This window comes from Streptomyces sp. NPDC052064, assembly GCF_055585925.1.
Genome location: NZ_JBVJJE010000002.1, coordinates 404,678 through 459,440, shown reverse-complemented (window position 1 = coordinate 459,440; position 54,763 = coordinate 404,678). Strand labels below are relative to the sequence as shown.

Genomic DNA, 54,763 nt, shown 5'->3' with positions numbered 1-54,763 from the left:
GCACGCCGTTGACCGCTCCGGGAACGTACGCGCTGGTCATCACCGTCGCCGCAGCTCCCGCACGCGAGCCGGCAGGGTTCTCGGCGAGCCACTTCTGCTGGCCGCGGTCCCCGAGGCTGTCCACGAGGCCGGACCCGGCGCCCATGCGCGTCAGACGCGGTACGGGAATCTCGTCGCCGGCGGCGGTCATCACCTCCGACTCGCGGGTGTACAGCGCGGGCACCCGCACGATCTCCCCGTCGGTGACACCCGTCTCCCGCTTCAGGATCTCCAGGTTGGCCGCGATGCGCCGGGCGGCCATCTCGTTGTCGGCCACCAGATGCTTGGAGGCGAGCGCCTGGTCGATGGTCTCCTTGGGCGCCGGACTGTCACTCCGGCCCGGGACGGAGAACATCTTCGTCTTGCCGTGACCGTCGCGCTTGGCGTCGCGCAGCAGTTGCAGCCCCGCCTCCGGGTCGGCGACACCGAGGCGCCAGCCGCGCGGGGTGTCGGCGGGCAGGAACTGCACGAACTCGTCGACGTGCCCCACGCCCAGCCAGGAGGTGTCCAGCAGCAGCGGATCCTGCAGCCCCTGCGACTTGAGCATCGTCCGCATCACCTTGGAGGGCCGCGCCCCGCTGTCCTTGCGCTCACCCATGATGATCCGCCCGGCCGGGAAGGAGCGCCCGCCGTGCGCGTAGGGCGGGATGGTCTCCAGGTTCCCCATGGAGTTGAGCGACCAGTCGTCGGGCTCGGCCCGGTCGGTCACCTGCACCACACCGACGTCCCGGCCGCGCACCTTCTCGAACAGCTCCCGGCCCGCGTCCCGGTCCAGCTGGGCGGAACGCAGCATCACGCGCATCACGTGTCGCTGACCGCCCGGCCCGGTCATGCTGACGTAGGCCGGTTCGACGAAGTCCTGGGCCCAGGGGTCCCCGTACTTCTCGAAGGTGATCAGCGGCTTGGTGACACCGGCCTTCTTGACCTCGTCGCCCAGTTCCTTGACGAACTTCCGCTGCAACTTCCCGTATTCGCCCGCCCCGCGGATCTTGGTCACCATCAGCTGCTGCGCGTTCTGGAGGTGGTGCTGGGTCAGCAGCGGAGCGACGCGGAGGGTCACCGAGTCGGAGGTGGACTCGCCCGCGGACGTCACCGTCAGCCGGACCACCGCACGGCCGTCCCACTTCGCGCTGTCCCGGACGACATCGGTGCCCTCGACACCGAGCTCCGCACCGGAACGCAACTCGGCGGCGGAGAGCCGGGTCTTGGACGTCACCGGGATCCACTTGCCGGAACGCTTGAGGAAGAGGCGAACGTGCTTGCCTCCCGTGGTGACCTTCAGACTGCCCTTGGCATCCTTGCTCAGACCCGGCATGGGGACGGAACGGACCCGGGCGAGGTCGGCGGCGTCCGCACTGCCGTTGACCTTCGCGTCGGAGCCGTCGTTGCACGCGGCCAGCTTGGCGTTCGACAGCGGTTTGCCGCCCGGCCCGGTCACCGGGCACCGCTTGCCGTCGTCGTCGATGTTGGGCAGGTAGACGGCTCCGCGCCCGACGGACCAGCTGTTCTCACCGGCCTTGTCGGTGCCGCCCGTGACATCGACCCGTCCGTCGCGGTTCACATCCGCCCGCAGATCGGCGACGCCGCCCGTCTCGGCGGCGGAGGCGGAGCCGGCCGGCCCCGCCATCACGGATCCCGCGGCGGCGAGAGCCAGGACGACCGACCCGACCGGGTACAGGCGCGAAGGTCTACATGTACGTATCCGCGTACGTGAACGCACAGCACGTTCCTCTCGGTTGGGGGGTTCGCTGTGCAAGAGGAGGAACAGCGGCTGTGCGTTCACTGTGTGACCGGAGTTACTCCACTGCCGGCCGGGTGGGTCCGGGCGTCGAGCGGAAGGTCCGGCGGTAGGTGTCCGGAGGCACACCGACCGTGCGGTTGAAGTGGCGGCGCAGCGTCGCGGCGGTGCCCATGCCGGTGGCCGCCGCGATGGCGTCGACCACGTCGTCCGTGGTCTCCAGCAACTCCTGCGCACGGCGTATCCGTTGGGTCAGCAGCCACTGCAGCGGAGTGGTGCCGGTCACCGCCCTGAAGAGGCGGCCCAGATGGCGCGAGCTCATTCCCGCCCGGCGCGCCAGATCCTCCACGGTGAGCGGCTGGTCGAGACGCTCGCTCGCCCACGGCAACAGCGCGGCGAGCGGGTGGTCGTCCCGGGTGGGCACCGGGGCGGCGACGAACTGGGCCTGGCCACCGGCCCGGTGCGGCGGCACGACCAGGCGGCGGGCCACGGCGTTGGCGACGGACGAGCCGTGGTCGAGACGGACCAGGTGCAGGCACAGGTCCATCGCGGCGGCCTTGCCGGCCGAGGTCAGCACGCTGCCGTTGTCCACGTAGAGCACGTCCGGATCGACCGCCACCCGCGGGTGGCGGGCGGCCAGCGCCTCGGTGTGCGCCCAGTGCGTGGTCGCGCGTTTGCCGTCCAGCAGGCCGGCGGCGGCCAGCACGAACGCGCCGGTGCACAGGGAGGCCACACGCGCACCCGCCTCGTGGGCCGCACGCACGGCGCCGACGAGCTCGGCGGGCGGGTCCACGTCGGTGTCCGCCCAGCCGGGGACGATCACGGTGTCCGCATCCCGGAGCCGGTCGAGCCCCCGGTCGGGCTCCAGCCGGAACCGCCCGACCCGCACGGCGTCCACCCCGCAGACCCGGACGTCGTACCAGGGGACGCCCACGCCCACCGGAGCCGAGCCGAACACCTCATAAGCCAGGGACAGTTCGAAGTGCAGCATCCCGTCCGTGACGGCGAGCGCGACAGTACTCATGTCCGGAACTGTACGGGGTACGTCGTTCCGGACACTCACGGTGTGCGGCCCACGGTGGCCAGGATGTCCGTACCAGCTCGCAGCGGATGACGTGAGCACTCAACGGGGGAGAACCCATGGGAACGGGAACGGGAACGGGAACGGGAACGGGACAGACGGTGACGGTGTACGGGGCGTACGGCCACACGGGACGCTTCGTGGTGGCTGAGCTGCGGGATCGCGGGTTCGTCCCGGTCCTCGCCGGCCGCGACGAGGGCAAGCTGCGGGCGCTTGCGGCATCCGCCCCCGGCCTGGAGGTCCGCCAGGCCTCGGTCGACGACCCCGCCTCCCTCGACCGCGCCCTGGACGGCGCGGCCGCCGTGATCAACTGCGCCGGTCCCTTCGCGCTGACCGCCGCGCCCGTGATCGAGGCGGCCCTGCGCGCCGGAATCCCCTATGTGGACGTGGCAGCCGAGATCGAGGCCAACGTCGACACGTTCACGCACTTCGCGGACCGCGCCCGGGAGGCGGGAGCGGTGATCGTCCCCGCGATGGCCTTCTACGGCGGCCTGGGCGACCTCCTGACCACCGCCGCGATGGGCGACTGGACGACGGCCGACGAGGCGACCGTCGCCTACGGACTGAGCGGTTGGCACCCCACTCCCGGGACACGCACCGCGGGCACGGTCTCCCGCGAGCGGCGTTCCGGCCGGCGTGTCCGCTTCACGAACGGCCGGCTGGACTACCACGACGCCGAACCCACCCTCCTGAAGTGGCCCTTCCCCGACCCGATGGGCACCAGGGAGGTCATCGGGGAGTTCACGATGGCCGACGTGGTCACGATCCCCAGCCACCTCTCCATCCCCGAGGTTCGCACCCACATGACGACCGAAGCGGCAGGCGACCTCTCGTCCCCGGACACCCCGGCACCGACCGCGACCGACGAGACCGGACGCTCCCACCAGACCTTCCTCGTCGAGGCCGTCGTACGCTCCGGCGACACCGAACGCCGCGCCGTGGCAACCGGCCAGGACATCTACGCCGTCACCGCACCGCTGGCGGTGGAGGCGATCGACCGCATCCTCACGGGCCGCACCCACACGACGGGCGTGGCCTCCGCGGGCCAGATCTTCGACGCGGCCGACTTCCTCCGGGCGCTGGCCCCGCACATCACCTTCGAACCGCTCGAGCGACGGATGACATCCTGACGGCCGGATGCAACAGGTGACGAGATCCGCACTCGGGCTCTCGGCTTGGGAAGTGACGGCGCTTGGGGGGCCGGATAGCCTCTGACCTGGGCGTACGTACTCCGACGTGACGCCTGGGAGCGCACGTTCGCACCCTAGTTGACCGTGGAGCTTCCCGAGGATCCGGTCGCCGCGGGCCAAGCCCGCGATCACATACGACATCAGCTCACCGACTGGCAGCTGGACGACCTCATGTGGACCACGGAGCTGACTCGACCGCGACCGTGGCCAAGGCCGGTCACCAGATCTTCGGCGACGCCTCCTACCGCGAGTGGGCGCGCGACTCGCCGGGACTGACCGGGCCAGGCCACCGGAGAACACGGGAGCGGGCCTGCACGTCACCAGTTGTGATGTGCGGGCCCGCTCCCCTTTTCCATGCGCGGCGGCGAACCTCCGCGGCGTCTCAGGAACGTACGACGGCGGACGGCCGGCCCTCGCCGCGGCGCTTCGTGGCGAACCTCCGCATCATCGGCTTCTCCACCAGTTCGTACAGCGCCCACGCGGCGACGACCGCGACTGCCAGGGAGCCCAGAACGAACGCGACGGAACTCAGGTTGGTCGGCCGGAAGTCGAGCCCGATGACGTGGAGGACGACCTGGATCGCGAAGAAGTGCAGGAGGTAGAACGCGTAGGAGATGCTTCCCAGCCAGACCATGACCGGCCCGGACAGCAGGGAACGGCGCTTCTGGACGTCCGACATGGCCGCCGCTGCTATCAGTACCGCGACCGGCAGGACGCCGACCGCGACGATCGCGTAGTCCTTCGGGGCCTTCAACACCACCGCGTAACCACCTGCGAGGACGAGCCAGGCCAGCCACAGGGGAACTTTGATCCAACGCTTCTCCAGCACGATCCGTGCCAGCAGGACGCCGAGGAGGAACTCCCCCATGCGAGCCAGAGGCAGGACGTAGATGAACCAGTACTCCCAGGTGGTCAGTCCCTCGAAACTCACCTCTCCGGCCGGGAGCAGCTTCGCCGCCTGGGGAATTGCGAAGATCAGCAGAACCACGCCGCCGATCCAATACCACAACCGCTCCGGACGGATCCTCCGCACCGCCTTGAGCAGGAGCGGAAAGCAAAAGTAGAAGAGGGCCTCGACGGACAGCGTCCAGCTGACGAGGTTGAAGGAGAAGGCCAGGTCGAGATCGGGGATCCAGCTGTGGACGAGCAGCAACTGTGGGATCAGCGCGGGCAGTTGGTCACCCACCGACAGAAATATCCCCTGACCCCACCAGGTCATGAAAGCGACTCCGGCCAGAAAGCCTATGAGGTGGTTCGGGTAAATCTTGAAAAAACGGCGCCGCCAGAATTTCGGCGCAGTGTCCTCTGTGCGCGCGGACCAGGTCAGTACGAATCCGCTCAGCACGAAGAAGGTGGTGACCCCGAGGTACCCCATCATGAAGGCGAAGGTGCCGATCCGTTGGCCCACCTCACCCGTCGGCAGAGCGACATACGCCACGTGCGATACGAACACCATGCACGCTGCGACCCAACGAAGCCCGGTCAGCGAATTCAGCTGTACAGGTAAATCCGCCAAGGAATCCGGAGACTCCGGTGCTTCCTTCTGTGCGCTGGTCATGCTCCCTCTCCATCGCCATCGAGGGCCGGCTCGTCCCGGCCAACAATCGAAGCCCTGCTCGTCGCCGCCGTCCGGACGGTCAAGCAGTACGTGACCTACGTCAGCGCGGACCCCTTCCCACACGCATCGAGGTCTCCAAGCCGCAGTCGGGCGCGCCGCCTGGCGGCCTGCCCTCACAATCCGTTCGTCCTGAATGCCGCAGGGCGTCCCTCCCGTCTCCCTGCCTTCACCGCCGGAGCGGCACCGCCACCGCGGTGTAGGGGGTCTCGGGGGTGGGCGGCAACGGGAAGCGGGCGTTGGGGAGGTATATGCGGTCGCGGTACACCGCCGCTGCGCACGGCGTGTCGAAACGGGGGTCGGTGATCGTCCCGACCAGGCGGCCGTGATGGCCCGTGGGGTCGAGACGGAAGACAGCGACGTCGGAGGTCCTGGGCGCGTAGAGGGTGCGGCCGTGCACGAGAATGCCGTTGGTCGTGGGAAGTCCGGTATCGCCCAGGTCGACACGGCGTGCCCGGCCCGTGCACGGGTCCACGCGGAACAGTCCGCCGCCGTTGGGAAGAATGTTGACCACGAGCAGTGCCCGTCCGTCCGGGGTCGCCGCGATACCCGTGGCGGTGAGGCCGTCCAGGGGCCCCTGGACCCATTCCCCTGAGAGCCGGAGCGTCACCACCGCGTCGGCGGTGGGAAGTTCGCCGCGTGAACCGAGTGGCAGGCCGTAGAGCTGCCCGGTGAAGGAGTCGGTGGCCCAGGCCATGCGAGGCGTCAGCACGACATGGTCGACGAAGGTGTCGGCGGTGCCCACCTCGTACGTCCGCAGGATGCGGCCGGCCGTGCCGTCCATCACGGTGATGGTCCGACCCCAGCCGCCTGCGATGAACAGACGCTGACGGGCGTCAACCCCGATGCCGACGGCGTAGTGGCCCTCGCCGGAGCCCGGGTGGATCAGCGTGCCCTCGCCTGTGGACAGGCGGACACGCTGGATGGCGCCGCCCAGCAGGGAGCCGAAGTACGCGTACGGCGCCGGGCCGATGCCGATGCCGGCCGGGTGGAAGCCATCGGGCAGGTGAAGCAGCGTGGGCCAGGGCGTGTCTGCTGGGCGGGCCGCGGCCGAAGGAGCGGGGCCCAGCGCGACCGTACCCAGTGCCGCTCCCAGGCCTAGGAGTCGCCTCCGGGACAGGCTCGTGCCGCCCCGGGGGATCAGCGGGATGCCGGCCGACGGCTGCGTTCGTCTGGTCTTGGTGATCACCAGCGGCATGCTGGTCCGTTCCGCCTGAGGATGGCTCAAATCCCGCTCACTGCCGACCCCGTCGCCTTGACAGCGCCCAACGTTGATCGTTCCAATGGAGGCGTGGCGCGTGGCGTCGGCCAAAGAGACTTGGGCCGGCCGACGATCGGGCGACCACCTGTCACCAGGGAATGACCCCCATGCGTTCATCCATCACAGGCGAAGCCTGATCCGGCGCGTTTGCGCCGCTTTCCCGCTGTCGGGTGCCCGAAGCCCTCGTTGTGCCTGGTAGACCAGCCTCTCCTGCCGCACCGAGGCGCAACGCCGTGACCTGGCTGCCCGGACTGGAGACCGTGCGCATCCGCCAAGCAGGCCAACACAGCCGGCCTCTGCGGGGCACCGTCCCGCCGTAACCAGTACCGCGCCTTGTGCGTCCCACCATCCAGGGAGATCCCACTTCGTATGTCCACGCCCTTCAACCAATGGGTCATCGAGGAGTTCCGAGCCAACGGAGGAAAGGTCGGCGGCCCGTTCGAGGGCAGCGATCTGCTGCTTCTCACCACAACCGGCGCCAAGTCAGGCGAGGAGCGCACCACCCCGCTGGGCTACGTCCGTCACGAGCGTGGGCTGCTCGTCGTCGGCTCCAACCTCGGTGGGCCCGTCCACCCCGCCTGGTACCACAACCTCCTGGCCACCCCGCTGGTGCGGGTGGAGACCGGGACGGAGGAGTACGAGGCCGTTGCGGTGCCTGCCGAGGGGAAGGACCGCGACCGCCTGTTCTCGCACGTCGTACAGGCCGAGCCCGGCTACGGCGAGTACCAGGAGAACACTGACCGGATCTTGCCCGTCGTGGTGCTGGAGCGCAGCGACCCGGCGCCCGGCGAGGGGCCCGGCACGGTCAAGAACCTCGCCGACAAGCTGGTCGAGGTCCATGTCTGGCTTCGCGGGCAGCTACGGCACGTGAGTGCCGAGGTGGACGCCTACTTCACGGCGCGGGCCTCCCGGCCGGACGGGGACGAGCAGCCAGTGCCGGGGCTCGGACTCCAGATCCGGCAGCACTGCCTGGCCTTCTGCCAGACGCTGGAGTTCCACCACATGAGCGAGGACGCGCACCTGTTCCCCGCAATGGAGGCTGCGCACCCTCATCTGAAGGACGCCTTCGAGAGGCTGCGCTCCGAGCACAGCACCGTCGCGCGGCTCCAGCAGGAGCTCGCCACCCTGCTCACCGACATCGCGCAGGCTGATCCCGAGCAGTTCCGGGTCGAGTTGGAGCGGATGACCAACGAGCTGACGGCGCACCTCGACTACGAGGAGGAACAGCTGATCCCGGTGCTCGCGGAGATCCCCTTCCCGCCCGGGCCGCCCGCCTGACAGCCCGGCCACGTCCGCGCGCGAGCCCCCAGCCTGCCTGGCCGGGGGCTCGTCCCGTGTTCAGGGTGCGGGAGGCGACAACACCTGCTGTGCGTAGGCCGTCGCGGCGGGACCGAACTGGAGCACTACGTGCCCGGCCGCTGAATGGACGTCGCGCCACAGGCGTTGCAGCGGGGAGTGCTCGCTGTGCCCCGCTGTTCCGGCGGAGCGGAACAGCCGCTCCACGGCGCCGACCAGCAGATCTGCCGCAAGGGCGCAGTCGCGCTGGCAGCGCGCCGCGTCCTTGGCTGTGACGTCCGTACCGGAGTCGGCGAGAGCGGTTACACGGCCCAGCAGCAGTTCTGCCGCATCGATCTCACCGGAGCTGCGAGCCAAGGTCTCTTCGTAGAGGGAGCGGCCGGGGCCCGGTACACCGGGACCCAGCGCATGCAGGCGTTTCTCCGCGAGGGCCAGCCACTGCGCCAGCGCCCCACGGGCGGCACCCAGCATCGGCAGGGTGAAGAAGAGTCCGTTGACCACGGGCAGGGGCACGGTGTGACACCGAGCCGCCGGCCCGGGCGCACGCCCGGCCATCAGGTCCTCGGCCCGGAAGGTGAGCGAAGTGGGGACGAAAACGTCCTCGGCGACCAGCGTGTCGCTGCCGGTGCCCCGCATGCCGATGTCGGACCAGGTCCGCTCTATGCGGTAAACGGCGCGGCGCAGCGCGAACATCCGGCGTTCGGTGCCGCCGTCCGGCTGCTCGACCAGTCCCAGCACCAGCGCCCAGTCGGAGTGCGACACGGCGCTGACGTACGGCCACTCCCCGGACAGCAGCCAGCCGCCCTCCGTGCGGCGGGCACGTCCCTTGGGTGAGACCGACCCCACGATCACAGCGTCCGGGCCGTCCTGCCAGAGCTGTTTGCGTCCCTCCTCAGGCAGAAAGGCGGCCATGCGCGCGAGCCCCGCCATGATGGAGGCGCACCACGCGGCGGAGGGGCAGACGGCGCCCAGCGCTCCGACCGCGGGGAGGAGCGCGGTAAAGGAACCACCATCCGTACCGGGGGTCTGCTGACCGGCCCGGCCGCCGTGCGCGGCCGGTACGAAGTGCCGGGCGAAGCCCGCGCCGACCAGAGCCGCCATCACCTCGGGCGCCAGCGACCGGTGGATCTCAGCTTGCTCGGCGTGGGCGGATGCGACACGAGCGGCCCCGTGCGCCGCCTGTGCCAGGCGCGGCTGTGGCGGGTTCTGTCGGGGCATCGGGACGTTCTCCTTCCACATCGGTGCTCGCCGAGCATGGGACAGCCGCTTCGGAACTCGCTCAAATCCCGCTAGAGCCACGCTGGAGCGGCTCGCTCCGCAGGTGTGGGGGATATCACGGAACTATGCAGGGAGGTTCTGCATCTTTTCTTGGATCGGCGGGCGCCGCCCATTCCGCTATGCCGGAGAAGGCAGTTCACCTCTATCTCGGCGCGACTTCCTGAGAATAGCCAGGACTAGGATTCACCTCGTCCCAGACTAGGGTTTTACTTGATCTTTAGGGCGGTCGGCCGTACGCTCGATCGATGTTGCCGACGGGGTAGCCCGGGGAGCGAGACGACTGGCGTATTTGTGGCCGTATTGACCAGTGCGGCCGCTGGCTTGAAGTCGTCGACTGTCCATATTGTGACGTTCCTTGCGGGTGTGTCGGACATGGTTTTTTTCTCTATTAGTCGGGGGACTTTGACGTGACGAAATCGACGTGTGCAGGGGGTCCTGCTCTCTCCATAAGCATCGGCGTGCTCGGACCGATGACGGTGACTCTTGGCGGGCGGTCGATCGTGCCGACGGCGGGGAAGCCGCGGCAACTGCTCGCCCTGCTGGCGCTGCGCAGCGGGCGGGTCGTGCAGGTGCCGACCTTCATGAAGGAGATCTGGGGCGGCAACGTTCCGAAAAGCGGGCTGACCACCCTCCAGACGTACGTGCTCCACCTGCGTCGCCTGATAGCGGACGCACTGCCGGACGACGCCGAGAAGTCACCCAAGGGCCTGCTGGCCACCCGCTACAACGGCTATCAGCTCTCCGTTGAGGCCGACGGCACGTTCGACCTCGTGGAATTCGAGCGGCTCGCGAGCTCCGGGGCCAGCGCGCTCGGCCGCGGGGACGCCGCCGCTGCCTCCAGGATTCTGGGGCCGGCGCTGGAACTCTGGCGCGGCCCGGCATTGATGGACGTGCCGATGGGCCAAGTTCTCGGTGCCGAGATCGTCGGCATGAACGAGGCACGCATACGGGCGCAGGAGCAGCACATCCTGGCCGACCTCTGGCTCGGCAAACACACCATGCTCATCCCCCGGATGAGTAAGCTTTTCGCCCAGCATCCCCTGCACGAGAACATCGCCGCGTGTTTGATGATCGCCTACCAGCGGTCGGGGGCTTCCTGGCGGGCGCTGGAGGTCTTCCGCGCTCTTCGCAAGTCACTCTCGGAGGAATTGGGGGTCGAGCCGTCCGCGCGGCTTCAGAACCTGTACCGAGAGTTACTCTCCAACACCAGCGAACTGTCGCTGCGTGAGTTCGTCCTCACGTGACCGCGTCACGAAACCCGCGAGCGTCCCACGAAGGAGACGGTCCGCCCATGTCCCGAACCCCGGCCCCGGCCGACGCGGTCCTGCACGAGGTGGCAGGGGGCGTCTTCGCCTACGTCCAGCCCGACGGAGGCTGGTGCGTGAACAACGCCGGACTCCTTGTCTCCGGCGACAGCGCCGCGCTCGTCGACACCGTGGCCACCGAGGCGCGCGCCCGGCTGCTCCGCGAACGGGTCCTGGACGACGGAAGACCGGTGCCGACCGCGCTGGTCACCACGCACTCCCACGGGGACCACACCTTCGGTAACTGGTTGTTCCCGGAGGCGACTGTGTACGGACACCACGAAACCCGGCGCGAGATGATGGCGGCGGGACTGCACCTGACCGGGCTGTGGCCGGACGTGGCATGGGGACGCATCGAACTGGTGCCACCCACGGTCACCTACGGGGCTGAGTTGACGCTCCATGTGGGCGAACTGACCGTCTGCCTCCACCATCCGGGTGTGGCCCACAGCACCAACGACACGCTGGTGTGGGTTCCGGAGCGCAGGGTGCTGTTCACCGGTGACGTCGTCATGTCCGGCGTCACCCCGTTCTGCCCCATGGGATCGGTAGCCGGTTCCCTGCGGGCCATCCGCGCGATGCGCGAACTGAACCCCGAAGTGGTGGTGCCCGGTCACGGACCGGTCGGTGGCTTGGAACTCCTCGACACCACCGAGGCGTACCTGCTGTGGATCCAGCGGCTCGCCCAGGACGGGATGGCCGCGGGACGGACACCCAGTGAGGTGGCACGCGAAGCCGACCTGGGCCCCTTCGCCGAGCTGCTCGAACCGGAGCGGATCATCCCTAATCTGCACCGAGCGTACGCCGAGGAGCGCGCACTCGGGCACGACTCCTCGCTGGACATGACGGCCGTTATCGAGGAGATGGCCCATGTCTTCGAGGAGATGGTCAGCTACCGAGGCGCCCCGTTGCGGTGCACTGCCTGACAGCGGCGACCGCGGCTGGGAGGGGCGACGGCCACCGACGCCCGACGCGGACTCAAGGGTATTTCGACCCGGGCTCTAGGCCGACGTTTCAACATCGGCGCCGGGGTGCGTGAGCGCACCCCGGCGCCGCATGAAACCGAGCACCGGAGCCCCGATGACCGACTCTCTCTCCCTCGCCGAACTCCGCGCCCACGTCGACCAGCACTATGCCCACCAGGTCCAGTGTCTCGACGACGGCCGGTTCGAAGAGTACGCCGCCACCTTCACCCCCGACGGGGAGTTCCAGCACACGCCCGGCGTCGAGCCGGCCCGCACTCACGCCGGGATCGTCCGCGAACTGCGCGCCTTCCATGAGCGGTTCCGCGACGACCCGGTGCAGCGTCGCCACTGGTTCAACATGATCCGCCTGGAGCGACGCGTGGACGGGGCCTACGACGCCACGTTCTACGCCCTGGTGCTCACCGTCCGGCCAGACGTCAAGGAGCCCCTGGTCGGGCCGAGTTGCCTGGTCCACGACGTACTGGAGATCGAGGGCGGCACGGTCCGCAACCGCTCCCGACGCGTCGAGCACGATCAGCTCCGCTGACCCGGGCCACCGCACCACCGCTCCACCGGGCGCCCCGAGCGCGCACCCACGCTAGTGAAAGGACACTGCCCCCGATGGCACACAAACCCGTCGCGGTGGTCACCGGATCGTCGTCCGGGATCGGCGCCGCCATCGCCCGTCGGCTGTCCGCCGAGGGAATGGCCGTGGTCGTCAACGGCTCCATGAACACCGAGGCCGGGCGGGCGCTGGCCGCCGAGATGCCAGACGCCCACTATGTCCGAGCGGACATAGCGGATCCAGCACAGGTCCGCACGCTGTTGCAGTACGTGGAGGACGAACACGGCGCCCTCGACCTGCTCGTGAACTGCGCGGGCGTCACCCGTGCCATCCCGCACGGCGACCTGGAGGCGGTGACGGACGATGTGTGGCGGGCCATCCTCGATGTCAACGTCATCGGCACCTGGCAAACGACCGTCGCCGCGATGCCGCTGCTGCGCCGCTCCGGGGCCGGTCACGTCGTCAACATCTCATCCGTCGCCGGGGTTCGTCCTGCCGGGAGCTCGATCCCGTACGCCGTGAGCAAGTCCGCCATCAATCACATGACCCGGCTCCTGGCCGCTGCCGTCGGACCCGACGTGCGGGTCAACGCGGTGGCGCCGGGCCTGATCGACACGCCCTGGACGGAGACGTTCACCGAGGTGCGGGAGCGGGTGCGGGCCGTCACCCCGCTGCGCCGCACCGGAACCCCCGACGACGTCGCCGAACTCGTCCTCGGACTTCACCGGGCGGCCTACACGACCGGTGAAGTGGTGCTCGCCGACGGCGGCGCTCACCTGCTGATATGACATCGCGCCACACCTCCGCCGCCGACGCACAGGAGAGGAATTCATGAAGCTAGGCGTGAACCTCACGTATCAAGGCGCGGGCGAACTCGCGGTCGCGGCCGAACAGTTCGGCTACGACGTGGCACTCGCGCCCGAGGGGTACCGCTCGGACGCGGCCAGCGTCCTCGGTCTGGTGGCGGGCCGTACGGAGCGCATCGGCCTGTGCTCCGGCGTGATGCAGATCCCCGCGCGCACCCCCGCACTGACCGCCCTGACCGCTGCGACGCTCCAGGCCCTGTCCAACGGCAGGTTCCGGCTGGGACTCGGCGTCTCCAACCCGGACGTATCGGAGGGCTGGTACGGCGTTCCCTTCGCGGAGCCGCTGGCCAGAACCCGCGAGTACGTCGAGGTGGTGCGGCTGGCTCTGGACGGTAAGCCGGTGCGCTACGAGGGACGGCACCACCGGCTGCCCTCCTCCGGCTCCGGCGCCGCCCCGCTGCACGTGATCACCGAGTGGGAAGGCTCGGTCCCGGTCTATTTGGGGGCCGTCGGCGCGCGGAACCTGGAACTCGCGGGTGAGATCGCCGACGGGTGGATCGGTGTCTTCGCCACTCCTGGCCAGGTGGCCGAGTCGGTTGCCCGAATCACAGCCGGCCGCGAGCGCGTGGACCGGCCGCTGACCGGCTTCGACGTGATGCCTTGCCTGGCCACCTCCGTGGGCGAGGACGTGGCCTCTTGCGTCGAACGGTTGCGCGGTCACTACGCCTACCTCATGGGCATCGGCGCCCGGGAGCGCAACTTCTACTGCAAGCTCGCCACCCGGATGGGCCACGGTGAGGGCGCCGCCGAGGTGAGCCGGCTGATGGCGATCGGGGACCGGGCAGGAGCCGCGCAGGCGGTACCCGCCGCGTTCATCGACGAGACGTCGCTGGTCGGGCCGGTCGAACGGATCGCGGAGCGGATGCGCGCGTACGCCGACGCGGGCGTGACCACCCTGAGCATCATGATCTCGGCCTTGCAGACCGGGCTCGACGAAAGGATCACGGTCCTGGAACAGGCCATGGAAGCGCTCGAGCGGTCCGGCGTGCGCGACTGACAACGCGGGGTGGCCACCGACGCGGTGCCCACCCCGCCCGTCGCCCGGGTCAGCGGCCCAGCCGGCCGACAACGGAGTCGAGCAGCGCAGCGGGAGAGGGCTGGCGCGACATCTCGGCGCGCACTTCGGCGGCCGCGCGCCGGAAGCTCTCCTCGGAGAGCAGCCGCTCGGCAGCCGCACGCACGGCGTCGGCGTGCAGTTCGGCGGGGGCGATGGACAGGCCGACCCCTCGGTCCACCACACGGCGCGCGCACAGGTCGTTGTCCGCGCCGCTGGGCACCACCAGTTGCGGGACACCGTAGTGGAGCGCAGCCGCCGTGGTGCCCGAGCCGCCGTGGTGCGCCACCAGGGAACAGTCTGCCAAGAAGGCGGTGAGGGGCACGAAACCGGCCGGGATCAGGTTCGCGGGCAGAGGCTCCAGCAGGCTCAGGTCCGTCTCGTCGTCGGCCAGCACCACCTCGGCGTCCATCCCGGCGAGTGAGTCCACGAGTTGCTTGAGCATGCCGCTGCCTCCGGGCAGCAGCGGTGCGACTGTCCCCAAGGTCAGGCAGATCCGGGGCCGCGCGGGGCGGCGCAGCGCCCAGTCCGGCAGTGCGGCGCCCCCGTTGTAGGGCACGTAGCGCATCGGCAGCCACGGCACGCCGTCCCGCTCGTCGGGTTCCTCCCCGGTCAGTCCGCCGAGGCTGGGGGCACGGGGGTCGACCCGGCCGAGCAGGTCCGGGCCCTTGTCGCCGAGCCCGAGCCGGTCGCGCAGCTTCCGTACGACGGGGGCGTCGTCCGGCTGCACACCCATGCGGGCGTTGAGTCCCGCGGCATCGCGTACCTCCGGGTCCCGCAGCGACCAGGAGACCCGGTTGCCGACCTCCAGCGCCGGGATGCCGAGCGCCACGGCCGCGAGCTTGCCGGCCTGGTGGTCGGAGCAGTACACCACCAGGTCTGCCCGGAAGTCCCTGCCGGCGGTGACGGTGCCCTCCGTCATGGCCAGGGTGAACAGGTCGAACGGGCGCATGGAGCGGGCGAGTTCCCAGTAGCCGTCGGGTACCTCCCCCGACCGGTCGCCGGAGTCCTCGGCCACCAGGTCCTCACCGATGTCCCGCTGCGGAAAGACATCGACGACCGGCAGCCCCGAAGCGGCCGCGATCTTCACCATGTGCGCCGTGGTGGCGACCAGCACCTCGTGCCCCGCCGCCCGGGCCGCCCACACCAGCGGCACCATCGGCAGCATCAGACCGTATCCCGGTGCGGCCGGGAACAGGATCCGCATTTTCAGTTCCTTTCTGAAAGAGAAACCCAGCCGGCCGTCACCCGGTGTGCCCGACCGAATGGAATACGGCCTCGACAAGTCCACGCACCCGCTCGTCCATTCCGCCCATCTGTGCGGAACCCGCATTGGGGGTGTAGGCGAAGGCGAGTTCGGCCTCCGGATCCGCGAAGACGAAAACGCCGTTCGCCCCGCTGAGGCCGAAGGAATTCTTCAGTCCGGATTCCGCGGGGAAGACCGGACTGTCCGCCAACTGCATGCCCAGGCCCCAGGTCAGCGGGAGGTACATCACCTGGCAGGGACCCGTGGAGTGCGGTCGGGTCAGCTCGGCGGTGCGTGCGGGGCTGATGAGCCGGATGCCGTCGACCGTGCCGACGAGGGCGGCGAACAGGCGGGCCATCGCCCGGGCACTGGCCAGCCCTCCGTAGGAGGGGTCCTCCACCGCCGGATCCGCCGGGTCCTGCGACATGCTGCCGATCGTCGCCCGATAGGTGAGCGATGTGGGGTCGCGCAACTCCTCCACCTCGCCCGGGTCGGCGCCTGCCATGAGGGCTTCGGCTTTGGATTCGAGCATGGTGGCGAGGGGGGCGTGGGGGTCTTTGAGACCGATGTGGGCGTCGAGCTCGAGGGGAGTGGCGATGTGGTGGTGGAAGTACTGGCCGACGGTCTGTCCCGTGACGCGGCGGATGAGTTCGCTGACGAGGTGGCCGTAGGTGGTGGCGTGGTAGCCGTGGGCGCTGTCCGGGGTCCAGGCGGGGCGGGCTTCGGCGAGGGCCTGGGCGATGGGCGTGTGGGCGCGCAGGGCGTCGTGGGTGAGGGGGGCGTGGTCGAGGGTCACGACGCCTGAACGGTGGCTGAGGACCATCCGGGGGGTGATGCCGTCTTTGCCGTGGCGGGCGAACTCCGGCCAGTGGGCCGCGATGGGGGTGTCGAGGTCGAGCGGGTGGCGGTCGGCGAGGTGGAGGAGGGCGGTGGTGGCCAGGGCCTTGGTGGGTGAGGCGAGGACGGTGAGGGTGTCGGGGGTCCAGGGGTTGCGGTGGTCGGGGTCGGCCCAGCCGGCCCAGAGGTCCACGACGGGGCGGCCGCGGTGGTAGACGCAGACGGCGGCGCCTACTTCGGTGCCGGTGGCGAAGTTGTGGTGGAAGGCACGGTCGACCTCGGCGAAGGCGCCGTCGGTGGTGCCGGCGTGGGGATAGTCGTGCACGGGTGGGATGTCCTCTGTCCGGTGGTGTGCGTCAGTGCCGCCCGAGCACGGTCGGGCGGGGCGGGCCGTTCCCCTGCGATCATCCGGCCACCACTCGCACACCACTCGAATCTCGGTCACTCCTCACTCGTAACGCGATAAAGCAGCCTCTCCCGGGAAACGGCGGATCTGGCAGGATCGCCACCATGCGATTTCGCAGAAGGAAAGCATCGCTGGAGTATCCGCGCTTATCCGCCAGTGGCCGAGCAATTCCGGTGCAGGGGGTGCAGTCGTGTTCGCGGACATAGCCTCATTCCACGCCTGGTACACCGAGCAGCGCCGTAGCCAGAAATCTCGCACAGAGAGAATCGCCCTCGAAGCACTGGACGGCTGGACGACCGAGCCGAGCACCGGCAACCTCGTCCACCGCACCGGACGGTTCTTCAGCATTCAGGGGCTCGACGTGGTCCGCTCCGGGCGCGCGATCGACGCCTGGCAACAGCCCATCATCGTGCAGCCCGAACAAGGCATCCTGGGCATCCTGGTGAAGGAGTTCGACGGGGTCCCGCACTGCCTGCTGCAGCTGAAGATGGAACCCGGCAACGTCAATGGCCTGCAACTGTCGCCGACCGTGCAGGCCACCCGGAGCAACTTCACCGGGGTGCACGGCGGCAGGGCGGTCCCGTACCTCGACCACTTCACCACCCCGCGCGCCGGCCGCATCCTGTCCGACGTCCTCCAGTCCGAACAGGCATCCTGGTTTCTGGCCAAACGCAACCGCAACATGATTGTCCAGGTCGACCAGGACGTCCCGCTGCTGCCCAACTTCTGCTGGCTGAGCTTCGAGCAGATCGCCGCGCTGCTGCGCGAACCGAACCTGGTCAACATGGACACCCGCACCGTGCTCGCGGGCGCTGCCGCCCTGCGGACCCCGCGGCAGCCGCCGGCCGGAGACTCGTTCGGTGCCGCACTGGCGCGTTCGTGGACCGCCGGGTACGCCCTGCATACCACTGTGGAACTGCTCAGCTGGTTCACCGAGGCCAAGAACCGCTGCGTGCTGACCCGCCGGCTCGTCCCACTCACCGGGATACACGGCTGGAGCCACCGCAGAGGTTCGGTCGTCCACGACCGCGACCAGCACTTCGCAGTGGTCGGCGTGGCGGTCGAAGCACCCGACCGAGAGGTCACCCACTGGCATCAGCCGATGTTCGAACCACGCAGCCAGGGGGTCATCGCCTTTCTCGTCCGGCGCCTACGAGGCGTCCCTCACCTGCTGCTGCACGCCCGCACCGAGACCGGGGCACTCGACGGCGTCGAGATGGCCCCCACCGTCCAGTGTCAGCCCGACAACTACAGCCTGCTGCACCCGGATCACGCGCCCACCTTCCTGCACCACGTACTGGCCGCCGCTCCGGACCGCATCCGGCACGACAGCGTCCAGTCCGAGGAGGGCGGCCGCTTCTACCACGCGCAGAACCGCTATCTGCTGGTGGAGGTCGAGGACGACTTCCCCCTGGACGTACCGCCCGACTACGCGTGGGTCACCCCGCGCCAGCTCACCGAATTCGTCCGGTACGGCAACCATCTGAACGTCGAAGCGCGCAGCCTCCTGACGTTCCTCGGCTTCTACAAGGAGGACAACGAGTGACCACCCACGTCTGGGACTACCTCGCGGAGTACGAGGCTGAACGGGACGACATCCTCGACGCCGTGCAACAGGTCTTCGCCAGCGGCAGGCTCGTCCTGGGCGAGAGCGTCCGGGGCTTTGAGGCGGAGTTCGCCGCCTACCACGGTCTGCCTCACTGCACCGGCGTCGACAACGGCACCAATGCCGTCAAACTCGCCCTGGAGGCGTGCGGGGTCGGCCCCGGCGACGAGGTGATCACGGTGTCCAACACCGCGGCGCCCACCGTGGTCGCCATCGACGGGACCGGCGCCACCCCTGTCTTCGTCGACGTGCGGGCAGAGGACCACCTGATGGACACCGACCTCGTCGAGGCCGCCGTGACCGCGCGCACCAAGGCCATCGTGCCGGTCCATCTCTACGGCCAGTGCGTTGACATGGAGCCGCTGCTCCGCATCGCCCGCACCCACGGTCTGCGCATCGTGGAGGACTGCGCCCAGGCTCACGGCGCCCGCCGCGACGGCCGCCTCGCCGGCACCGCGGGCGACGCCTCGGCCTTCTCGTTCTACCCCACCAAGGTGCTCGGGGCCTACGGGGACGGCGGGGCGGTGCTCACCGCCGACGAGGACGTCGACCGGGCCATGCGCCGACTGCGCTACTACGGCATGGAGGACGTCTACTACGTCGAGCGCACCCCCGGGCACAACAGCAGGCTCGACGAGGTGCAGGCCGAGATCCTGCGCCGCAAACTCACCCGGCTGAACACCTACATCGCCGACCGCCGAGCCATCGCCGAGCGCTACGCCCAGGGGCTGGGCGACCTGTGCGGGCCCGGCGGCCTCGAGCTGCCCGAGATCACCGAGGGCAACGAACACGTCTACTACGTGTACGTCGTCCGCCACCCGCGTCGCGACGAGGTGATCCGGCGGCTCCGGGAGCGCTACGACATCGCGCTGAACATCAGCTATCCGTGGCCGGTGCACACCATGCGGGGCTTCGCCCACCTCGGCGTCGAGCAGGGCTCCCTGCCGGTCACCGAGGAACTCGCCCGGAGCATCTTCTCCCTCCCGATGTACCCCTCGCTCACACAAGCCCGGCAGGACAAGGTCATCGACGCCCTGCGCGACGTCCTGCGGACCCTCGACTAGACCAGGAAGGGCGAACAACCCACCATGCACCCCACCTCGGACACCATCTACCAACGGGCCGACGTCTACCACGACTTCTACCTCGGCCGCGGAAAGGACTACCGAGCCGAGGCAGCCCTGGTGCGCGAACTGATCGCGCAGCGAGCACCGGGCGCCCGCTCGCTGCTGGATGTCGCCTGCGGCACCGGCTCACACCTGCGCGAACTGGCGAAGACGTTCGAGGAGGCCGCCGGAGTCGACCTCTCCGAGCAGATGCTCGCCGTCGCGGCCCGCACCAACCCCGGCGTCCCCTGCCACCAAGGGGACATGCGCACCTTCCGGCTCGGCCGCACCTACTCGGCCGTCACCTGCATGTTCAGCTCGATCGGCTACCTGGCGACCACCGACGACCTCGACCAAGCCGTGCAGAACCTCGCTGACCACCTCGAGCCCGGCGGCGTACTCGTGGTCGAACCCTGGTGGTGCCCCGAGAGCTTCCTGCCCGGCTATGTCGGCGCCGACGTGGTCACCGTCGGCGGCCGGACCATCGCCCGTGTCTCGCACACCGTACGCGAGGGGGCGAGCAGCCGCATGGACGTGCACTACACCGTCGCTGCCCCCGCCACCGGTGTGGAGCACTTCACCGACACCCACGTGATGAGCCTGTTCGCGCGCTCCGACTACAAAGTCGCCTTCCAACGCGCGGGACTGGAGTTGGAATACGTTCGGGACGAGCTGTTCGGGCCCGGACTCTTCGTCGCCACGCACCGGGGAGCCCGCCCGTGAGGACCCGGGAACTGGCCGTGTCCGGCGCCCACGTCTTCGAGCCGGAGATCTTCCACGACCGGCGCGGCAGCTTCTGCTCGCCCCACCAGAACCCCGCGTACACCGGCGCCCTGGGCCGCCCGCTGTTCCCGGTGGCCCAGGTCAGCACCAGCCGCTCCCGGCGCGGTGTGGTGCGCGGGATTCACTTCACCGCGACACCCGGCTCCATGGCCAAGTACGTGCTGTGCACCGGCGGCCGGGCATGGGACGTCGTCGTCGACCTGCGGCTGGGCTCCCCGACGTTCGGCCGCCACGACCGCGTGGAACTGTCCCCGGACACCGGCACCGCGCTGTACCTGCCGCCCGGGGTAGGCCACTTGTTCGTCGCCCTGGAGGACGACACCACCATGGTCTACCTGCTCTCGGCCACCTACCGCGCGGACAAGGAGCGTGCCGTGCACCCGCTGGACCCCGCGCTGGGCCTGGACCTGCCGACGGGCCTCGAACCGGTGCTCTCCGACCGGGACCAGGACGCCCCCACGCTGGCCGCCGCCCGTGGCGCCGGGCTGCTGCCCGACTACGCCGCGCTCCAGGGCGGTGCCTGATGAGCGCCCCGCTGGACGACCGGCCGCTCGTCGTGGTGCTGGGCGCCTCGGGCTTCCTCGGCTCCGCCGTCCTTGTCGCGCTGTCGGAGCTGCCCGTCCGGCTGCGGGCAGTCTCCCGGCGGCCGGTTCGGCCGCCCGGCGGAGCCCGCGCCCGCACGGAGTGCCGCGCCGCCGACCTGACCGACCGGGCGGCCCTCGCCGGCGCGGTGCACGGCGCCGACGCCGTGCTGCCCTTCACCGCACGCATCCGCGGCGCGTCGGGCTGGCGACTCGCGGAGGGGGACTCGGCCGCGGAAAGGGTGAACGTCGGTGTCGTACGCGACCTGGTCGAGGTACTCGCCGTCGCCCGCCGTCCCGGGGCGGCCCCGCCCGCCGTGCTGTTCCCCGGCAGCAACACCCAAGTCGGGCCGGTCGACAGTGACTGGATCGACGGCACCGAGACGGACCGGCCCCAAGGCGAGTACGACCGGCAGAAGCACACCGCGGAGCTGCTGCTGAAGGAGGCCACCACGGCCGGTGCCGTCCGGGCGGTGAGCCTGCGGCTGCCCCCGGTGTTCGGCCCGTCCGGGTCGACCGCCGAGGACCGGGGCGTGGTCTCCACCATGGCCCGGCGCGCGCTCGCCGGGGAACCGCTCACCCTGTGGAACGACGGCACGGTGCGCCGGGACTTCCTCTACGTGGAGGACGCCGCGCGCGCCTTCGTAACGGCCCTCGGCCACGTCGACGCGCTCGCCGGACGTCACTACCTCGTCGGCACGGGACAACCCCGGTCCCTTGGCGACGTGTTCCGGACCGTCGCCGACGCCGTCGCCCGGCACCAGGGCATCCCCCCGGTGCCGGTGGCCACGGTGCCTGCGCCCGCGGAGTCGGAGGGGACCGACGTACGCAGCCTGTGCGTCGATCCGTCGGCTTTCGTAGCCGCCACCGGCTGGCGCGCCGTCACCCCGCTGGACACCGCGCTCGACCGTACGGTCGCGGCCCTGGCCGCACGGCGCTGACGCGGGGCGTGCCCGCGCGGGGCGTGACCGGGCGGGGCGTGCCCGCGCGGGGTCACCGCCGGTCCGCCTCCCATATCAGGTCCTCCAGGACGTCCACCACCCGGGCGGGCGACGGCTGTCGCGCGATCTCCGTGCGCAGCTCCTGCGCCGCTGCCCGGGGCTCCTGGGCAGCCAGCAGCCGTGCGGCGGCCCGCGCCACCTCGGCCACGGTCTGCCGTTCCTGCGGCAGTGTCACGGCGGCGCCGCGCCCTTCCACCCGGCGACAGGGCTCCACCATCTTGGGGATGGTGGGCAGCAGCAGCTGAGGGACGCCCGCGTGCAGCGCCGTCAGGGTGGTCTGCCCGCCCCCGTGATGGACGATCAGGTCACACGTGGTCAGCAGCGTGTCCAGAGAGAACCAGCCGACGCGCGCGTCCGGCACCGCCTCGCTCAGGGCGCCCGCCACCGCCTCGGGGGCGGCTATCACGCACTCCGCGTCGAGCGACCTCAGTGCCCGGACGAGGTCGACCAGCCAGGCGACCTCTTCCTCCTCCGACACCCGGCTGCCCGCCGTCACACAGATCCGGGAGCGTTCGCCGCGCCGCCGCATCCAGGATTCCAGGGGACGGCGCTGGTTGTAGGGCACGAACCGCATGCCCTGCCGCGGCCCCGGCCCCGGCAGCCGCAGGCCAGGCGGGCAGATGTCCACCCACAGATCGGCTGCCGGCAGCCCGTCCAGGCCCGCTCCGGCCAGCTCTGGAGCCAGTTCGAGGGCCGCGCCAGCGTCGATGGCCGGCGGCTCCCCCAGGTCCCAGGTGTGCCGGACCCAGGGCAATCCTAGCTCGTGGGCCGCTATCGCAGCGGCATAGCACAGCGAGCCGCCGACGACCAGGTCCGGCTCCCAGTCGGCGGCCAGCTCGCGCAGGCCGGGCAGACACGCGCGTGCCAGCCGGCCGAAGCCATGCCCGTTGAACAGCAGGCGCTCGTCCGGGTCCGCCGGGACCGTCAAGGGGCGCCCCGTCCGGTCCCGGAACATGAAGTCGCGCATCGTGCCATCGGCCACGGCGGCTACGGGCAGTCCGGTGGACAGGACGTACGGGGTCATGTCCGCGGGGGACGCGACGAGGACCTCGTGGCCTGCGAGCCGGGCAGCCGAGGCGAGGGGGGACAGAGCGAAGACGGTAGCGGGGCTCCCGCCGGTGAGAAACACGATCTTCATGGCGTCACGATCGCGGGTCCCGCTCAAGGGTCGCTCGAGTACCACACCGGTTGAGCTGTACTCGAGCAGAGGTTGACTGCGGCGGCCTAGGAAAGGAACGCGGCGCCGGGTTCCCGGCGCGCTGGCACCGTGCAAGGAGGAGACCGAGTACATGTCCCGCCGTGTCGTGATAACCGGGATGGGGGTACGCGCGCCGGGCGGAAACGGCGCGGAGGAGCTCTGGTCTCTGTTGTCCTCCGGGCGCACCGGCACCCGCCGGATCAGCCTCTTCGACGCATCTCCGTTCCGCTCCCGGATCGCCGGGGAGTGCGACTTCGACGCCACCGCCGAGGGCCTGACGCCGCGTGAGGTGCGGCGCATGGACCGGGCCACCCAGCTCGCCGTGGTCTGCGCCCGCGACGCCGTGGCCGACAGCGGGCTCGACGTGAACGCCCTGGACCCGGCCAGGATCGGGGTGAGCCTGGGCAGTGCCGTAGCGTCCGCCACCAGTCTGGAGAACGAATATCTGGTGCTGTCCGACGCGGGCCGGCAGTGGCAGGTGGACCACGCCTACCTGTCCCCGCACATGTACGACTACCTCACCCCGGGCGTGATGCCCGCTGAACTCGCCTGGACCGTGGGTGCCGAAGGACCGGTGTCGCTGATCTCCAACGGCTGCACCTCCGGGCTGGACGCCGTGGGCAACGCCGTACAACTGATCGCCGACGGCAGCGCCGACGTGGTGATCAGCGGGGCCACCGACGCCCCCATCACCCCCATCGTCGTGGCCAGCTTCGACGCCATCAAGGCCACCACGGATCGCAACGACGACCCCGCGTGCGCGTCCAGGCCCTTCGACGCCACCCGCAACGGGTTCGTGCTGGCCGAGGGTGCGGCCGTGTTCGTGCTCGAGACCCTCGAGAGCGCCCGCGCCCGCGGCGCCCACATCTACGCCGAGGTCAGTGGGTACGCCAGCCGCTGCAACGCCTACCACATGACCGGACTGAAAGCCGATGGCCGGGAGATGGCCGAGGCCATCCGAGCCGCGCTGGACCAGTCCCGGCTCGACGCCACCTCGGTGGACTACATCAACGCCCACGGCTCGGGCACCGTGCAGAACGACCGGCACGAGACCGCTGCGTTCAAGCGTGCTCTGGGCGAGCACGCCTACCGCGCCCCGGTCAGCTCGATCAAATCCATGGTCGGGCACTCGCTGGGTGCCATCGGTTCGGTAGAGATCGCGGCCTGCCTGCTCGCGATGCGGCACAACGTCGTTCCGCCGACCGCCAACCTGCACCACTCCGACCCGGAGTGCGATCTCGATTACGTCCCGCTGACCGCCCGGGAACAGCGGGTGGACACCGTGCTGACCGTCGGCAGCGGGTTCGGCGGCTTCCAGAGCGCGATGCTGCTTCGGCAGCCGGAAGGAGCGTCATGACCACCGCCGTGGTGACCGGCCTGGGAGTCGTGTCCCCCAACGGACTCGGCGCCGAGAACTTCTGGACTGCGACGCTCAAGGGGCACAGCGGCATCGCGGAAATCAGCCGCTTCGACACCACCGGGTCCGCCGCGCGCCTCGCCGGAGAAGTGACCGACTTCGACCCCGCAGAGCACCTGTCCAACCGGCTCCTGCCGCAGACCGACCCGTCCACCCGCTTCGCGCTCGCCGCAGCGGACTGGGCGCTGGCCGACGCGGGCGCCGACCTCGCCGAACTGGCCGACTACGACATGGGTGTGGTCACGTCGAACGCCTTCGGCGGCTTCGAGTTCACCCACCGCGAGTTCGCAAAGCTCTGGACTCTGGGCCCCAAGCACGTCAGTGTCTACGAATCCTTCGCCTGGTTCTACGCCGTCAACACCGGCCAGATCTCGATCAAGCACAAGCTGCGCGGACCGAGCAAGGCGCTGGTCGCCGAACAGGCAGGCGGCCTCGATGCCCTGGGACACGCCCGCAGGGCGATCCGCGACGGCGCCCGGCTGGTCGTCGCCGGCGGGGTGGACTCCGCGCTCGACCCCTGGGGCTGGGCGGCCCAGTTGTCCGGCGGGCGGGTGAGCCCGCACGGCTACCTCCCGTTCGACCGGAGCGCGAGCGGGCATGTGCCCGGCGAGGGCGGTGCCCTGCTGGTGCTGGAAGAGGCCGTCTCCGCGAGGCGGCGCGGCGTGACCAGGGTGTATGGGGAGATCGCCGGACACGCCAGCACCTTCGACCCGCCGCCCGGCTCCTCGCGCCCGCCCGCGCTGCGCCGCGCCATCGAACTCGCCCTGACCGACGCCGGGGTGGCGTCCGCTGATGTCGACGTGGTCCTCGCGGACGGTGCGGGGGTGGCGGAACTGGACCGGCAGGAGGCAGCGGCGCTGCGCGACGTCTTCGGCGAGCGCGCCGTGCCTGTCACGGTGCCCAAGGCACTCACCGGACGGCTGATGTCCGGTGGCGGCCCGCTGGACGTGGTCGCGGCGTTGCTCTGCCTGCGCGACGGGGTGATTCCGCCGACCGCCACCCACGACGTGCCCGACGACTACGGCATCGACTTGGTGCTCGGCTCGCCCCGTTACGCGCGGCTGTCCACCGCCCTGGTCCTGGCCCGGGGCAAGTGGGGCTTCAACGCGGCCGCCGTGGTGCGCGCGGGCGACCGCTGACCCACCCAAGCCTGCCCACCACCGAGAGAAGGAAAGACGATGAACACCACCATGACCGTGGGCGACGTGCGCAGGATTCTCGCCGAATGCGCCGGGGACGAGGGCACTTCGCTGGACGGGGACATCCTGGACTCCACCTTTGACGAACTGGGATACGACTCGCTGGCGGTGATGGAGACCACCACGATCGTCGAGCGCGAGTACGGCGTTGAGGTCGCGGGCACTCCCAGGACGCCGCGCGAGCTGCTGCAAGCCGTCAACGACGCGCGCACGGCGGTAAACTAGCCATGCGGCGGCACACCCGACACACCCTGGTGTCGCCCGCTCCTGCACGGGCGCTGTACGAACTCGCGGCCGATGTGCGCCGCTGGCCCGCCATCTTCAAGCCGACCGTCCACGTGCACCACCTGGAGCGTGGTCCGCACACGGAGCGGTTTCACTTGTGGGCCATGGTCAACGGCGAGGTGAAGAGCTGGGTGTCACGGCGCAAGCTCGACCCCGAGGGGCTGCGGATCCGCTTCGACCAGGAGCGCAGCGCCCCGCCGATCGCTTCGATGGGCGGGGAGTGGATCTTCGAGCCGCTGCCGGACGGCGCCACCCGGATCACCCTGCTGCACGACTTCACCGCCGTGGACGATTCCCCCGACGTACTCGAGTGGATCAACACCGCGCTGGACCGTAACAGCCCGAGTGAACTGAACGCTCTGTCCCAGGTGGCCCAACTCGACGTGGACGACGCGGTGTTCTCCTTCACCGACCGCGTCACCGTGGCCCGCCCGGTGCAGGAGGCGTACGGCTTCCTGCACCGGTCGGACCGCTGGCCCGAGCACTTGCCGCACGTACGACGCGTGGTGCTCGGCGAACCGGCCCCTGGTGTCCAGGACATGGAGATGGACACCGTGACCGCCGACGGCTCGGGGCACACCACCCGGTCGATCCGTGTGTGCGTGGCCGACGAGCGCATCGCCTACAAGCAACTCGTGCCGCCCCGACTGTTGCTGGGGCACAGCGGCGTGTGGGAGCTCAGCGAAACAGCCGAGGGCACAGAAGTGACCTCCACACACACCGTCGTGCTGAATCCCGAAGGCGTACGGAACGTCCTGGGCGAGGGCACCACGCCGGCCGAGGCGCGCCGGTTCGTCCAGGACGCCCTCAGCCGCAACAGCCGCACGACACTGGAACACATCGGCAGCATCGTCTGAGTGCCCGCACACGACGGCGGCCCGCGGCCCTTTCGAGGGTCGCGGGCCGCCGTCGGCGTGACGGCCGCGGATCAGGCCGTGCGGCGCCAATAGGCGCTGTAGTCGTCGATGGGCTCGACGGCGTCCGTGATGCCGTGGCGGTCACGGAACTCGTCGACGGCTTTGCGGCAGGCGGGGATGAAGTAGTCGTCGATGACGACGAAGCCACCACGGGACAACTTGGGGTAGAGGTTGTTCAGGGCGTCCATCGTCGATTCGTGCAGGTCGCCGTCCAGCCGCAGCACGGCCAGCCGCTCCACGGGGGCGGACGGCAGCGTGTCGCGGAACCAGCCCGGCAGGAACCGAACCTGGTCGTCCAGCAACCCGTACCGCTCGAAGTTCGCTCGGACCACGTCCTGGGACACGGCGAGGACGTGGTTGGAATCGTGCAGCGCCATCTCCCGGTCCATCGGGTGGCCGTCCGCACCGGTGTCCGGGATCCCCTGGAAGGAGTCGGCCAACCAGACCCGCCGATCGGTAATGCCGTGCGCCTTGAAATAACCGCGCGCGAAAATGCACACACCGCCGCGCCACACACCGGTCTCGATGAAATCACCGGGAACACCGTCCGCGACCACTCGGTCGAGCAGGTTCCGGACATTGCGAATGCGCTTCAGCCCGACCATGGTGTGCGCGACACTGGGCCAGTCCATTCCGGTCTCTCGGTGCTCCGGCAGAAAACTCCGCTCGGGGAACCATTCGTTCGGCAAGGGGGCGTCACCGTAAATGATATTGGTGACCACCTTCTCCAGGAGATCGAGATAGAGCTGTTCGCTGTTGTTGTCGTCCATGGACGCGTCCTTCCCGTTGGAGTGCATGGTCCGGTCTCCGTGCGGCCCGGGCCGTCAGTAGTTGCCGAGGCCACCGCAGACGTTGAGTGCCTGGGCCGTGACCGCGGCGGAGTGCTGACCGACGAGATAGGCGACCATCTCCGCGACCTCGGTGGGCGTCACGTAGCGGCCGATGGGCACCCGGGCGCTCACCCGGGCCAGTGCTTCCTCGGTGGAGACCCCCCACAGCCCCGCGTAGGTCTCCCGCACCCGCTCGGCCATCGGCGTCTCCACGAAGCCCGGGCAGACGGCGTTGACCGTGACGCCCGTCTTGCTCAGCTCCAGACCGAGGGCCTTGGTGAACCCGACGACGCCGTGCTTCGACGCGGAGTAGGGAGCGCCGTGCAGCACACCCTGCTTGCCGCCCGTGGAGGCGATGTTGACGATCCGGCCCCACCCCTGCTCCAGCATTCCACCGTGGTTGAGGACGTCCTTGGTCATCAGGAAGACACTGTTCAGATTGGTGTTGATGACGTCGAACCAGAGTTCGTCCGGCACCTCTCGGGTGACCCCGCCACCCGACCGTCCTGCGTTGTTCACAAGGATGCCCACGGGGCCGAAGCGCTCGGCCGCGCCCCGGACGAACGACCGGATGTCCTCGCGCGAGGTCACGTCACAGGTCTGCCCGTCCACCGTCAGGCCCTCGGCGCGCAGGGCGGCCAGGGTCTCGGACAGAACGTCGCCCTTGCGGGCGCAGAGGTAGACCCGGTGGCCCTCTTGTCCCAGTCGCCTGGCGATTTCCAAACCAATGCCGCTGGTGGCACCCGTCACGAGTGCTGTACGTGTGGTGGTGTCGACCACTGTTCCTCCGCAGATTGCGTCTCGGAAGCGCCAACGTCACAGAACTGCCTAGAAGCGCTCTCAAGCGCGGTTAGAGCCATGTGCCACCGGGAGGCGAGGGGGCCCGCAGCCAGTTCTCAAGCAGGGCCCGGCGCGGCTCCGACCGAGCGGTAGACGGCCTCGACCAGGCGGTGGGCACGATCGTTCATGCGGCCGATCACCCGCGAGCCGGCGTTCTGCAGGTAGGCGAAGGCCAGCTCATGGCCGGGGTCGGCGAACACGAACGTGCCGTTGGCCCCGTCGAACCCGAAGGCACGCGGGGTCAATCCGGCCGATGCGGGGAACACGGGGCTGTCGGGGAGCATGAAGCCCAGCCCCCAGGTGCTCGGCAGCAGTACCACCCGGCAGGTGCCCTTGGAGTACGGGCGGGTCAGCTCGGCGGTGCGTGCGGGGCTGATGAGCCGGATGCCGTCGACCGTGCCGACCAGGGAGGCGAACAGGCGGGCCATCGCCCGGGCACTGGCCAGCCCCCCGTAGGAGGGGTCCTCCACCGTCGGATCCAGCGCGTCGGTGAGGTCCATGCTGCCGATCATGGCCCGGTACGTCAGTGATTCGGGATCACCGAGCGCCACCAGCATGTCCAGTTCCCGCCCCGGGTCGGCGCCTGCCATGAGGGCTTCGGCTTTGGATTCGAGCATGGTGGCGAGGGGGGCGTGGGGGTCTTTGAGACCGATGTGGGCGTCGAGCTCGAGGGGAGTGGCGATGTGGTGGTGGAAGTACTGGCCGACGGTCTGTCCCGTGACGCGGCGGATGAGTTCGCTGACGAGGTGGCCGTAGGTGGTGGCGTGGTAGCCGTGGGCGCTGTCCGGGGTCCAGGCGGGGCGGGCTTCGGCGAGGGCCTGGGCGATGGGCGTGTGGGCGCGCAGGGCGTCGTGGGTGAGGGGGGCGTGGTCGAGGGTCACGACGCCTGAACGGTGGCTGAGGACCATCCGGGGGGTGATGCCGTCTTTGCCGTGGCGGGCGAACTCCGGCCAGTGGGCCGCGATGGGGGTGTCGAGGTCGAGCGGGTGGCGGTCGGCGAGGTGGAGGAGGGCGGTGGTGGCCAGGGCCTTGGTGGGTGAGGCGAGGACGGTGAGGGTGTCGGGGGTCCAGGGGTTGCGGTGGTCGGGGTCGGCCCAGCCGGCCCAGAGGTCCACGACGGGGCGGCCGCGGTGGTAGACGCAGACGGCGGCGCCTACTTCGGTGCCGGTGGCGAAGTTGTGGTGGAAGGCACGGTCGACCTCGGCGAAGGCGCCGTCGGTGGTGCCGGCGTGGGGATAGTCGTGCACGGGTGGGATGTCCTCTGTCCGGTGGTGTGCGTCAGTGCCGCCCGAGCACGGTCGGGCGGGGCGGGCCGTTCCCCTGCGATCATCCGGCCACCACTCGCACACCGGTACACCCGCGCCTGGGCACTGGTCGAGTTCCGCTCGCGTCCCGCTGTCACGCCGCTCGGACATGACTTGTGCGCGGCTGTCTCGACGTTGTCCGAATCGCCCCGGTCGCGCGGAAGCAAGAATGCGCGGGCACCCCGATTTCTTCCGGAAACAACGGCAGGAGCGGATTCAGGAGCACTCCCCGGCGATTACTCGAACGACGTACACACATCGTCCGAAAGCGCCGGAAGCGGTGGTGCCGGCATTTCGGAAAGCGTTGCTGACATCGCGCCGACCCGCCTAACATCGCCGCGTGTTCAGCAATGAGGGCCTCATGAATTCCCCCTTACCGGACGGCCGGTGGCTCATCGCCGGCGCCGACGCGCGGCTCGGACGCGAGGTACACGCCCAGCTGACCGCCCGGGGCACGGACTGCGTGCCACTCGGCCGGGACCGCCGCCTGGACGTGACCGACGCCCGAGCCGACAACGAGACCCTGCGGCACTGGCGCCCTGACATCGTCGTCAACCGCGCCGCGTGGACGGGCGTGGACACGGCCGAGTCCCACGAGGAGGAGGCGCGGCGAGCCAACGGCGACGGCGCGCGGCATCTCCTCGCGGCTGCGCTGCCCACGGTGCCCGGCTGCTGCACGTGTCCACCGACTACGTCTTCCCCGGCGTCCCGTCGGGACTTCAGGACCCCGTACGCCGAGGACGCACCGACCGCGCCGGGCACGGCCTACGGCCGCACGAAGCGCGCCGGCGAACGCGCGGTGCCAAAAACGCCCCGATGCCGCGACCGTGGTGCGGACCGCCTGGCTCTCTACGGCCGGGACCTGGACGGGTTCGTCGGGGCCAAGGCCCGCGGCCCGGGGCGAGGGCACCGTGGACGTGGTACAGCACGATCAGCCGTCGAACGCCGCCGACGCGGCTGCCCGGCTGATCGCCCTGGCCGCCTTGCCTGCCCACGCAGCGCGTGGCGTCTTCCATGCCACGAACGCGGGCATCGCCGGCCGGTACGAACCGGCTCGGGAGGTGTTCCGGCTGCAGGGCGCCGCACCGGGTCCGGCCGACCGGCGGTTCTCGGCTGCCGCCTCCCGCTCAGCGACCGTTCCGGAGCGTCCTCGGCCACCACCGCTGGACCACGGGCCCGGGCTGCCCGTCCCACGGGACTGGCGTACAGAGGGAGCCGCATGAGGCCGCTGAGGGTGCCCGGTGTCCGGGTGGCCACTCCCCCGTCGGGACGTCGGCGGGGCATCCACCCCGCCGACGTGCCCCCGGGCAGGCGAAGTACCTCACAGGTGTGCGCGGTGCGATCCGTGACGCGATGGTGGGCCTGCGCGCTGGGTGCGGACAGCAGGCGGGCGGTCTTCCTCTCGGACGTCCTGGGGCACGGCTTCCAAGCCCTGACGGACGACGTGACAGTGGTCTACCTCACCACCTCCGGCTACGACGCCTCCCGCGAACACGCCGTGAACCCCTTCGACCCGCGCCCGGGCATCGCCTGGGACGGTGACATCCCGCCAGTGCCGTCCGCGAAGAACGCTTCGGCACCCGGCCTCGCTGCCGCCGAGGCGGCCGGGCCGCTGCCCCTGCCACACGTGCGTCACCGTCCCGACCGGCGCGGTGCCCCCTCTCCCGACCGACCCCGAGGAGTCGCTGTGAAGGCGCTCGTCCTCTCCGGAGGATCCGGAACCAGGCTGCGTCCGCTGACCCACACATCGGCCAAGCAGCTGGTGCCCGTGGCCAACAAACCCGTTCTGTTCTACGCCCTGGAAGGAATCGCCGAGGCAGGGGTGACCGAGGTGGGCGTCATCGTCGGGGACACCGAGCAGGAGATACGCACCGCGGTCGGGGACGGATCGCGGTGGGGCCTGGACGTCACCTACATCCGTCAGGACCGGCCCCTGGGCCTGGCTCACGCCGTGGCCACGGCCCGGCCATGGCTCGACTCCGACGACTTCGTCATGTACCTCGGTGACAACTTCCTGCTCGGCGGGATCGCGGAGCAGGCTCGACAGTTCCGGGCCTCCCGGCCGGACGCGCAGATCATGCTCGCCCGGGTACCCGATCCCAGCGCGTTCGGGGTGGCGACCCTGGACGAGGCCGGCCGGGTGACGGCACTCGAGGAGAAGCCCGAGTTCCCCAAGAGCGATCTCGCACTGGTCGGCGTGTATTTCTTCTCCCCGGCGATTCACGAGGCGGTGGCCGCCATCCGGCCATCCGCTCGAGGCGAGCTGGAGATCACCGACGCCCTCCAACGGCTCATCGAGGACGGTGCCGATGTCCGGTCCTCCACTGTGTCCGGTTACTGGAAGGACACCGGGAACGCCATGGACATGCTGGAGGTGAACCGGCTGGTGCTGGACCGGGTCGCGTCCTGCTGCGACGGCACGGTCGATGCGGACAGCGAGATCGTCGGCCGGGTTGTCGTTGCAGAAGGTGCCACAGTGCGCGGCTCGCGCGTGGTGGGGCCGGCGGTGATCGGACCCGGCACCACCGTCACCGGTTCGTACATCGGGCCCTTCACCTCCATAGCGGAGAACTGCTCGATCTCTGGCAGTGAGATCGAGTACTCCATTGTGCTGCCCGGCGCGACCATCGATGGGGTACGCCGCATCGAGACATCGGTGATCGGCCGCAACGTGGAGATCGTGCCCGCCACCCGTGCCCCGCGCGCCCACCGGATGCTGCTCGGCGACCACAGCAAGGTGCAGATTCCGTCATGAGGAGCCTTTTGATCACCGGCGGTGCGGGTTTCATCGGCTCGCACCTGGTCCGCACGGTTCTCGCACCGGACCGGCCGCTCGGTGCCGTGCACGTGACCGTGCTGGACAGCCTGACGTACGCCGGAAACCTGGACAACCTGGACGCCGTGCGGCATCACCCGGGATTCCGTTTCGTGCAAGGCGACATCACCGATGCGGTGGTGGTCGACCGGCTGATGGCCGAGCACGACGCCGTGGTCCACCTGGCGGCCGAATCCCACGTGGACCGCTCCATCGCTGCGGCCCACCCCTTCGTCCACACCAATGTGCTGGGCACGCAGACCCTGCTGGACGCCGCGCTGCGGCACGGCACGGAGCCATTCGTGCACGTCTCGACGGACGAGGTGTACGGTTCCGTGCCGTTCGGCAGCGCGACGGAGCAGGACCCCCTGACGCCCAGCTCGGCGTACTCCGCGTCCAAGGCGTCCAGCGACCTACTGGCCCTCGCCTGCCACCGCACCCACGGCCTTGACGTACGCGTCACGCGCTGCTCCAACAACTACGGCCCCTACCAGTTCCCGGAAAAACTGATCCCGCGCTTCGTCACTCGGCTGCTGCGCGGTGAGAACGTGCCGTTGTACGGCGACGGTGAGAACATCCGGGACTGGCTCCACGTCGACGATCACTGCCGTGGTCTGATCGCGGTGCTCACCCGAGGCCGACCAGGCGAAATTTACAACATCGGCGGCGGTACGGAACTGACCAACAAGGAACTGACCGGCGCCCTGCTTGCGGCTTGCGGCGCCGGATGGGATCGGGTGGAGTGGGTCGCCGACCGCAAAGGCCACGACCTTCGCTACTCCGTGGACTGGTCGAAGATCCGCCGGGAACTCGGCTACGAACCCCGGCGCGACTTCATGTCCGGGCTCGCCGAGTCCGTCGCCTGGTACCGCGAGCGCTACGAACCCTGAGCGGGAACGACCGCACGATCGGACGGCCGTCGGGATGGCGAGTCAGACTGAACGGGACAACCCGGCCGGGCAAGGGAGAACCCGTAATGCCTCTGCCGGGTTACGGGACAGCCTTCGGCTTTCAGAAGTCTGTGACTCAGCTCTGGCCCGGGGGCCGACGCCTGGCCACCCCGTGCGCGCCCGCCCGGGCGGACCGGCCGACCCGAGACCAAGAGCGGAGACAGTGATGTCCACTCAGCTGACCCAACGTTCCTTCCGAGACGTGCTCGGCCGCTTCGCCACCGGGGTTGTCCTCGTCACCGCGGAAACCGACGAGGGACCGGTCGGCATGGCCGCCAACTCCTTCACCTCTGTGTCCCTCGACCCGCCGCTCATCGCCCTGTGCGCGGCGAACACGTCCACCACCTGGCCCGCCATCCGGACCACCGGAAGCTTCGCGGTCACCATCCTCAGCGAGGACCACGAGGCTGTCTGCAGGGCTTTCGCGGCCCGTGGAGTCGACCGCTTCGCGGGCCGCGAATGGGTACGGACACCAGCAGGGCACCCTTTGCTGGCAGACGGTCTCGGTTGGCTGGACTGCCGGATCGGCACGGTTCACCAGGCAGGCGACCACGAGCTGGTCGTCGCAGGTGCCGTGGATTGGTCCGTCGTCGAAGACGGCAGCCCCCTGGTCTTCCACTCCGGCAGTTACACCCGGCTTGCCAACTGACACGCAAACTCACGTACCAGGTGCTCGTCGGCAGTACCCCCATCACGGTCACGACCCAGATGCTGCCGGGAGTGTCTGGTCAACGGCGGAACCGATGATCAATGAGACGCCAGATGGGCGAGACCATCGCCGAGCACGAGGCCGTCGAGGAGTCGGCTGTGCAGCGTGCGGCGGAGGCAGTGTCGGAGGACCAGTTGATCGGGATGCTGGTCGACCGGGCCCGCACGGAGGGGCTGCAGCTGACCGGTGAGGGTGGGCTGTTGCAGCAGCTGAGTAGCAACCCGTGCCGTATTGAAGGGCACGACACCCTCAAATTGGTCTAGATGACAAACAAACCCCAGGCCACTGACCTGGGGTTTCATCATGGAGCAGGTGACGAGAATCGAACTCGCGCTCTCAGCTCGGGAAGCTGCGAGCATGTGGAGCCCGCCCGGCCACAGAGCTGGGCGGACGTCCAGCCCGAGGTCTCATCGACCATGGCCGCTTTCATCGTGGCTCCCCGTTGTTCCCCGCTCACTCTGGTGCGCTTGTGGTGCGGCGAGCGTGTCCTCGCCCCCGTTCGCTGCTGTTCAGGTGAATGAGACGGAAACCGAGACGGCCGCCCATGGTCCTAGAGCTGACCTCGCCACCATGGCACGTCCAGGCCGTCGGCCGGGATGACCTTGGCCCTTGCCAGAATCCTCCCGTCGAGGGCCCGCACGGGGGCGCAACTCCAGACACTCCGCAGGGCCGCGCGACAACGCGACAGCTGCAGCAGCGGACCGAGGCGGAGGTGCAGCGCGTACCGCCGGTGATCGCCCCGACCTCGTGCCCTCCATTGGCCGAGCGGTTTCCTGGCGTCGAGGCTGTCCGTGTCACCACCCCGTCAGCAGCACATGGTTGAGCAGCAGCGCGAGCACCGCCTGGGCGGCCAGCCACGCGCGTGGGTGGGGAAGCAGCGCGCAGGCCGGGAGGAGCCACAGGGCGAAGGGGAGCCAGATGCGTTCCGTCTCCGCCTTGCTCATGCCGGACAGGTCGGCGACCAGGAGGGCGAGGAGGGCGGCGGACACGAGGAGTGCCAGGCGGGCCGCCGCGGCACTGTCGGTCCGGCGGTGGAGCAGCGCCGCACCCGTCCGGCGCAGGCCCGCCGCCGTCGCCAGGCCCGTGATGAGCACCGTGCAGGCCGGGTTGGCCCACACCCAGTAGCCGTAGGGGCGGATGCCGCCCGCGCCCTGGTGGTAGCGCGTCACCAGCAGGCGGTACGCCTCCCACCAGTCGAACCCGGCGAGCGTGAACGCCGCCGGGACCACGGCCAGACCGGCGAGCAGCGGCACCAGCAGCGCGGGGCGCTCCCGGATCCCGTGCCGGCCGAGTACCAGTACCGCCGCCGCGATCAGCGCGATCAGGGTGAGGCCGTAGGAGAGGTAGCAGGTCAGGCCGAAGAGGAGACCGGACGCCCCCGCCCACCACGGCGACCGTCTCGTGACCGCCAGGGCCAGCAGCGCCACCGCCCACGCCGCCACCGCCGCGAAGTACGCGTCGGCCGAGGTGCCCATCCACACCGCCGCCGGGGCCAGGACGAGGAAGGGGGCCGCCCGGCGCGCGAGGGTCTCGTCGGCCAGGACGCGGATCGTGACCAGCACGGCGACGCAGGCCGTCGCTCCGACGGTGATGCACCACATGCCCGCCCAGCCGCCGCCCCGCAGCCCGATCCGGTCGAGCAGGACGAAGGTGAGCGTGGCGGCGGGCGGGTGGCCGGCGATGTGGGCGGGCCAGTTGTCGGGCGAGTCCAGGAGGATGTGCTGGGTGAAGTCCCGTAGCGCTGCCGGGATGTTGTCGAAGCGGTCGATGACCTGGAGGTACTCGTAGCGGGTGGTGAGGCGGCGCGCGATGCCCCGGTCCCAGCCGTCGATCAGGGCCAGCGAGCAGATCCACGCCGTCGCCGCGCCCCAGGTCAGGGGGAGCAGAGCCCGCCAGGGGAGCCTGGCCGCGAGGGCGGGGCCGTACGCCACGGTGGCGATCGCCAGGAGTACGGCCGCCGGGGTGCCGGGGCCCAGGTGGGGGCCCCAGGACGCCAGCAGCGGGGGCCAGTCGACGAACAGCGTCCGGCTGGTGTTCTGGATGCGGCGGCCGGCCAGTACGGCCGCCGTCACGAGCAGCGCGGCGGCCCCGGCGGCGTACAGGTCACGGCGCAGGTCACGGCGGACGTCAGGGCGGAGGGAGCGGGTCACAGCCGGAACGCTAGGCCGACAGGGCGGGCGCGGACCGCCGTCCGGGCCGGACGTCAGCGTTTCGTCATGGGTCGAGCACCCTTTCCCGGGGTGTTCCGGGCCTACGGTCGGGCCATGCGAGACGACCCACGGCTTCCCTCCTCGCCCGGCTTCTGGCGCAGCCCCCTGCGCGGCCCCCGGTTCACCTCCGTGCTGGGCCTCGTCCTGCTCGTCGGCATCACCGTGCTGTTCGTGACGGGACTGGTCTCGTACGCCGCCTACAACCCGGACCTGTCGCCGGTGAACGACAAGACCCCGGACAAGGGGATCCTCGGCTTCTACCTGTTCGCCTGGCCGACGGACCCGCACTGGCTGTACCGGCTCAACCAGGGCGTCCACGTCACCCTGGGCATCACCCTGATCCCCGTCCTGCTGGCCAAGCTGTGGTCCGTGATTCCGAGGCTGTTCGCGCTGCCGCCCGCCCGCTCGCTCGCGCACGCCCTGGAGCGGATCTCGCTGCTGCTCCTGGTGGGCGGTGCGCTGTTCGAGTTCGTGACCGGTGTGCTCAACGTCCAGCTCGACTACGTCTTCCCGGGCTCCTTCTACCCGCTGCACTTCTACGGAGCGTGGGTGTTCTTCGCCGCCTTCGTCGCCCATGTGCTGCTGAAGCTGCCCACGGCACTGCGCAATCTGCGGCACCTGCGGGAGGAGAGGAACGACCTCGTGTCGCCGCGCCCCGCCGAGCCGACCGTCTCCCGGCGGGGCGCCCTGTGGTTCGTCGGGGGCGGCTCGCTGCTGCTGTTCGCGACGACGGTGGGGCAGAACTTCGACGGTCCGCTGCGGCGCACCGCCCTCCTCGCCCCGCACGGCGGCGGCGACCCCGGCAGCGGCCCGAACGGCTTCCAGATCAACAAGACCGCCGCCTACGCCGGGATCGACACGGCCGAGACAGCCGAGGACGCCTGGCGGCTCGTCATCACCGGGCGCACGGGCACCGTCCGCCTCAGCCGGACCCAGCTCGCCGGACTCCCCTTGCACAGCTCGGCGTTGCCCATCGCCTGTGTGGAGGGCTGGTCGACGTCGGACCAGTGGTGGCGCGGCGTGCGGCTGCGCGATCTCGCGGCGCTCGTCGGCTACGACGTCGACAACCCGCCGGACGTGTTCGTCGAGTCGCTCCAGCGGCGCGGCGCCTTCCGGAGCGCGGCCCTGCGCGCCGACCAGGTGGCCGATCCGCGTTCCCTCCTCGCCCTGTACGTCAACGGCGAGGAGCTGTCCCCCGACCACGGCTACCCGGCGCGGGTCATCGTGCCCGCGGCACCCGGTGTGCTGAACACCAAGTGGGTGGCCCGGATGACGTTCGGAGACCTGTGATGCGCCGGCCGCGGATTCCCGTCGGAAGTCCCTTCCAACTCCTCCTGCTCGCCTGCTCGTTCGCACTCGCCGCCTACGCGGGCGTACGGCTGCTCGCCGGTGACTGGCTCGGCGTGGCGCTGTGGTTCGTGGGCGCGGCGCTGCTGCACGACCTGGTGCTGCTGCCGTTGTACGCGGCCCTGGACCAGGCGGTCGTACGGGGGCTGGGGGCGGTCCGGCGCCGGGAGTGGGGGCCGTACGTGCGGGTACCGGCGGCCCTCTCCGGGCTGCTGCTCCTGGTGTGGTTCCCGCTGATCAGCGGCATGGTGGAGCGGCGCTACCGGTCCGCCACCGGGCTGTCGGCGGATGTGTTCCTCGCCCGCTGGCTGCTGATCACCGCCGTCCTCTTCGCCGGCTCGGCGCTGCTGCTGGCGGTGCGGCTGCTGCGGGTGCGCAGGGCGGCGAAGCGGCGCCCGTCGGCCGTCCACTGACCGGCCCGCGTCCAGCCCCGGGCGTACCGGAGCAGGGCGGGCGTGCCGAGCCGCGCCCAGGGGAAGGGATCGCCGGCACCGCGTGCGTCCGTGAGGCCGACGACCCGCACCTGGGCACGTTCGTCGATGTCCACCGGAGCGGTCTCGGCGATCAACAGGCCGCCGGGGCGCAGGAGTCCGGACACCCGGTCCAGCAGGGCGCGCGGATCGCCGCCGATGCCGATGTTGCCGTCCATGAGCAGGACGGTGTCCCAGCGGCCCTCGCCGGGCAGCGGCTCGAACACCGACCGCCGCAGCGCCTGACCCCCCAACCGCACGGTGTGGTCCACGGCGGCGGCGCTGACGTCGATGCCGAGTACGGCCCGGCCCCGGGCGGCGAGCTCCGCCACCAGCCGGCCGGGCCCGCACCCCACGTCCAGCACGGTCCCCTCACACCGGTCCAGCACGTCCCGGTCCACCGCATCGGCCCGCGCACACCAGCGCTCCACCTCCAGCGGCAGCAGCCAGCCGTCCGCCCGCCGCAGGAACAGCGGCCCGTGACCGGCACGCAGGGCGGCGGCGTAGGGGTCGGCGGTTGCCCAGGCGACGGCGGTGGCGGGCGGGGCGCTCATCGGGGCACGGCCGGGCGGGAGGCCGGCGCCGCACACCGAGCCAGCCGCGCCGCGAACCGCCCCTTCGGGGCCAGCGCGGCGACAGCGTGGGCGTCGGCCTCCGTGTCGACGTCGCGCAGGCGGGGCAGGTCGCGGACCCGCAGCCCCGCCGCGACGAGCCGGTCCCGTTGGACCGCCCCCGTCACGGAGGTCGACATGGGCACACCCCGCAGCAGGGCGGGGTCCGGGCGGGCCAGGCCGAGGGCCCAGAAGCCGCCGTCCTCGGCCGGGCCGAACCAGGCGTCGCAGCCGGCGAAGTCCACGGTGAGCAGTTCCGGCGTCACCTGCGGGGTGTCCATGCCGATGAGCAGAGCCGGTCCGGTGCAGCGCGCGAAGGCGTCCGCCAGCCGTTCGTCGAGACCGCCCGCGCACTGCGGTACGACGTCGAAGCCGGGCGGCAGCCAGGGGCCGGGCTCCCCGTCGAGGACGAGGACCTTGCGGCGGGCCGGGGCCGCCGCGACCGCGTCCAGGGTGTCGGCGAGGGACGCCTCGGCGAGGGACGCGGCCTCCCGGGGCGTGAACGGCGGGGTGAGCCGGGTTTTGACCCGACCGGGGCGCGGCTCCTTGGCGATGACGAGAAGTGCGGTCACCGTACGCTCTTCTCGACGGCCGATCCCTCGCCCAGCACGCGGCTCATGTCCCGTACGGCCTGCCAGGTGCCGCGCCACGTGCCCGTCACCTTCGAGGCCCCGGTGCGCGGCAGATACGGCACGTCGTACTCGGCGATCCGCCAGCCGGCGTCGGCCGCGCGCACCACCATCTGGAGCGGATAGCCGCTGCGCCGGTCGGTGAGACCGAGGGCGAGCAGCGGCTCGCGGCGGGCGGCGCGCAGGGGACCGAGGTCGTGCAGCCGCAGCCCGGTGCGGCGGCGCAGCATCCGCGCGAGCGCGAGGTTCCCGGCCCGGGCGTGCGCGGGCCACGCGCCCCGCCCCCGCGGACGCCGCCGGCCGAGGACCAGGTCGGCATCGCCGTCCCGCACCTCGCGCACGAAGGGGACGAGGAGCGACGGATCGAGGGAGGCGTCGCAGTCGCAGAAGCACACCACGTCGGCGGTGGCCGCGGTCAGGCCGGCGTGGCAGGCCGCGCCGAACCCCCGGCGCGGTTCGTGCACGACGGTCGCGCCGAACGCGCGGGCGACCTGGGCCGAGCCGTCGGTGGAACCGTTGTCGACGACGAGTGCGCGCCAGCCCGGCGGGATCCGTTCGAGCACCCAGGGCAGGGCCCCGGCCTCGTTCAGGCAGGGCAGCACCACGTCGACGTCGGAAGAAGTCGTCGTCACGGTTTCACCCTACGAACGCGAAAAGGGCATACCGGACTCCGGCTCCTTACGAAACGCGGACGTCGGCGGCCCGGACACCTCCGGACGGGCCATCGCCGGCGGTCCGGTGCGAGGCTGGAGCCATGCAGCAGCCCCATCAGCAGGAGGAGACCCCCGACGGGTCCCCGCGGGTCCTGGTCGTCGACGACGATCCGACCGTGGCCGAGGTCGTCGCCGGGTATCTGGACCGCGCCGGTTACGTCGTCGACCGCGCCGACGACGGCCCGGCCGCCCTCGCCCGCGCCGCCGCGCACTGGCCGGACCTGGTCGTCCTCGACCTGATGCTGCCCGGTATGGACGGCCTGGAGGTGTGCCGGCGGATGCGGGGACAGGGGCCGGTCCCGGTCATCATGCTCACCGCCCGCGGCGACGAGGACGACCGCATCCTGGGCCTGGAGGTAGGCGCCGACGACTACGTCACCAAGCCCTTCAGCCCCCGCGAGCTGGTGCTGCGCGTGGAGTCGGTGCTGCGCCGCAGCCGGCCCGCCGCCCCCGGGCACCAACTGGGAGCGGCCGGTCTGACCGTCGACCCGGCCGCCCGCCGGGCCACCAAGAACGGCACCGAACTCGCCCTCACCCTCCGTGAGTTCGACCTGCTCTCCTTCTTCCTGCGCCATCCCGGGCGGGCCTTCGGCCGTGAGGACCTGATGCGCGGGGTGTGGGGGTGGGACTTCGGCGACCTGTCGACCGTCACGGTCCACGTCCGCCGCCTGCGCGGCAAGGTCGAGGACGACCCGGCCCGGCCCCGCCTGATCCAGACCGTGTGGGGCGTGGGCTACCGCTTCGATCCCACGGGAGCGGAGACCGGATCGTGAACGACACCCTCCTCATCGCCCTGTACGCCTTCGCCGGTGCCGCGGCCACCGGCCTGGCCGGAGCCGGCGCGCTGCGCCTGATCCGGCGCCGCTCGCTCACCGCCTCGCTCGCCGTGGTCGCGGCGGTCGGCGTCGTCGCGATGCTCGCCGGCACGCTCGCCGTCGCCTGGGCGATGTTCCTGTCGCCGCACGACCTGACCGTCGTCACGACCGTCGTCGCCATGGCGGCCGTCGTCTCCCTGGCCACCGCGCTGCTGCTGGGCCGCTGGGTCGTCGCCCGCAGCCGCGAACTCGCCGTGGCCGCACGCTCCTTCGGCGACGACGGGGACTTCGCCGCCCCCGTCGGCCCGACGACCGCCGAACTGGACCACCTGAGCCGCGAACTGGCCGCCACCAGCGCCAGACTCGCCGAATCCCGGGAGCGGGAACGCGCGTTGGAGACCTCCCGGCGGGAACTCGTCGCCTGGATCTCGCACGACCTGCGCACCCCGCTGGCCGGTCTGCGCGCCATGTCGGAGGCTCTGGAGGACGGTGTCGCCGCCGACCCCGGCCGCTACCTGAAGCAGATCCGCACCGAGGTCGAACGCCTCAACGACATGGTCGGCGACCTCTTCGAACTCTCCCGCATCCACGCCGGCGCGCTCGCCCTCGCCCCCAGCCGGATCTCGCTGTACGACCTGGTCGGCGACGCCCTGGCGGGAGCCGACCCGCTCGCCCGGGAGCACGGGGTGCGGCTGGTGGGCGGCCGTATCGAGCCGGTGCCGGTGGAGGTGGACGGCAAGGAGATGAGCCGGGTGCTGGGCAACCTGCTGGTCAACGCCATCCGCCGGACCCCGGCCGACGGCACGGTCGCCGTCACCGCGGAACGCTCCACCGAGGGCGTGGTGCTGTCGGTGACGGACGGCTGCGGCGGCATCCCCGACGAGGACCTGCCGCGCGTCTTCGACACCGGCTGGCGCGGCACGCACGCCAGGACGCCCCCGGCCGGCGCGGGCCTCGGCCTCGCCATCGTCCGGGGGATCGTGGAGGCGCACCAGGGCCGGGCATCCGTACGGAACATCCCCGGCGGCTGCCGTTTCGAAGTGGTGCTGCCCGCCGCCGCTTCGTAACGCGGGCAGCACCACCGGTCTTTCGCGAGCCGGGCCCCAGGGGGTGGGACAGCTCCTACGCGTCCCGCATCCCGGCCCGCGCGAACTCCGCCATGCCCTCCTCGAACCCGACCCCCGGCTTCCAGCCCAGCGCGTCCCGCAGCCGCGCGGAGTCGGCGGTGACGTGCCGTACGTCCCCGAGCCGGTACTCGCCGGTGACGACGGGCTCGGGCCCGCCGTACGCGGCGGCCAGCGCCCGGGCCATCTCCCCGACGGTGTGCGGGTCGCCGCTGCCGGTGTTGTACGCCGTGAGCACACCCGGGGCGGCCTCCGCCTCCAGCGCCACCGCATTGGCCTCCGCCACGTCCCGGACGTGCACGAAGTCCCTGCGCTGCCGTCCGTCCTCGAACACGCGCGGTGCCTCGCCCCGGGCGAGCGCCGAGCGGAAGAACGAGGCGACACCGGCGTACGGGGTGTCGCGGGGCATGCCGGGCCCGTACACGTTGTGGTAGCGCAGCGACACCGCCGACCCGCCCGTGCAGCGGGCCCAGGCGGCGGCCAGGTGCTCCTGGGTCAGCTTGGTCGTCGCGTACACGTTCCGCGGATCGGCCGGGGCGTCCTCGCCGACCAGCCCGGGGACGACGTCCGCGCCGCACACCGGACACGGCGGCTCGAACCGGCCGGCGTCGAGGTCGGTGACGGCACGCGGCCCGGGCCGTACGGCCCCGTGCCGGGGGCACTCGTACCGGCCCTCGCCGTAGACCACCATCGACCCGGCCAGCACGAGACGCCGCACACCCGCCTCCGCCATGGCGGAGAGCAGCACGGCGGTCCCGAGGTCGTTGTGCGAGACGTACTCCGCCGCGTCGGCGACCCCGTCGCCGAGCCCGACCCTCGCGGCCTGGTGACACACGGCGTCGACACCGGCCAGAGCCCGGCCGGCGGCGGCCGGGTCCCGCACGTCGGCGCCGGAGTCCTCCCGCACGTCGAACACGACCGCCTCGTGCCCGCGCTCCCGGAGGGCGGCGACCACATGGGACCCGATGAACCCGGCACCGCCGGTGACCAGTACGCGCATACGGCCACGCTAGGCCCGCGTCCCCGCCGTACCACGGGACCGCGCCCGTACGTCATGACTCCGTAAGGTCGCGCACGGTCACAGTGAGGCGGTCTCCGACGCGGTCGCCCACGCGAACCCGTCCGGGTCGGTGAAGGGCCCGGCGTCGCCGTTGACCGTGAGCCGGTGCGATCCGGTGCCGTCGGGAGAGACCCCGACGAGCTTGGCCAGGCCCCGGCGTTTGTACAGCGCCAGCTTGACGGGGCCCGACCCGGTGGCGAACTCGACGTACTTGCTGCCGAAGCTCTTCGCCACGGGGAGGCCGTGCTCGACGTAGAACCGCTTGCTCCCGGCCATGTCCGTGACCCCCAGCAGGAGCACGATCTCGTCGATCCGCCGGGTGGCGGGACCGGTGTCCTTCTTCGACGACGACGCGACCTGCCAGATCGTCCCGTCCGGTGCCCGCACGACGCCCCCGTAGCCCCACAGCGACTTGGCGGCGGGCTTCAGCGTCGCGGCACCGGCGTCCACGGCGGCGTCGACGAGGGCGTCGACATCGGCCGGCTGGGACACCACGAGCGACAGCGTGAACCCGCGAAAGCCGGTCGTCGGAGCCTCCGAGGCCCGCACGCGTACCTGACCGCCCAGTCCGAACGCGCTGGTGTAGAAGCGGTGGGCGGCGGCGGGGTCGTCCACCTCAAGGGTGATGGATTCGATGGAAGTCATGAGAACGACGCTAGGCGCGGCACGAGATCCGCGCTTCTCGATTCCTGACCGGAACGAGGAACCGGAACGAGGAACACGTCAGCGAACCCGTCGTCAGCGCACAGGCCGCCGCCTCGCGCGCCGGGACAGCCGTACCGCGAAGAAGATCACGTCGACGGCGAGGAGCGCGATGCCGATGGCCAGGAGATAACCCAGGCCCTCCGCCGCCACACCGATGATTCCCAGTACGACGGCCGCGAGGATGACCAGAAGGAAGAGCGCCATCCGCGGACCACCTTTCCTTCGCCTCCGTGGGAGACCTTGGTCCCGCCAGTTCACCCTACTCCGGCCCGAGCCGGAGTACGGTGGGGAGGACGAGGACTTTCCGTATGCCGGAATTCCGACCCACCCGTCCTCACATGGGCAGCCCGTGACCCCGGCCGCGCATCCGCATCCAGGCCGAGGAGCCACGTATGCCATCTGTTCCGACCACGTCCACGACGGTCACACCGTCGGACCCCGCCCCGCCGCCCCAGAGCTACGACGGGACGTCCCCCTTCCCGGAGGGCGGCCCGGCGCCGGCCCGCGACGGCGGTGAGCGGCTGTACGTCACGGTGACGGCGGCGATCGTCGTCCTGCCGTTCGTGGCGATCGGTCTCGCCGGCTGGCTGCTGTGGGGGAGCCTCATCCATCCCGTCGACATCGTGCTCGCCCTCGTCCTGTACACGATCACGGGTCTCGGCGTCACCGTCGGCTTCCACCGCGGCCTCACCCACGGCGGCTACCGGGCCGCCCGCCCCGTGCGCGTCGCGCTCGCGGTGGCGGGGTCGATGAGTTTCCAGGGCGACGTCATCGGCTGGGTCGCCACCCACCGCCGCCACCACGCCTTCACCGACCGGCCGGGCGACCCGCACTCCCCGTACCGCTACGGCACGCATCTGCGCGGCCAGTTGCGCGGGCTGCTGCACGCGCACGTCGGCTGGCTGTTCCGCAACGACCGCACACCCGCCGACCGGTACGCCCCCGACCTCCTCGCCGACCGCGACATCCGTGCCGTCTCCCGCGCCTTCCCGATCCTGTGCGTCCTCACCCTCGCCCTGCCGTTCGGAGTGGGCTGGGCCATCGGCGGTACGTGGCTGTACGGCGTGACCGCCCTGCTGTGGGCGGGGCTCGTGCGCATCGCGCTGCTCCACCACGTCACCTGGAGCGTGAACTCCCTCTGCCACCTGATCGGTGAGCGCCCGTTCCGCACCCGCCGCCACGACCGGGCCACCAACCTGTGGCCCCTCGCCCTGCTCTCGTTCGGCGAGAGCTGGCACAACCTCCACCACGCCGACCCCACCAGCGCCCGTCACGGCGTCGACCGAGGTCAGGTCGACCCCTCCGCCGCCTTCATCCGCCTCCTCGAACGCCTCGGCTGGGTGCACGACGTGCGCTGGCCGACCGCGGACCGGGTCGCGGCCCGTCGCGTCTGACACCGACCACCGGCCCCCTCATGAAGTCGGCAGGAGCCCTCATGACCACCGCGCTACCCCCGCTCCCCTCCCACCCGGTCCTCCGGCTGCGTCTCGCCCACCGCAGCGGGATGCCCCGGCCCATCGACGGAGCGTGGTGGCCCCGCTCGTACGACCTGCCGGCGGAACTCCCGTCGCTGCTCTCCGGGTTGCCGCGGGCGTGGGGCCACATCACCAGCGTTACCGTCAACGGGGCGACGTGGTCGGCGGCACCCGGCCGGATGCTCGTCTTCAACCAGGTCGTACGCCTGCACAGGGCCCTCACGGCGTCAGCCCCGCACACCGTCGTCCTGCTCGCCCCCGGCCGGGGCCGCTGGGACCTGCTGGTCGTGCCGCCGGATACGACCGAGGAGGCCGCGGAACCGCTGATGGCGGCCGTGGCGAGCGACCACGTGTGACCGCGGAACGGCCAGAGACGTGACCACGGCGGTCACGTCTCTGCGTCGGAGAGGCTCGCTCGTCAGGTCACGTGAACGAGGCCACCAGGCGCCGTGGTCGCGGACATCGCGCGAAGCCGTCTCCGGACCGCTGTGCGGGCGCAGTCGCCCGATGTCGTCGTGCACCGGGAACGACACCGGTGTCGAAGCCGGGGTGCGAAGTGCTCCCGATGGGTTCGCGCTACTCCCCGAAGGGGCCGGGCGGACGGTTCCCGGACGCCGTCGCACTTCGTCGGCGGCCGTCCTGCGCGGACCGGCTGGTCTCCAGCCAGGACCGTGCGGGTTCTGCCGCGCGGCTGGTGTCCACGGTGAGGTCGAGGCGGGTTCCTCCGTCGGGGCCCGCGGGGTAGCTGCGCTGCTCGGTGGCGTCGAAACAATGGCGGAGAACCTCCGCGACCCGACGGGCGACCTCGGGCGAGACGGCGACGATGCGGACCTCGGCGCGCCCGTCCGAGGGTGGTTCCGTGGACTGCATGGCGACCTCGGAGTTCGATGTCCTGGCATGAGACGGACCGGTATGAGGCGGCCGGTACCCGGATCCTTCACTCTACTCCGGGTCACCTCGCAGGCCCCGCGAGTGACCGGCGCGTCCGGCTGCCACCGGCCGGCTGGAGAGTACCGTGAAACGAGGAAGCCACTCGGTTTCCTCGTGCCCGGCAGGATCTCCGGCAGGCAGGCGAGAGCGATGTCCGACTCCGACCCCCCGCGTGTGACCAGGCTCCTGCCGGACGCCGTCCACCAGGCCGTACGGCCCGGAACGGCTGTCGTACGGCTGGAGACGACACACGACCGGCAGGGCGTCCTCGACGGGGCGTGGTGGCCGCGCTCCCGCGACATCGCCGCCGAGCTCCCCGGCCTGATCGTCGCACTGTCCGCGTACCTCGGGCCCATCACCCGTGTCGGTCTGGACGCCGGTGCCTGGGAAGAGCTGCCGACGCGGATGACCATCGACACCCGTGTCGTCCACATCGACTCCTCCGTGGTCGGCGACGACACCGTCCTGATCACCCGGGGCGGGCAGGATCTCTTCTCCCTCCTCGTGGTCCCGCCGCACGCGACGCCCGACGCCGCGCGTGCAGCCATGACCGAGGCCGTTCGCGCCGGCAGCGCGACGCAGGCCGAACAGATCCTCATCGCCACCGGCACCGAGCGAGCGAACCCGAGCGCCACGGAAGTCCCCACCACCCCCGGCGAATAGCCCGGGAAGCATCACCGGCGGACGTGTTCCAGCGCTCCGCCGGCACGCCCTTGGCCTGTCGGCCGGACGACGTTCGCGGGCCTTCCCCCCCTTGTCCGTACGATCCGTTGGGCCTGTTCGAGGAGTACGCTGGAAGCACCGAGGATATTTCGCGCACCGGCTTCCAGGCTCGTGTCGTTTTCGGCGATCGAATATGCCGGGCCGGTCGCGGCTGGCCCGGAGCAGGGTTCGCGTCATGACTGCGACCATTTCCCACCCGCTGACAGCCGAAGCCGATGACCGGTTCTCCTCGTCCTCTCTGCGTCTGTCGCTCGCTCCCGTCGGTCCCGTACCGGCTCTGCTGGACGGCGCCTGGTGGCCCCGTTCCCGTGATCTCGGGGCGGAACTCCCCTCCCTGACCGCCGTACTGGATCCGCTGTGGGGGCGGATCACCCGGGTCACGGTGAATCCCACCCTCTGGCCGGTCGTTCCCCGCAAGGTGCCCGTCGCCGGGCACGTGGTGAAGGTGGGCTGGTTCCTGCCCGAGCAGGACGCGCACGAACTGCTGCTGCTCTCGTACCACGTGGGCCGCTGGAACCTCCTGGTGATCCCGCCGCAGACGGCTCCCGACTCGGCCGCCCGGCTGATGGCCGCCGCGAGCGACCCGCTCGTCACGTCGACCGCGAGCCGGCTGATGGCGGAGGAGGAGCGCTCGCGGACGGCGTCCGAGGCCGACCGGGCCGTCGAGGCGGTCTGGGACTCCGAAGGAGGACATGGGGCCCGCGACGCGGCCGCACGTCCGCGGGGCCCGGCCGTGACCGCCTCGGTGTCGTATCAGCCGATGGGAAGGTGAGGACCGTGGAGATCTTCGTGTCCGTGGCTGTGATCCTGGGGATGATCGTTCTCGGCGTGTTCCTCATCCACCAGCTGAACTCACAGCACAACGACCGCATCGCCGCCTTCCACTACGGCCGCTCCGGGATGCCTGCCGCGGGACCGGCTCCGCGGAAGGCCCGAGGCCGGGCGTGGACGAGCGGCACCGGCCGCCGCCACGACCATCGAGGGCCCGGCGGACGCGGGCGGTTCTCCTGGCGCCGCCCCCGTAAGCAAGCCGGATGAGCCCCACGGGACCCCGGCCGCGGTACCGCATGCGACAGGCCGGGGCCCCCGCGTCCCGTGCTCTCGGGCCCGGGGCGGCCCGGGCCCGGGAACGGCACAGAGCCACCATCCCTCCAGGCCACGATGCTCGCCGGGCGCGGATCCGTCCGGTTCATGACGCATCCCCGGACCGTCGATCCACCACGGCGCTCGCCGACTCAGGCCTGCGGACCGTCCGTTCACCCGGCACCACGCACACCCCGTATCGGCGGCACGCCACGAGGGCAGGTCCCGGTCCGCCCAGGCGGCATTCCCCGACGGGCATCCCGAACAGAGGAACCATGCCCCTTACACGGCTGAACGTTCACCGGCACGACCACACCACCCGCGCGCTGGTCACCCTCGCAGGAGAGATCGACCTGGCCACCGCACCGCTCGTGGATGCCGCGCTGGCCGCGTGCGTGCACGACGGCATGCGCACCACCGACGTCGATCTCACGGCGGTCACCTTCTGCGACGCCAGCGGACTCAACGCCTTCCTCGCGGCATCCCGCCTCGCCGCCGATGCCGGGATGACCTTCCAACTGCACTGCCCGCCCCCGGCCACGGTCCGCATCATCGAGATGACCGGCTCCGCCTTCCTGCTCCGCCGGCCTCACGCCGTCCGGTCGGCATCGCGTCGGATTCGCGCCGGCGCGGGCGGCTCGCCGTGACGGCCCCGCTCCGCCGGGAGCCGCCCGAGCGTCTGCGCCGGCTGAACCGCTGGCAGGCCGAGACCCTGCGTGAGGACCTGGCCGACCTGTACGTGGAGTCCTCACGCGCGCAGGAAGGCCAGGAGTACCGGGCCCGGGAGGCGTTTCTGCGGCGGCTCACCGGCGCCATCCGGCGGTCCGGATTCGCGCTGCTGGTCGGGGAGGACACGACCTTCGCCGGATGTGCCTACGGATTCCCCGTACCGCGCGACGGAACATGGTGGAGGGGCTTCGAGGGGACCCTTCCGCAGAGCGTCGAACAGCTCACCGCGTCCGGACACGTCTTCGCGATCACCGAGATCCTCGTGCACCCCCGCACGGACGACCAGGGCCTCGCCCGCAGGCTCCAGAACCGCCTGCTGGCCGACCACCACACCTCGCTCGGGGCGACACTGGTCGACGAGGCCGACGCTCCGGCCCGCGACGCCTTCCTGTCATGGGGATGGCAGGACATCGGGACGATCCGCAGGCCGCCGGATCCCACGGTCCTCCGGCCGACAGCTCCCGCGCCGATGCGGGTCCTGGTCCTTCCCATCGGGCCACGCGCGACTGCCCGCACGGACGGCCCCGCACACGAGAACCGCACCAGACGGTCCGGCTGAGGGCCGACGCGTGACCTGGGCGGGGGACGTCAGGTCGCCGCCCGCCCCTCGCGCATGCGGTACTCGCTCGGACTGATGCCGTGTTCCCGTTTGAACGCGGTGCTGAAGGCGAAGGCGTTGGCGAAGCCGACGCGGTCCGCCACCACGGCGAGCGTCGCGTCGGGTTCGCACAGCAGGTCGGCGGCCAGGGCGAGGCGCTGTTCCCGTAGGTAGGTCATGGGCGGCCGGCCGGCCAGGGCGGTGAAGCGCCGGGCGAGGTTGGCCCGGGACACCCCGGTCCTCGCCGCCAGGGCCGGCAGGGTCCACGGGTGGGCGGGATCGCCGTGCAGCAGGCGCAGGGCGGGGCCGACCACGGGGTCGCTGTGGGCCCGGTACCAGGCGGGGACCTGGGCGCCGGGACGGGTGAACCAGGCACGCAGGGCGGTGATGAGCATCAGGTCCAGTGCCCGGTCCAGGAGAAGCTGCTGCCCGGGCTCCTCGCGGGTGATCTCCTCGAACATCGTCCGGCTGACCGGGCAGGTACCCACGTCCGCCTCGATGACGGCCAGGGGCGGCAACGCGGCGAGCAGCCGGCCCGGGGCGCCGCTGTCCACGGTGCAGAGCCCGCTGAGCAGGAGCGTGCCGGCAGCCCCTTCCGCATCCCAGGCGCCCGCGCCCGGAATCCGGGGACGGTCCAGCTCCTCGCCCTGTGCGGTCGTGCAGCGGCCACCGTGACGGATCACCACGTCCGGCTCGGTGCCGGGGTCGGCCGCGATCACGTACGGTGCGCCGCCGCACAGCACCGCGACGTCTCCGAAGCCGATCCGCACCGGGTCGCCGCCCTGAGGCGTGATCCAGGCGGAGCCGCGCACGAGCACCGCGAGGGCCAGCGGCGAACCGTCCTCGAAGCGTGCCGCCCAGGAGCCGGTCAGGGAGGACTGATGGAAGACGGCGCCACTGGTCCGCACCCCGTTCAGAAGGGCCGTCAGCGGATCCGTGCTGGTCAGCCCCATGGGATCCATGCCGGTCAGCGTAGACGAACGCGTATGGACGTGAGTCCGCACGGCATGGTTCCGGCGGATGCCGACTGGTTCGCTCGAGGCCATGAGCGACGAGATGATCCTGGTGACAGGGGTTACGGGCAAGACCGGCCGCCGGGTGGCGCGGCTGCTTCGGGAACGGGGCGTGCCGGTCCGCGCGGCGTCCCGGTCCGGTACGCCGTCCTTCGACTGGACGGACCGCGCTACCTGGGAGCCGGTGCTGCGCGGGGTGACGGGGACGTACGTCGTGCACCCCGGCCTGGGCAGCCCGCAGGCCGCTGACGATGTCGCCGCGTTCGCCCGGCAGGCCGCGGCTGCCGGAGCCCGGCACGCGGTGCTGCTGTCCACACCCTCCGATGCCCGGGGCCCTGCCCGGGAACACGTCCTGGCCGCGGAGCGGGCCCTCGAACACGCGGGTCTGGACTGGACCGTGCTGCGAGTGCGGTGGTTCTTCCAGAACTTCAGCGAGGACTTCCTCCTCGACCCCGTACTGAGCGGCGAGATACGGCTGCCGGCCGGGGACGGCAAGGAGGCGTTCATCGACGCCGAGGACATCGCCGAGGTGGCGGTCGCCGCCCTCACGGAGGCCGGGCACGCCGGGTGGCACTACGAACTCAGCGGCCCCAGGCTGATGACCTTCGAAGACGCCGTCGCGGAGATCGCCCGGGCCACCGGCCGCGACCTCCGTTACGTCCCGCTGACGCCGGAGGCGTACGCGGAGGAGCAGCGGGCGCAGGGTGTGCCCGAGGAGTGGGTGCAGCTGACGGTCGGCCTGTACGAGCACGTCCGCGCAGGCGGCCTGGCCTCGCTCGGCGACGGTGTCCAGAAGGCCCTGGGCCAAGCTCCCCGGGACTTCTCCGGGTACGCCGACACCACCGCCCGACAGGGCGTCTGGAACATCTGACCCCGCCCGTCGGCGGCGCCCATGACACGACGTGGATGGCCTGCGGCGGCACCGCGCCCATGTGATCAGCGGGAATCGGCGACGGAACCCTCGGGTGCGTCGTGCCCGGCACGGCGGCGGTACTCGGCGTTGATGCGCTGAGCTTCCTCGAGCTGGTCCTCGAGGATGACGATGCGGCACGCGGCCTCGATCGGGGTGCCCCTGTCGACGAGCTCGCGGGCGCGCGCCGCGATGCGCAGCTGGTAGCGGGAGTACCGGCGGTGTCCGCCCTCCGAGCGCAGCGGAGTGATCAGCCGGGCCTCACCGATGGCTCGGAGGAAGGCCGGGGTGGTGCCGAGCATCTCGGCGGCCCGCCCCATCGTGTACGCGGGGTAGTCGTCGTCTTCCAGACGATCGCTGAGCGGGGTATCTGCTGTCATGTCACCTCGTAGTGCAACGCGTCGAGGGGCCCTGGTGCCGTACGGCACCAGGGCCCCGAAGGAAATTGAACACCATCTGTCGGCCCTAATGCTGCGCCGACCTTCTGTTTCCGCTACCGGCCCTGCAGGAGGGGGTGTGCGGGGATCGCGGCTGCGTGACCGGGGACCACCTTCCAATCCGGGGTCTTGCGGTACCCGGGCCGAGCGCCGCTCGGGCCGGGCGATCCTGATGGCGTCTGCTCCTCCATTCCTTCTCTGCTCAGTGATCCGTGTCAACAAGAAGAAGGCTAACTGCACCGGAGCTCAATGTCTACTCTGGCAAGAGTAGATTTTTGTTCTCTGGTGGCGCAGATAGCCTGTGGCCTGCAAGGACGGCGAGACGACGACGAGGGCCCTGCCGACGCGCGTCGGCAGGGCCCTCATCGGGATCGGGGTGGGCGGTTGTCCGCCCGTCCTCATGCGTCCAGGGGCGCGGCGCCGAGCAGTGCCGACGCGGTCTGGAGCGGGGTGGGGACGCGCACGGGCGCGGCCTCCGGGTGGTCGTGGCAGGTGAAGCCGAGGCGGGTCATGGCCCGGATGACTTCGCCGCCGGTGAAGTCGCGGCGGTCCTGCCGGGTGATGACCTGGCCCACCTGCTTGACGGGGTAGCGACGACGGCCGATGGTCACGGACTCACCCGTGACGATCTCGGGCGTGACGCCCTTCATCGAGGCCAGCACCCCGCTCTTGGTCAGGTCGAACGGGTACCGGGCGATGACACAGCGCATGATGGCTCCTCAGAGAGAAGGAGAACGGCTGACCGGGCGAGGCGGATCAGCTGGAGAGGGCGAGGACGCCCGGGGTCCGACCGTGCTCCCCGGTGGCGGTGAGCCGGGGGACGGGCGAGGCGAACGGTCCGTCGAGGACGTCCCGTAGCCGGGTCCGGTCCGTGTATGTGGAACTGCCGCGGTGAACGACCAGTTCGGCCAGGGTGATCGAACCCGTGCACTGGTCGTCCCCGTCGCACAGGAGGAGGTACTCGACACGGGCACCGGCCATGACGGACAAAGCCACCTCGACGGTCATGTCGTCCCGGACCCGGGGGCCGGACGCGTCCATGGCGTCGACCACGGACACGAGGGAGAGATCCGCCTGCTGGCACTGCGTCTGAACCGGTGTCAAAGCTGCCTCCTCGGAGATGGGTGAGCTGAGGAACGGCGCCACTAGGCCGCCGGGTCGAAGGCGGACCGCTGTGCCCTGCGCCGCCCCGCCTGTCCGGTCGGGCGCCCCCGGGCGGGGCGGCGGCCCCGGGACGAGGGGGCCCCGGAAGACGCGGCACGGCGGGGAGCCGGAGCCGGTGCGGTGATGACGACAGGGACACCGGACGGGGCCTGGGCACCGGTGATCCGGCTCAGTTCCGCTTCACCCGAACGCACCGGGGTGACCCGGGGGGTGATGGCGGCCGAAGCCATCAGCCGGGTCATGCCGCGGCGCTGGCCGGGTGTCACGAGGGTGACGACGCTGCCGGACTCGCCGGCGCGGGCGGTACGGCCGCCGCGGTGCAGGTAGTCCTTGTGGTCGGTGGGCGGGTCCACGTTGACGACCAGGTCGAGGTTGTCGACGTGGATGCCGCGGGCCGCGACGTTGGTCGCCACCAGCACCGTCACATGGCCGGTCTTGAACTGGGCGAGGGTCCGCGTGCGCTGGGGCTGGGACTTGCCACCGTGCAGAGCCGCGGCGCGGACGCCGTTGTTCAGCAGGTGCTCGGTCAGCCGGTCCACGGCGCGCTTGGTGTCCAGGAACATGATCACCCGGCCGTCCCGCGCCGCGATCTCGGTCGTCGTGCGGTGCTTGTCCGCTTCGTGCACGTGGAGCACGTGGTGCTCCATCGTGGTGACCGCACCCGCCGACGGGTCGACGGAGTGGACCACCGGGTCCGTCAGGTAGCGGCGGACGAGCAGGTCGACGTTGCGGTCCAGGGTGGCCGAGAAGAGCATCCGCTGCCCCTCGGGGCGCACCTGGTCGAGCAGGGCGGTGACCTGGGGCATGAAGCCCATGTCGGCCATCTGGTCGGCCTCGTCGAGGACGGTGATGGCGACGTCGTCCAGTCGGCAGTCGCCGCGGTCGATGAGGTCCTTGAGCCGCCCCGGCGTCGCGACGACGACCTCGGCACCGGACCGCAGCGCGGCTGCCTGCCTGCCGATCGACATGCCGCCGACCACGGTGGCCAGCTTCAGCCGGACGGAGCGGGCGTACGGGGTGAGCGCGTCGGTCACCTGCTGGGCGAGCTCGCGGGTGGGGACCAGGACCAGGGCGAGCGGCTGCCGTGCTGCAGCGCGGCGGCCCGCGGTACGGGCCAGCATCGCGAGGCCGAAGGCGAGGGTCTTGCCCGACCCGGTACGGCCGCGGCCGAGCACGTCACGCCCGGCGAGGGAGTTCGGCAGGGTCGCCCCCTGGATGGGGAACGGCACGGTCACGCCCTCGTGACCGAGCGCGGCCAGCAACGGCGCCGGCAGGTCGAGGTCGGCGAACGACTCGACGGCGGGCAGCGCGGGCGTGGTCGTCACCGGCAGCGCGAACTCCCCCTGGAGTGCGGCCGGCCGGCGCTCGTAGCCCTTGGAGCGCCGCGGAGCCCCCGAGCCCTTGGCGGCGGAACCCCGGGAGCGGTCGTAGGTGCGGGTCGGGCGGGCGGTGCGTGCGCGGTTCAAGCGGAACCTTCCTCGATGTGAGCTCGTGGGCACGTAGCAAGGAATTTCCGCCGCGAAAACGAACGGCGCAGAGAATCGCGAGAACGAGCCGGAGATGATGGGCGCGGCTTCTTGCCACGCGCCCTGAAAAGCAGCGAGCTGGGGCCCGCACCCCAAGGTGCGGGCCCCAGCTGCGAAATATGCGTTGCTGCCGCGATGTCAGGCGGGAACGATGTTCTCGGCCGTCGGGCCCTTCTGGCCCTGCGCGATGTCGAAGGACACCTTCTGGC

56 protein-coding genes and 3 pseudogenes (2 of these 59 cut by a window edge) are annotated in these 54,763 nt (G+C 71.0%); 34 read left to right on the top strand and 25 right to left on the bottom strand.

Annotated elements, in window-relative coordinates; translation table 11 throughout:
• Together ACZ6TU_RS06735 and ACZ6TU_RS06730 are read right to left on the bottom strand one after the other, a co-directional pair.
• On the bottom strand, positions 1-1,666 hold the 5' portion of the coding sequence (locus ACZ6TU_RS06735; RefSeq protein WP_469547144.1) for a protein-arginine deiminase domain-containing protein. Its footprint begins 224 nt before the window's first position; only the first 1,666 of its 1,890 coding nucleotides appear in the window; it begins with the start codon at positions 1,664-1,666; its stop codon lies off the left edge, out of view.
• A 169-nt stretch (positions 1,667-1,835) separates the two neighbouring features.
• Complete coding sequence (locus ACZ6TU_RS06730) at positions 1,836-2,801, bottom strand: helix-turn-helix domain-containing protein (RefSeq protein ID WP_469547142.1); 966 nt, start codon at positions 2,799-2,801, stop codon at positions 1,836-1,838.
• Between the two features lie 116 nt (positions 2,802-2,917).
• Here ACZ6TU_RS06730 and ACZ6TU_RS06725 point away from each other — a divergent pair, with 116 nt between their 5' ends.
• Positions 2,918-3,988 carry a saccharopine dehydrogenase family protein gene (locus ACZ6TU_RS06725; RefSeq protein WP_469547140.1) on the top strand — a complete coding sequence of 357 codons (1,071 nt, stop codon included), beginning with the start codon at positions 2,918-2,920 and terminating at the stop codon, positions 3,986-3,988.
• Positions 3,989-4,430: 442 nt separating this feature from the next.
• On the opposite strand, the gene ACZ6TU_RS06720 is transcribed toward ACZ6TU_RS06725, so the two are convergent.
• Together ACZ6TU_RS06720 and ACZ6TU_RS06715 are read right to left on the bottom strand one after the other, a co-directional pair.
• The gene (locus ACZ6TU_RS06720) at positions 4,431-5,606 is read right to left on the bottom strand and encodes an acyltransferase family protein (protein ID WP_469547138.1); all 1,176 of its coding nucleotides are present in this window, start codon (positions 5,604-5,606) and stop codon (positions 4,431-4,433) included.
• A gap of 226 nt (positions 5,607-5,832) precedes the next feature.
• Positions 5,833-6,852, bottom strand: a complete 1,020-nt coding sequence (locus tag ACZ6TU_RS06715; protein WP_469547136.1) for an NHL repeat-containing protein — start codon at positions 6,850-6,852, stop codon at positions 5,833-5,835.
• A gap of 441 nt (positions 6,853-7,293) precedes the next feature.
• Between ACZ6TU_RS06715 and ACZ6TU_RS06710 the strand changes: the two genes are divergently transcribed.
• A complete protein-coding gene (locus ACZ6TU_RS06710) occupies positions 7,294-8,202 on the top strand; it encodes a nitroreductase/quinone reductase family protein (RefSeq protein WP_467674491.1) in 909 nt (302 codons plus the stop codon).
• A 60-nt stretch (positions 8,203-8,262) separates the two neighbouring features.
• Here ACZ6TU_RS06710 and ACZ6TU_RS06705 read toward each other — a convergent pair whose 3' ends face one another.
• Entirely contained in the window at positions 8,263-9,438 is a 1,176-nt protein-coding gene (locus ACZ6TU_RS06705) for an acyl-CoA dehydrogenase family protein (protein WP_467674494.1), read from the bottom strand.
• A 518-nt stretch (positions 9,439-9,956) separates the two neighbouring features.
• Between ACZ6TU_RS06705 and ACZ6TU_RS06700 the strand changes: the two genes are divergently transcribed.
• The 5 genes from ACZ6TU_RS06700 to ACZ6TU_RS06680 all read left to right on the top strand — a co-directional run bounded on the left by ACZ6TU_RS06700 (position 9,957) and on the right by ACZ6TU_RS06680 (position 14,195).
• On the top strand, positions 9,957-10,742 hold the full coding sequence (locus ACZ6TU_RS06700) for an AfsR/SARP family transcriptional regulator (RefSeq protein ID WP_467674496.1): 786 nt from the start codon (positions 9,957-9,959) through the stop codon (positions 10,740-10,742).
• Between the two features lie 47 nt (positions 10,743-10,789).
• The gene (locus tag ACZ6TU_RS06695; RefSeq protein ID WP_467674498.1) at positions 10,790-11,728 is read left to right on the top strand and encodes an MBL fold metallo-hydrolase; all 939 of its coding nucleotides are present in this window, start codon (positions 10,790-10,792) and stop codon (positions 11,726-11,728) included.
• A gap of 154 nt (positions 11,729-11,882) precedes the next feature.
• Positions 11,883-12,314, top strand: a complete 432-nt coding sequence (locus ACZ6TU_RS06690) for a nuclear transport factor 2 family protein (protein ID WP_467674499.1) — start codon at positions 11,883-11,885, stop codon at positions 12,312-12,314.
• 74 nt (positions 12,315-12,388) lie between these two features.
• Entirely contained in the window at positions 12,389-13,120 is a 732-nt protein-coding gene (locus ACZ6TU_RS06685) for an SDR family NAD(P)-dependent oxidoreductase (RefSeq protein ID WP_469547132.1), read from the top strand.
• A 43-nt stretch (positions 13,121-13,163) separates the two neighbouring features.
• On the top strand, positions 13,164-14,195 hold the full coding sequence (locus ACZ6TU_RS06680; protein WP_469547130.1) for an LLM class flavin-dependent oxidoreductase: 1,032 nt from the start codon (positions 13,164-13,166) through the stop codon (positions 14,193-14,195).
• Positions 14,196-14,244: 49 nt separating this feature from the next.
• On the opposite strand, the gene ACZ6TU_RS06675 is transcribed toward ACZ6TU_RS06680, so the two are convergent.
• Together ACZ6TU_RS06675 and ACZ6TU_RS06670 are read right to left on the bottom strand one after the other, a co-directional pair.
• On the bottom strand, positions 14,245-15,459 hold the full coding sequence (locus ACZ6TU_RS06675; RefSeq protein WP_467674505.1) for a nucleotide disphospho-sugar-binding domain-containing protein: 1,215 nt from the start codon (positions 15,457-15,459) through the stop codon (positions 14,245-14,247).
• Between the two features lie 37 nt (positions 15,460-15,496).
• Positions 15,497-16,660 carry a serine hydrolase domain-containing protein gene (locus tag ACZ6TU_RS06670; RefSeq protein WP_467674507.1) on the bottom strand — a complete coding sequence of 388 codons (1,164 nt, stop codon included), beginning with the start codon at positions 16,658-16,660 and terminating at the stop codon, positions 15,497-15,499.
• Positions 16,661-16,931: 271 nt separating this feature from the next.
• On the opposite strand from ACZ6TU_RS06670, the gene ACZ6TU_RS06665 reads away from it, so the two are divergent.
• Genes ACZ6TU_RS06665 through ACZ6TU_RS06645 form a run of 5 tightly spaced genes read left to right on the top strand, consistent with a single transcriptional unit; the run spans position 16,932 to position 21,758 of the window.
• The gene (locus tag ACZ6TU_RS06665; protein ID WP_467674509.1) at positions 16,932-18,287 is read left to right on the top strand and encodes an NDP-hexose 2,3-dehydratase family protein; all 1,356 of its coding nucleotides are present in this window, start codon (positions 16,932-16,934) and stop codon (positions 18,285-18,287) included.
• A complete protein-coding gene (locus ACZ6TU_RS06660) occupies positions 18,284-19,411 on the top strand; it encodes a DegT/DnrJ/EryC1/StrS family aminotransferase (protein WP_469547127.1) in 1,128 nt (375 codons plus the stop codon). The genes ACZ6TU_RS06665 and ACZ6TU_RS06660 overlap by 4 nt, the downstream gene beginning before the upstream one ends.
• A 24-nt stretch (positions 19,412-19,435) precedes the next feature.
• Complete coding sequence (locus tag ACZ6TU_RS06655) at positions 19,436-20,176, top strand: class I SAM-dependent DNA methyltransferase (protein WP_467674512.1); 741 nt, start codon at positions 19,436-19,438, stop codon at positions 20,174-20,176.
• Complete coding sequence (locus ACZ6TU_RS06650) at positions 20,173-20,760, top strand: dTDP-4-dehydrorhamnose 3,5-epimerase family protein (RefSeq protein WP_467674514.1); 588 nt, start codon at positions 20,173-20,175, stop codon at positions 20,758-20,760. Before ACZ6TU_RS06655 ends, ACZ6TU_RS06650 begins: the two co-directional genes overlap by 4 nt.
• Positions 20,760-21,758, top strand: a complete 999-nt coding sequence (locus tag ACZ6TU_RS06645; protein WP_469547126.1) for an NAD-dependent epimerase/dehydratase family protein — start codon at positions 20,760-20,762, stop codon at positions 21,756-21,758. The genes ACZ6TU_RS06650 and ACZ6TU_RS06645 overlap by 1 nt, the downstream gene beginning before the upstream one ends.
• A gap of 52 nt (positions 21,759-21,810) precedes the next feature.
• Here ACZ6TU_RS06645 and ACZ6TU_RS06640 read toward each other — a convergent pair whose 3' ends face one another.
• Positions 21,811-22,956 (bottom strand): glycosyltransferase, encoded by a 1,146-nt coding sequence (locus ACZ6TU_RS06640; RefSeq protein WP_469547125.1) that lies wholly within the window; start codon positions 22,954-22,956, stop codon positions 21,811-21,813.
• Positions 22,957-23,107: 151 nt separating this feature from the next.
• Between ACZ6TU_RS06640 and ACZ6TU_RS06635 the strand changes: the two genes are divergently transcribed.
• The 4 genes from ACZ6TU_RS06635 to ACZ6TU_RS06620 are packed head-to-tail and all read left to right on the top strand — an operon-like array spanning position 23,108 to position 26,774.
• Positions 23,108-24,373: a beta-ketoacyl-[acyl-carrier-protein] synthase family protein gene (locus tag ACZ6TU_RS06635; RefSeq protein ID WP_467674520.1), complete on the top strand. Its 1,266-nt coding sequence runs from the start codon at positions 23,108-23,110 to the stop codon at positions 24,371-24,373.
• Positions 24,370-25,572: a ketosynthase chain-length factor gene (locus ACZ6TU_RS06630; RefSeq protein ID WP_469547123.1), complete on the top strand. Its 1,203-nt coding sequence runs from the start codon at positions 24,370-24,372 to the stop codon at positions 25,570-25,572. The genes ACZ6TU_RS06635 and ACZ6TU_RS06630 overlap by 4 nt, the downstream gene beginning before the upstream one ends.
• Positions 25,573-25,611: 39 nt before the next feature.
• Entirely contained in the window at positions 25,612-25,857 is a 246-nt protein-coding gene (locus ACZ6TU_RS06625; protein WP_467674524.1) for an acyl carrier protein, read from the top strand.
• 2 nt (positions 25,858-25,859) lie between these two features.
• Positions 25,860-26,774, top strand: coding sequence for an aromatase/cyclase (locus ACZ6TU_RS06620; protein ID WP_467674526.1), 915 nt, complete (start codon positions 25,860-25,862; stop codon positions 26,772-26,774).
• 71 nt (positions 26,775-26,845) lie between these two features.
• Here the strand turns inward: ACZ6TU_RS06620 and ACZ6TU_RS06615 are convergent, their stop codons facing one another.
• The 3 genes from ACZ6TU_RS06615 to ACZ6TU_RS06605 all read right to left on the bottom strand — a co-directional run bounded on the left by ACZ6TU_RS06615 (position 26,846) and on the right by ACZ6TU_RS06605 (position 29,751).
• On the bottom strand, positions 26,846-27,604 hold the full coding sequence (locus ACZ6TU_RS06615) for a TylF/MycF family methyltransferase (RefSeq protein WP_469547120.1): 759 nt from the start codon (positions 27,602-27,604) through the stop codon (positions 26,846-26,848).
• Positions 27,605-27,658: 54 nt separating this feature from the next.
• Positions 27,659-28,444: an SDR family NAD(P)-dependent oxidoreductase gene (locus ACZ6TU_RS06610; RefSeq protein ID WP_467674528.1), complete on the bottom strand. Its 786-nt coding sequence runs from the start codon at positions 28,442-28,444 to the stop codon at positions 27,659-27,661.
• Between the two features lie 116 nt (positions 28,445-28,560).
• The gene (locus tag ACZ6TU_RS06605; protein ID WP_469547118.1) at positions 28,561-29,751 is read right to left on the bottom strand and encodes a serine hydrolase domain-containing protein; all 1,191 of its coding nucleotides are present in this window, start codon (positions 29,749-29,751) and stop codon (positions 28,561-28,563) included.
• A 418-nt stretch (positions 29,752-30,169) separates the two neighbouring features.
• On the opposite strand from ACZ6TU_RS06605, the pseudogene ACZ6TU_RS06600 reads away from it, so the two are divergent.
• From ACZ6TU_RS06600 to ACZ6TU_RS06570, 7 genes and pseudogenes are all read left to right on the top strand, one after another.
• Positions 30,170-30,556 (top strand): annotated as a pseudogene (locus tag ACZ6TU_RS06600) (sugar nucleotide-binding protein); the annotation flags it as partial.
• A 79-nt stretch (positions 30,557-30,635) separates the two neighbouring features.
• The gene (locus ACZ6TU_RS06595) at positions 30,636-31,031 is read left to right on the top strand and encodes a sugar nucleotide-binding protein (protein ID WP_469547375.1); all 396 of its coding nucleotides are present in this window, start codon (positions 30,636-30,638) and stop codon (positions 31,029-31,031) included.
• Positions 31,028-31,387, top strand: a pseudogene (locus ACZ6TU_RS06590) (dTDP-4-dehydrorhamnose 3,5-epimerase family protein); the annotation flags it as partial. The gene ACZ6TU_RS06595 and the pseudogene ACZ6TU_RS06590, both read left to right, overlap by 4 nt.
• A gap of 108 nt (positions 31,388-31,495) precedes the next feature.
• Positions 31,496-32,563, top strand: a complete 1,068-nt coding sequence (locus ACZ6TU_RS06585) for a glucose-1-phosphate thymidylyltransferase (protein WP_467675169.1) — start codon at positions 31,496-31,498, stop codon at positions 32,561-32,563.
• Positions 32,560-33,513, top strand: a complete 954-nt coding sequence (gene rfbB, locus ACZ6TU_RS06580) for a dTDP-glucose 4,6-dehydratase (RefSeq protein ID WP_469547116.1) — start codon at positions 32,560-32,562, stop codon at positions 33,511-33,513. Before ACZ6TU_RS06585 ends, rfbB begins: the two co-directional genes overlap by 4 nt.
• 226 nt (positions 33,514-33,739) lie before the next feature.
• Positions 33,740-34,222 carry a flavin reductase family protein gene (locus ACZ6TU_RS06575; protein WP_467674534.1) on the top strand — a complete coding sequence of 161 codons (483 nt, stop codon included), beginning with the start codon at positions 33,740-33,742 and terminating at the stop codon, positions 34,220-34,222.
• Between the two features lie 113 nt (positions 34,223-34,335).
• Positions 34,336-34,497, top strand: a pseudogene (locus ACZ6TU_RS06570) (IS256 family transposase); the annotation flags it as partial.
• Positions 34,498-35,076: 579 nt separating this feature from the next.
• Here ACZ6TU_RS06570 and ACZ6TU_RS06565 read toward each other — a convergent pair.
• The gene (locus ACZ6TU_RS06565) at positions 35,077-36,432 is read right to left on the bottom strand and encodes a hypothetical protein (RefSeq protein WP_469547115.1); all 1,356 of its coding nucleotides are present in this window, start codon (positions 36,430-36,432) and stop codon (positions 35,077-35,079) included.
• Positions 36,433-36,546: 114 nt separating this feature from the next.
• On the opposite strand from ACZ6TU_RS06565, the gene ACZ6TU_RS06560 reads away from it, so the two are divergent.
• Entirely contained in the window at positions 36,547-37,782 is a 1,236-nt protein-coding gene (locus ACZ6TU_RS06560) for a molybdopterin-dependent oxidoreductase (RefSeq protein ID WP_467674537.1), read from the top strand.
• 316 nt (positions 37,783-38,098) lie between these two features.
• On the opposite strand, the gene ACZ6TU_RS06555 is transcribed toward ACZ6TU_RS06560, so the two are convergent.
• From ACZ6TU_RS06555 to ACZ6TU_RS06545, 3 genes are read right to left on the bottom strand one after another with little or no spacing between them, the layout of a single operon-like run.
• Complete coding sequence (locus ACZ6TU_RS06555) at positions 38,099-38,863, bottom strand: class I SAM-dependent methyltransferase (RefSeq protein WP_467674539.1); 765 nt, start codon at positions 38,861-38,863, stop codon at positions 38,099-38,101.
• Positions 38,860-39,492, bottom strand: a complete 633-nt coding sequence (locus ACZ6TU_RS06550; protein ID WP_467674540.1) for a TIGR04282 family arsenosugar biosynthesis glycosyltransferase — start codon at positions 39,490-39,492, stop codon at positions 38,860-38,862. The genes ACZ6TU_RS06555 and ACZ6TU_RS06550 overlap by 4 nt, the downstream gene beginning before the upstream one ends.
• On the bottom strand, positions 39,489-40,181 hold the full coding sequence (locus ACZ6TU_RS06545; RefSeq protein WP_467674542.1) for a glycosyltransferase family 2 protein: 693 nt from the start codon (positions 40,179-40,181) through the stop codon (positions 39,489-39,491). Before ACZ6TU_RS06545 ends, ACZ6TU_RS06550 begins: the two co-directional genes overlap by 4 nt.
• 122 nt (positions 40,182-40,303) lie before the next feature.
• Between ACZ6TU_RS06545 and ACZ6TU_RS06540 the strand changes: the two genes are divergently transcribed.
• Positions 40,304-41,035, top strand: a complete 732-nt coding sequence (locus ACZ6TU_RS06540; protein ID WP_467674544.1) for a response regulator transcription factor — start codon at positions 40,304-40,306, stop codon at positions 41,033-41,035.
• Positions 41,032-42,144 carry a sensor histidine kinase gene (locus ACZ6TU_RS06535; RefSeq protein WP_467674546.1) on the top strand — a complete coding sequence of 371 codons (1,113 nt, stop codon included), beginning with the start codon at positions 41,032-41,034 and terminating at the stop codon, positions 42,142-42,144. The genes ACZ6TU_RS06540 and ACZ6TU_RS06535 overlap by 4 nt, the downstream gene beginning before the upstream one ends.
• A 55-nt stretch (positions 42,145-42,199) precedes the next feature.
• On the opposite strand, the gene ACZ6TU_RS06530 is transcribed toward ACZ6TU_RS06535, so the two are convergent.
• The 3 genes from ACZ6TU_RS06530 to ACZ6TU_RS06520 form a co-directional block, all read right to left on the bottom strand.
• Positions 42,200-43,201 (bottom strand): NAD-dependent epimerase/dehydratase family protein, encoded by a 1,002-nt coding sequence (locus tag ACZ6TU_RS06530; protein ID WP_467674548.1) that lies wholly within the window; start codon positions 43,199-43,201, stop codon positions 42,200-42,202.
• A gap of 78 nt (positions 43,202-43,279) precedes the next feature.
• Positions 43,280-43,906 (bottom strand): VOC family protein, encoded by a 627-nt coding sequence (locus ACZ6TU_RS06525; protein ID WP_467674550.1) that lies wholly within the window; start codon positions 43,904-43,906, stop codon positions 43,280-43,282.
• Between the two features lie 93 nt (positions 43,907-43,999).
• The gene (locus ACZ6TU_RS06520; RefSeq protein ID WP_467674551.1) at positions 44,000-44,170 is read right to left on the bottom strand and encodes a hypothetical protein; all 171 of its coding nucleotides are present in this window, start codon (positions 44,168-44,170) and stop codon (positions 44,000-44,002) included.
• Between the two features lie 188 nt (positions 44,171-44,358).
• Here ACZ6TU_RS06520 and ACZ6TU_RS06515 point away from each other — a divergent pair, with 188 nt between their 5' ends.
• Together ACZ6TU_RS06515 and ACZ6TU_RS06510 are read left to right on the top strand one after the other, a co-directional pair.
• Positions 44,359-45,360, top strand: coding sequence for an acyl-CoA desaturase (locus ACZ6TU_RS06515; RefSeq protein ID WP_469547109.1), 1,002 nt, complete (start codon positions 44,359-44,361; stop codon positions 45,358-45,360).
• A 41-nt stretch (positions 45,361-45,401) separates the two neighbouring features.
• The gene (locus tag ACZ6TU_RS06510) at positions 45,402-45,797 is read left to right on the top strand and encodes a DUF5994 family protein (RefSeq protein ID WP_467674555.1); all 396 of its coding nucleotides are present in this window, start codon (positions 45,402-45,404) and stop codon (positions 45,795-45,797) included.
• Positions 45,798-46,017: 220 nt separating this feature from the next.
• On the opposite strand, the gene ACZ6TU_RS06505 is transcribed toward ACZ6TU_RS06510, so the two are convergent.
• A complete protein-coding gene (locus ACZ6TU_RS06505) occupies positions 46,018-46,311 on the bottom strand; it encodes a hypothetical protein (RefSeq protein WP_467674557.1) in 294 nt (97 codons plus the stop codon).
• Between the two features lie 210 nt (positions 46,312-46,521).
• On the opposite strand from ACZ6TU_RS06505, the gene ACZ6TU_RS06500 reads away from it, so the two are divergent.
• From ACZ6TU_RS06500 to ACZ6TU_RS06480, 5 genes are all read left to right on the top strand, one after another.
• A complete protein-coding gene (locus ACZ6TU_RS06500; RefSeq protein ID WP_469547106.1) occupies positions 46,522-47,034 on the top strand; it encodes a DUF5994 family protein in 513 nt (170 codons plus the stop codon).
• A gap of 235 nt (positions 47,035-47,269) precedes the next feature.
• Complete coding sequence (locus ACZ6TU_RS06495) at positions 47,270-47,866, top strand: DUF5994 family protein (RefSeq protein WP_467674561.1); 597 nt, start codon at positions 47,270-47,272, stop codon at positions 47,864-47,866.
• Between the two features lie 5 nt (positions 47,867-47,871).
• A complete protein-coding gene (locus ACZ6TU_RS06490) occupies positions 47,872-48,132 on the top strand; it encodes a hypothetical protein (protein ID WP_467674562.1) in 261 nt (86 codons plus the stop codon).
• Positions 48,133-48,452: 320 nt separating this feature from the next.
• Positions 48,453-48,824, top strand: coding sequence for an STAS domain-containing protein (locus ACZ6TU_RS06485; protein WP_467674564.1), 372 nt, complete (start codon positions 48,453-48,455; stop codon positions 48,822-48,824).
• A complete protein-coding gene (locus ACZ6TU_RS06480) occupies positions 48,821-49,465 on the top strand; it encodes a GNAT family N-acetyltransferase (RefSeq protein ID WP_467674565.1) in 645 nt (214 codons plus the stop codon). Before ACZ6TU_RS06485 ends, ACZ6TU_RS06480 begins: the two co-directional genes overlap by 4 nt.
• A gap of 29 nt (positions 49,466-49,494) precedes the next feature.
• Here the strand turns inward: ACZ6TU_RS06480 and ACZ6TU_RS06475 are convergent, their stop codons facing one another.
• A complete protein-coding gene (locus tag ACZ6TU_RS06475; protein WP_469547102.1) occupies positions 49,495-50,466 on the bottom strand; it encodes an AraC family transcriptional regulator in 972 nt (323 codons plus the stop codon).
• Between the two features lie 82 nt (positions 50,467-50,548).
• On the opposite strand from ACZ6TU_RS06475, the gene ACZ6TU_RS06470 reads away from it, so the two are divergent.
• Positions 50,549-51,388 (top strand): NmrA family NAD(P)-binding protein, encoded by an 840-nt coding sequence (locus tag ACZ6TU_RS06470; protein ID WP_469547100.1) that lies wholly within the window; start codon positions 50,549-50,551, stop codon positions 51,386-51,388.
• A gap of 65 nt (positions 51,389-51,453) precedes the next feature.
• Here the strand turns inward: ACZ6TU_RS06470 and ACZ6TU_RS06465 are convergent, their stop codons facing one another.
• From ACZ6TU_RS06465 to ACZ6TU_RS06445, 5 genes are all read right to left on the bottom strand, one after another.
• The gene (locus ACZ6TU_RS06465) at positions 51,454-51,807 is read right to left on the bottom strand and encodes a MerR family transcriptional regulator (RefSeq protein WP_467674571.1); all 354 of its coding nucleotides are present in this window, start codon (positions 51,805-51,807) and stop codon (positions 51,454-51,456) included.
• A gap of 455 nt (positions 51,808-52,262) precedes the next feature.
• Positions 52,263-52,574, bottom strand: a complete 312-nt coding sequence (locus tag ACZ6TU_RS06460) for an SCO5918 family protein (RefSeq protein WP_467674572.1) — start codon at positions 52,572-52,574, stop codon at positions 52,263-52,265.
• Positions 52,575-52,620: 46 nt separating this feature from the next.
• Positions 52,621-52,968 carry a CBS domain-containing protein gene (locus ACZ6TU_RS06455; RefSeq protein ID WP_469547097.1) on the bottom strand — a complete coding sequence of 116 codons (348 nt, stop codon included), beginning with the start codon at positions 52,966-52,968 and terminating at the stop codon, positions 52,621-52,623.
• A gap of 41 nt (positions 52,969-53,009) precedes the next feature.
• Complete coding sequence (locus tag ACZ6TU_RS06450) at positions 53,010-54,494, bottom strand: DEAD/DEAH box helicase (protein WP_467674576.1); 1,485 nt, start codon at positions 54,492-54,494, stop codon at positions 53,010-53,012.
• Between the two features lie 198 nt (positions 54,495-54,692).
• Positions 54,693-54,763, bottom strand: partial view of a cold-shock protein gene (locus ACZ6TU_RS06445; RefSeq protein ID WP_030730357.1) — the end only. Its footprint extends 133 nt past the window's final position; 71 of the gene's 204 nt are visible here — the last part of the coding sequence; the start codon falls outside the window, past its right edge — the gene reads right to left on this strand; its stop codon occupies positions 54,693-54,695.

Bases quoted from the DNA above. Each gene is read 5' to 3' on its own strand.
- ACZ6TU_RS06540 (WP_467674544.1), top strand. From the start codon at position 40,304: ATGCAGCAGCCCCATCAGCAGGAGGAGACCCCCGACGGGTCCCCGCGG.
- ACZ6TU_RS06730 (WP_469547142.1), bottom strand. From the start codon at position 2,801: ATGAGTACTGTCGCGCTCGCCGTCACGGACGGGATGCTGCACTTCGAA.
- ACZ6TU_RS06620 (WP_467674526.1), top strand. From the start codon at position 25,860: ATGCGGCGGCACACCCGACACACCCTGGTGTCGCCCGCTCCTGCACGG.
- ACZ6TU_RS06505 (WP_467674557.1), bottom strand. From the start codon at position 46,311: ATGCAGTCCACGGAACCACCCTCGGACGGGCGCGCCGAGGTCCGCATC.
- ACZ6TU_RS06485 (WP_467674564.1), top strand. From the start codon at position 48,453: ATGCCCCTTACACGGCTGAACGTTCACCGGCACGACCACACCACCCGC.
- ACZ6TU_RS06465 (WP_467674571.1), bottom strand. From the start codon at position 51,807: ATGACAGCAGATACCCCGCTCAGCGATCGTCTGGAAGACGACGACTAC.
- ACZ6TU_RS06495 (WP_467674561.1), top strand. From the start codon at position 47,270: ATGACTGCGACCATTTCCCACCCGCTGACAGCCGAAGCCGATGACCGG.
- ACZ6TU_RS06460 (WP_467674572.1), bottom strand. From the start codon at position 52,574: ATGCGCTGTGTCATCGCCCGGTACCCGTTCGACCTGACCAAGAGCGGG.
- ACZ6TU_RS06575 (WP_467674534.1), top strand. From the start codon at position 33,740: ATGTCCACTCAGCTGACCCAACGTTCCTTCCGAGACGTGCTCGGCCGC.
- ACZ6TU_RS06640 (WP_469547125.1), bottom strand. From the start codon at position 22,956: ATGAAGATCGTGTTTCTCACCGGCGGGAGCCCCGCTACCGTCTTCGCT.
- ACZ6TU_RS06645 (WP_469547126.1), top strand. From the start codon at position 20,760: ATGAGCGCCCCGCTGGACGACCGGCCGCTCGTCGTGGTGCTGGGCGCC.
- ACZ6TU_RS06680 (WP_469547130.1), top strand. From the start codon at position 13,164: ATGAAGCTAGGCGTGAACCTCACGTATCAAGGCGCGGGCGAACTCGCG.
- ACZ6TU_RS06720 (WP_469547138.1), bottom strand. From the start codon at position 5,606: ATGACCAGCGCACAGAAGGAAGCACCGGAGTCTCCGGATTCCTTGGCG.
- ACZ6TU_RS06625 (WP_467674524.1), top strand. From the start codon at position 25,612: ATGAACACCACCATGACCGTGGGCGACGTGCGCAGGATTCTCGCCGAA.
- ACZ6TU_RS06685 (WP_469547132.1), top strand. From the start codon at position 12,389: ATGGCACACAAACCCGTCGCGGTGGTCACCGGATCGTCGTCCGGGATC.
- ACZ6TU_RS06560 (WP_467674537.1), top strand. From the start codon at position 36,547: ATGCGAGACGACCCACGGCTTCCCTCCTCGCCCGGCTTCTGGCGCAGC.
- ACZ6TU_RS06655 (WP_467674512.1), top strand. From the start codon at position 19,436: ATGCACCCCACCTCGGACACCATCTACCAACGGGCCGACGTCTACCAC.
- ACZ6TU_RS06530 (WP_467674548.1), bottom strand. From the start codon at position 43,201: ATGCGCGTACTGGTCACCGGCGGTGCCGGGTTCATCGGGTCCCATGTG.
- ACZ6TU_RS06615 (WP_469547120.1), bottom strand. From the start codon at position 27,604: ATGGACGACAACAACAGCGAACAGCTCTATCTCGATCTCCTGGAGAAG.
- ACZ6TU_RS06705 (WP_467674494.1), bottom strand. From the start codon at position 9,438: ATGCCCCGACAGAACCCGCCACAGCCGCGCCTGGCACAGGCGGCGCAC.
- ACZ6TU_RS06510 (WP_467674555.1), top strand. From the start codon at position 45,402: ATGACCACCGCGCTACCCCCGCTCCCCTCCCACCCGGTCCTCCGGCTG.
- ACZ6TU_RS06475 (WP_469547102.1), bottom strand. From the start codon at position 50,466: ATGGATCCCATGGGGCTGACCAGCACGGATCCGCTGACGGCCCTTCTG.
- ACZ6TU_RS06725 (WP_469547140.1), top strand. From the start codon at position 2,918: ATGGGAACGGGAACGGGAACGGGAACGGGAACGGGACAGACGGTGACG.
- ACZ6TU_RS06515 (WP_469547109.1), top strand. From the start codon at position 44,359: ATGCCATCTGTTCCGACCACGTCCACGACGGTCACACCGTCGGACCCC.
- ACZ6TU_RS06710 (WP_467674491.1), top strand. From the start codon at position 7,294: ATGTCCACGCCCTTCAACCAATGGGTCATCGAGGAGTTCCGAGCCAAC.
- ACZ6TU_RS06555 (WP_467674539.1), bottom strand. From the start codon at position 38,863: ATGAGCGCCCCGCCCGCCACCGCCGTCGCCTGGGCAACCGCCGACCCC.
- ACZ6TU_RS06635 (WP_467674520.1), top strand. From the start codon at position 23,108: ATGTCCCGCCGTGTCGTGATAACCGGGATGGGGGTACGCGCGCCGGGC.
- ACZ6TU_RS06630 (WP_469547123.1), top strand. From the start codon at position 24,370: ATGACCACCGCCGTGGTGACCGGCCTGGGAGTCGTGTCCCCCAACGGA.
- ACZ6TU_RS06470 (WP_469547100.1), top strand. From the start codon at position 50,549: ATGAGCGACGAGATGATCCTGGTGACAGGGGTTACGGGCAAGACCGGC.
- ACZ6TU_RS06675 (WP_467674505.1), bottom strand. From the start codon at position 15,459: ATGCGGATCCTGTTCCCGGCCGCACCGGGATACGGTCTGATGCTGCCG.
- rfbB (WP_469547116.1), top strand. From the start codon at position 32,560: ATGAGGAGCCTTTTGATCACCGGCGGTGCGGGTTTCATCGGCTCGCAC.
- ACZ6TU_RS06525 (WP_467674550.1), bottom strand. From the start codon at position 43,906: ATGACTTCCATCGAATCCATCACCCTTGAGGTGGACGACCCCGCCGCC.
- ACZ6TU_RS06690 (WP_467674499.1), top strand. From the start codon at position 11,883: ATGACCGACTCTCTCTCCCTCGCCGAACTCCGCGCCCACGTCGACCAG.
- ACZ6TU_RS06695 (WP_467674498.1), top strand. From the start codon at position 10,790: ATGTCCCGAACCCCGGCCCCGGCCGACGCGGTCCTGCACGAGGTGGCA.
- ACZ6TU_RS06500 (WP_469547106.1), top strand. From the start codon at position 46,522: ATGTCCGACTCCGACCCCCCGCGTGTGACCAGGCTCCTGCCGGACGCC.
- ACZ6TU_RS06520 (WP_467674551.1), bottom strand. From the start codon at position 44,170: ATGGCGCTCTTCCTTCTGGTCATCCTCGCGGCCGTCGTACTGGGAATC.